Genomic DNA, 57,671 nt, shown 5'->3' on the forward strand with positions numbered 1-57,671 from the left:
CCTGCTTATCCAGATATTGATATTTATCCAGTACATTACGAATAATAAGGTGACTGTATGCTTCACGTTCAGTCACCTCTAATAAAATACCAAGAATCAGTTCTCTTTCGTTTACTGATTTAGTCACGGTTTTTTCCTCCAAATAGTATCACAAGTCTTAATAGCTGTAAAATAGCTGTCGCTGCACTCGCCACATAGGTAAGCGCCGCTGCCGATAAAACCTTTTTCGTATAGCGGATTTCTTCTGTTCCAAGAACACCTGTTGTATCAAGCACTGTAACAGCTCTTCTCGAGGCATTAAATTCCACCGGTAAAGTCACAAGCTGAAATGCCACTGCCGCAGAGAACAAAATAATTCCGATTGGAACCAACGTGTCAAATGCACCTAAGAATACACCTAATATGATAATCGGCCAAGAAAGCATGGAGCCGATGTTTGCCACCGGAACAAGGGAAGCCCTTATTCGAAGCGGCGCGTAATTTTGTTGATCCTGTATCGCATGACCGCATTCATGAGCTGCCACACCGATTGCCGCAACGCTTGTCACGTGATATACGCTGTCTGATAATCTTAACACCTTGTTTTTCGGGTCATAGTGGTCGGTCAGATTACCGGAAATTCTTTCAATTCTCACATCATAAATTCCCGCAGATCTTAAAATCCTCTGCGCCGCCTCTGCCCCTGTCATTCCTGACATACTGCGAACCTTTGAATATTTTGCAAACGTTCTGTTTACCTTTGCTGACGCTGCCAAGGTCAAAACAACGCCGATAATGACTAATATATAAGTTGGGTCATAAAACATCCCATATCCGTATCCATATCCGTACATGTCCGTTCCTCCTTTAAATCTGGTTTATGTGGTACTATTATACACCAATTCTTAGCGGAAACAATCATTTTCAAACATATTTCACACTTATTGTTACTATTCAGCCTTTGGCTTCATAGTAACAGATGATACCTACTCCGTCCTTCCGAGTTTCATTCCCTCTTCAAGCTGCACGCCACGCAAAAATTCATCGACAGACATACGTTTTTTTCCTTCCAACTGAAGCTCTAATATGGACAACAATCCTTTTCCTGTCTGAATATAAAGATAGTCCTTTGCAAGTTCGGCTATGCTGCCCACCTCATATTTGCTCTCCTCTTCGATCACCTCTGCTTCCCATATTTTCAATGTCTTGTTCTTTAATATAGTGTAAGCACTCGGCCAAGGATTTAGTCCTCTGATTAACCTTTCTATCTCTGCCGCAGGCATATTCCAGTCGATATCACCGGTTGACTTATGAAGCATCTTTGCATAATTTGACAGGGAATCATCCTGCTTTTCAAATACGGCACTACCCTCCTCAAGCTTTCTAAGCGTCTCCACGCAGAGGCTTGCTCCCGCTGTCATCAGCTTATCGTGAAGGCTTCCGCCTGTCTCTTCCTCGGTAAGCGGCACGATTGTTTTCATAATCATATCACCGGTATCAATTCCTGCATCCATTCGCATCGTTGTGACCCCGGATTCCTTTTCACCGTCAATGACTGCCCACTGAATCGGCGCGGCACCGCGGTATTTCGGCAGAAGGGAGGCATGCACATTCACGCAGCCATATTTTGGCATCTCCAGTATTTCCTTCGTCAAAATCTGTCCAAACGCCACAACAACGATAACCTCCGGATTCAGTTCCTTCAGCACGGAGACAAACTCAGGCACTCTCACTTTAACCGGCTGATAAACGGCAATGTTATGCTTTTGTGCCGCTTCCTTCACCGCAGAAAAAGAAACCGCTTTTCCTCGTCCCTTTGGCTTATCCGGCTGGGTTACAACAGCCACTACCTCATGACCTGCCTCGATGAGACTTTCCAATGTCCCAACGGAAAATTCCGGTGTTCCCATAAATACAACTCTCATGCCATTCCCTCCATTTCAGACTGCATATCTTTTCTTTTCTCTTCACTCTTTATTCTTCTTCGTCATCGTCGGCTGACACATCATGCAATTCGCCTTCCACCTTATCGACATACATCACTCCGTCCAAGTGGTCACATTCATGACAAATGGCTCTGGCAAGCAGCCCTGTTCCTTCCAACTCAAACTCCTTCATCTCTCTGTCCAAAGCTCTTACCTTTACATAGTTCGGTCTTGTGACAATCCCTGCTTTTCCTGGTACGCTAAGGCAGCCTTCATCGCCTGTCTGCTCTCCTGACGTCTCCAAAATAACCGGATTAATCAGCACTACCGGATTATCATCCGTGTCAATCACGACAATTCTCTTTAAAATGCCGACCTGGGGTGCCGCAAGTCCCACACCGTACGCCTCATACATAGTATCAAACATATCATCAATCAGTTCTTGGATTCGAGGAGTCATCTCCGTCACTTCCCTGCAGCTCTTTCTTAAACAATCTTCTCCCATAAATCTTATCGTTCTAAGTGCCATTTCTTATTATTCCTTTCTTTAATACGTATTCATTGGATTAAAATCAAACTGAATATTTAAATTTTTGTATGCTTCATTTTTATTAATATATTTTTCTAATTCATTTTTTATCTGAACCAGCTTTTCATAGTCTCTCTGTTTAATATAAATAACCTTTCTGTATATATCATTCAGCTTTGCAATCGTGCAGTCACTCGGTCCAATCACAACGGTGTGCGCAGGCTCCATCTTTGCTATTCGCTCCTTTAGAGCTAAGCCGCCCTCGTAGGCTTTTTCCTCGCTCTCACCCAAAATCAAGACTGCAAGCATATTGGAAACCGGAGGATATCCGCCGATACCCCGATAAGAAATTTCCTGCCTGTAAAACTCTTCATAATCCTGATTTTTAGAGGCTTCAACACTGTAATGCTTAGGGCTGTATGTCTGAATGACCACCTCGCCTGCCTTCTTGCCTCTTCCTGCTCTTCCCGCTGCCTGTGTCAGCAATTGAAACGTTCGCTCCGATGCGTGATAGTCATTGGAATAAAGCGATAAATCAGCCGCCAGCACACCGACCAGTGTGACATTCGGAAAGTCGTGACCTTTTACAATCATCTGTGTGCCGATTAAAATATCAGCTTCCTCGTTTGCAAAAGCCTCCAGTATTTTTGCATGCCCATCTTTTGCTTTTGTTGTGTCCATATCCATGCGCAAAGTTCTTGCATTTGGATATTCTTTTTGAATAATTTCTTCAATTTGCTGCGTTCCTGCCCGAAAGCCGCCAATATATTTTGAGCCACATGAGGGACATTGTTTTACCATTGCTTCCTCATATCCGCAATAATGACAAACCAGCCTGCCGTTATTGTGCGAGGAAAGGGAAACATCGCAGTGCGGACATTTCATTACCTCACCACATGCCCTGCACGAAACAAACCCTGCATATCCTCTTCGATTGATAAACAGCATCATCTGCTCTTTCTTTTGCAGTCTGTCCTCAATCAGAGCACGGAGGCTTCTGCTCAATATCGAACGATTCCCCTCCATTAATTCTTCCCTTAAATCAACAATCTCAACGTTTGGCAGTTCACTCTCACTCGTTCGGTTTTTCAGTCGGTGTAGTTCGTATTCTCCCGTTGAAGCCTTGTAAAAAGAATCAATAGACGGTGTAGCTGAGCCAAGCACAACGCTTGCACCTGTCATCTTCGCCCTTGCAATCGCAGTTTCCCTAGCGTGGTATTTCGGGATTGTCTCGCTTTTGTAGCTGCTCTCATGCTCCTCGTCAATAATGATGAAACCTAAGTTCGGAAATGGAGTAAACAAAGCAGATCTTGGTCCAATCATAACATCCAGCTCACCTTTTTTTGCCCGCTCAAACTGATCGTACCGCTCACCGCCCGAAAGCCTTGAATTGATGATGGAAACTCTGTTTCCAAATCGTTGGTAAAACCGCATGACCGTCTGGTAGGTCAGTGATATTTCCGGTATCAGCACAATCGCTTGTTTTCCCTGCGCTACTGCCTCCTGAATTAGCCTGATATAGACCTCTGTCTTTCCGCTTCCCGTAACGCCATGTATCAAATATGTCTTTCTGCTATTATTGTTATAATCCTGAATAATGGCATCTGTGATTGCCCGCTGTTCCTCATTTAATATAACCTCGGGCTGCTCCGTTTTATGCAGATTGACAGGATTTCGATAAATTTGTGCACTCTCTACTTTTAGAACTCCCTTTTCTTCCAGTGCCTTGATGACAGTGGTTGAAATGTGAAGCCGATTTGTCGCTGTCTCATAATCCATCTCTTTTGTCACAATCAGCTCCGCTAAAAGGCGTTCCCTTGCTTTATTCGATTTTTTCCGATAAAGCTCCAGTTGGCTCTTTGCCTCCTCCTCGTTTAGAAGAAGAACGATACTTCTTTTTTCCTTTGCCTTCACCTTCTGTTTTACCGGTATTACCGTTTTAAGCGCCTGTATCATCGTGCCGCCGTAATTCTCTTTTATCCAGCCGGCAAGTGTAATGAGCTGGGTCTCAATGTGCATACTGTTTTCAATACTGCTGTGAATGTACTTTAATTTATCCACATCAAATTCCGGTGTATCGGTAAGCTCCAGTATATATCCTTTGATTAGGCGGTTACCGCTTCCAAAAGGTATCATAACCTCCATACCGGCGCATAGCTTTCCTTCCATCTCCTCCGGAACTTTGTACTGAAATGTTCTATCTAATTTTTCATGGGAAATATCAATAATGATATTAGCAAACATGAATTTACCTGCTCTTTCTTTCCTCTAATATCTCTTGTATGATGACTCTTTCATCCATCGGGTATTTCTTTCCCTTTATTTCCTGATAATCCTCATGCCCTTTTCCGGCAAGCACGATAACATCGCCTCTTAATCCGTTTTCAATCACATAGGCAATCGCTTCTCTTCTGTCTGCAATCTCTACATATTTTCCGTCCGTCTTCGCCAGACCGATTTTAATGTCGTCGATGATTGCCTGCGGCTCCTCATCTCTTGGGTTATCCGATGTGACAACCGTTAAATCTGCAAATTTTCCGGACACTTCTCCCATCTCATATCTTCGAAGCTTGGAACGGTTTCCCCCGCATCCGAACAAACATACTAATCTGGTAGGATTGTATTCCTTTAATGTAGTGAGAAGACTCTCCAAACTCATCGCATTATGCGCGTAATCAATCATTAGGGTAAAGTCCGGTGAAACCTTTATCATTTCAATTCTTCCTTTTACCTTTGCCACTTTAAGAGCCTTTTGAATCGTCTCAATCTCGGCATTAAAATGTCTGCAGATTGCAATTGCAGTCAGGGAGTTATACACGCTGAATTTTCCCGGAATATCGATTTCCACATCAAAGTCCATAAGTCCTGCCACATGGTAATTCACACCAAGATAGCCCGGTTTTGAGACAAGCTGCGTATTCTCTGCCCGCAAATCTGCCTTTTCGGAAAATCCAAATGTCTCAATGCTGCATGTATGCCCTTTGATTACGTCCTCTGCGTGCTTGTCATCTATATTTATAATTCCTACCTTACACTGCTGAAACAGCATGCCCTTGCATGCCATATATTCCTCAAAGCTTGCGTGCTCGTTCGGTCCGATATGATCCGGCTCAATATTCGTAAAGATACCCATCTCAAACGTGAAGCCATCCACCCTGTGCATCATAAGACCTTGGGAGGATACCTCCATCACTGCCGCATCGCAGCCTGCTTCCAGCATCTTATGAAAATATTCCTGCACAATATAGGATTCCGGTGTCGTATTATTCGCCGGGATAACCTTATCGCCGATGATTGCCTCGATGGTACCAATCAGTCCCACCTTATGTCCGGCACTCTCCAAAATGGATTTTACCATATAGGTCGTTGTCGTTTTTCCTTTTGTTCCGGTCACACCGATTACCTTCAGCTTATCTGCCGGGTAGTCAAAGTATGCCGCTGAGATAAGCGCCATCGCCTTTCTGACATTGGAAACCTTGATAACCGTAACGTCTAAAGGCACCTCCACTTCTCGTTCTACCACGAGCACAGTCGCGCCTTTTTCTACAACATCCCCTGCAAACCGGTGTCCGTCCACCACAGTTCCCAGTACACAGAAAAATAACGAATCCTTCTCTGCTTTTCTCGAATCATATATGATTTTATCTACCTGTACCTCAATGCTTCCCTGGATACATTCATAATCCAGACGCTCTAATAATTTTCTTAATTCTGTCAACTTTGCTCCTCCTAGCTTCCGGCAAACAGCCTGTTATCTCAGTACAACCGGAATTTAGCCATATCTATTAGAATACCATATCTGTCAAAATCATGCAAATATATTCGCGGTCTTACTCGTTTTTTCAGATCCCTCAACCATGCATATTTTCTGGGTTTTTCAGGCACTCTAAAAGTAAAAATAAATATTTTCTTTTTTGTCAAAAATTGTACTTGACATAGTATCAAGTCGGAACTATAATGAATCAGTTTCAAGGATTTTATAAATTTTGATATAGTTATCAGGAGGAGATCCATTTTATGGACATCAAAGAAATTTTACTGGGAAAACCTAAGAAGAACAACGAAATCAGCCACGAGAAACTATCTCGTTTGTGGGGTCTTCCCATTATGGCAAGTGATGCAGTTTCATCTGTTGCATATGCAATTGAGGAAATTTTGCTCGTGCTTGTACCCGCAATCGGTATATTGGCATTTAGATCCATACCATTTGTTGTCATACCGATTTTATTACTTTTGCTAATTCTGGTTATGTCTTACTCACAGATTATTGACCATTATCCAAAGGGCGGAGGTGCCTACTGCGTCGCTAAGGAAAATATAGGAAATACTGCTGCTATATTGACTGCTGCTGCTTTAATCATAGATTACATTTTGACCGTGGCGGTAAGTATTTCTTCGGCAACTGCGGCGCTTACTTCTGCGTTCCCGCCTTTACATGATTATAAGGTTTTATTTTCACTTATTTTTATACTTATTATCACCGTAATAAACCTAAGAGGTGCAAAGGAAGCATCTAAAATTTTCGGACTTCCTACTTATTTATTTGTATTATCGATGGTGATACTGATTATCGGAGGAATTATCCGTCTTGTGAGCGGAAACCTTCAGCCGATTGAATATTCTAACACAATTTTACCAAAGGAAACCATTCAAGGCATCGGAACCATTATATTGCTGAGAGCCTTTTCCTCCGGTTGTTCTGCTATGTCTGGAATCGAGGCAGTGAGTGACTCCGTTCCAAGCTTTCGGGAGCCTTCGGTCAGAAATGCGAAGCATATTTTATTGATGCTTGCTTCCATCATTATATTTATATTTGGAGGAATTTCTTTCCTTGCCATCAAGATACAGGCAGTGCCGATTGAGGGACATACCGTGCTTTCACAGATTGCATCCTCCGTATTCGGACGCACTCCGATGTTTTACATTATTCAGTTATTTACGGCACTTATCCTGATACTTGCCGCCAACACCGCTTACAACGGACTTCCGCAGCTTTTGTATATGCTTGCCCATGACGGCTATGTGCCGAGACAATTTTCCTCAAGAGGAATGAAACTGAGCTTTTCAAACGGAATCATGTTTATTTTTGTTGCTGCATCGCTTCTTGTCATTGTATTCCAAAGCGATACACACAAGTTGATTCCATTGTACTCCGTCGGCGTTTTTATTTCCTTTACCATTGCGCAGTTTGGAATGTTCCGTAAATGGATTAATATAAAAGAAAAGAATTGGCAATACAAATGTTGGATTAACGGATTTGGTGCACTTGTTACGCTTGTCGTATCCTGCATTGTATTTTACACGAAATTTTTAGCAGGTGCGTGGCTTTTGGCACTTGCAATTCCGGTGTTAATGATTATTATGTTTTTGATTCATAAGCAATACAACATCATCGGAGAAGAGCTGCGTATGGATAAATTTTATCCATATTACAATAAGGATGAAGTCACATCAACCCAGTGTATTTTGTTGGTACATGACTTAAACAAACCGTTTTTAAAATCAATTAACTATGCAAACTCTATTTCCAATAACATAACAGCCGTTCATGTATGCCGGCATCCGGAGCATGCCAGAGCGCTTAGAAAACAATGGGAGGCATTGAATATCCCGATTGAACTTGCCATTATTGAGACACCTTATAATGATATCATCAAGCCTCTCGATAATTACTTATGGGAAAGAGAAAAACAGTTAAAGCACGGAGAAAATATATCCGTTATTATCACAAAGCTGATATCGGAACACTGGTATGATGCATTGCTGCACAATCCTACCACCTACTTCATCAGCCATAATTTGAGTAAGCACAAAAACGTATCTACTGTTATCCTTCCGTTCCATTATAAATTTTATAAGCAGCTGTCAGAACTGAGAAGTAAAGAAAATCAATGTAAGGAAAACCAAAGCACTGAAAGCCAAAGCAGCGAAAACCAAGGCAACGAAAACCAAGGCAGCGATGACTAAGACAGAATGCATTAAAGCACCTTCCAGCATTGGACAAGTCCGATAAAGCTGACATTTTCTTTTGGTTGAATACACATAAAAAAGTACTGCAAAATGAAAGTTTCATTTTGCAGTACTTTTTATATTAAGGAAAACTTTCTATATTTATAATATTAAAAGAAACTGTTATAAATATATCCGTTCGAATAATTATTGCTGTAGCTTGCACTCTCCGTATAGGTGTTTGCTTTCAAGGACTCTACAATCGCTGCTCCCTTTAGCTTGGACGCTTTGTCTGCAACAGTTGCTGCATAAGAGTTAGCCCCGTTAAACAATGTCTTTATCTTATTAATATCTGCATCTTTAAATTTTTCTTCGTCAACCGACAGCTTATTATTACTTCCAACCGTAATTCCCACATCCTTTAAAAGGTTCATGTTTGCCTTGGAAAGCCTTGTCAGAGATAACGTCGTTTTCAATATCGAGTTGGAGTTTGCTTCTGCCCCTTCATCGATTGTATCATTATAGTCGGTCACAAAGCTTTTTACCGCTTTGTAAATAGCATCCATGTCATAGCCCTTTGTGGTTGTCTTATTGCCCGCTTCATCTGTAGTCGTAATATCAGTCTGCTTAAACAGTGACTTGCTTCCTTTTGTCGTCAGCGCATCTGCTGACAGCTCCAAACCAATCGCAGCACTTTTCACGCCCATAATTGTTCTTGAAGAATCAGAGCTTGTAGAGGTAGATGTATCTTCTGCCCCATTTGCCGCATTCTTTGCATAATATGCCTTTAACAGCTTTTTATAGCTTCCGTCTTTGATGCTTGCATAATCACGAAGAATCGTGCTTGTCGCATCATAGCTGCTTGAAGTACTTGAACTTGCTGTATTCGCTGTATAGTTATTAAAACTAAATCTCACCATCTGGTTAATTGTTGCCATACTATCACTCCTTTGAATGTATCTCAGCTTCCATGCCTTATCTATATGCTTATCAATTTCCGTGTCTGACATCGATATTTATAGTTATTTTAATTCTACCAGATTTTACTATCCGTTTCAATTACAATCATGTCTTTTAGATTTTTTTAATAATTTGAAATACAGCGGCTTGCCGCTTTACTTGGCAGAAATATATTCATTTCCTTCTATATAAAACCGATAAGGATAGTCCTTTGCTTCCTCCGCATAATCAATGCCGATGCGTTTCGTTGTTATGATGCCAAAAGCCTCCGGCTCTCCCTCTTCAACATAAAGTTTATCTCCGCATAAATCCACACCATTGAAGCTTCGATCTAATCCCAGTGCACCACATAACTTCCCGGGTCCGTTCGTAAGACCTTTTTGCTGGCTTTTTGTCAGTTGTTCATATGGTTGTCCAAATCTCCGCCTAGCCATCTCCTCTATTCCTTCTACCGGTTCTGCCGCCCGTATCAGCACAGCCTGAGGTATTTCTTTCTCACTTGTTACTACATTAAAGCAGCAATACATACCATAAATCAGAAAGATATAGGAAAACCCCGCTTCCCCATACATGACCTCCACTCGCGGTGTCCTTTTTCCGCCATAGGAATGTGCAGCCTTATCCACAATTCCCATATAGGCTTCCGCTTCGGTAATCTTAGCTGAAATCCGCTGTCCTTCCACCTCATGTACAAGAATCTTTCCCAGAAGTTCCTTGGCAACCACAACGGAATCCCGGCTGTAAAACTCTCTGCTCAGTTTTTTCATCATTGCTGTCCTTTCTTTCCTTATTTCTGGTATTTTTCATACTTTTATTATTCTTCGTATACTTGTGTTTTACAATTTTTACTCCAGCAATGCAAGCACTCTGGAAGCCCAGCGAATCGACTCTAAATATCCTTCATATAAGGAATTGGTATCCAGCTCAATTATATCGGCATATTGACAGACTTTGTCCCACTCTCCCCGCTCATAGGACAAGATTAGCCGGAAAAAGGATTGTAAACTTCCTTCCCCAAAGACAAGAGCCTTAAAAACATCTTCAGAAATCAGCATCCCTTCCAATGCCTTTTCCATAGGCAGATTCAAGAGAGCATCTAAAACACTGAACATGCACATCATTGAAATTTCATTTTTGCGATTTTTGAATTTACTTCTTTTTGCCATAAATTCGCCAAATCGTGAGCGTGACAGAGATAGCTTCATCAGCTCCAACGGCTTATCCTGAGCAATCTCCTGAAGCATCAATATATTAATCCATCTTTCCAAATCAGTAAGACCCATTCGCACCAACGCGTATCTGAGGGAATGAAATGTAGATTCCCCTTTCTTATGACTGATAACTTTCATGAAACGATAGGCAAGATTTACGTCTGTTTCAATAATTTTTGCCATGATATCATAGGAAGGCTCCTCTTTTTTCAACTCATCCAGAAGCAATGTATATTGTCCGTTTGAGCTTCTTCTTACACCGAGCCCTCCCACTATTTTAGGCTTACTAAAGAAATAGCCCTGAAACAAATGAAAACCCATTTCAGCAGCCTGCCGAAATTCGCTTTCTGTTTCAATCTTCTCTGCCAAAAGTATTTTCTTGTCAAGCAGCCCCTGCTTTACTGCACCGGTGAGTGTTTCGAGCGGGGTAATTCTAATATCATATTTTATAATGTTAGCCAAAGGCACAAGCGGATAAGTATGATAGCTCTCTTCAAAATCATCCAGCGCAATCTGATAGCCTTGACTTTTTAAATATTCAATTCTATCAATTAATGCGCTATCCACCTTCACAGTTTCCAGTACCTCAATGATAAGTGTTTCCGGATTAATCAGTTCTATAGAATCAGACATAATAAAATCATAGCTAAAGTTAATAAAGGCCTTCGCTCTCCCAACAACATGTTCCATACCCTGTTCAAAAAGATTACTGACAACAGAAGCAGTAGCTGACATTGCAGAAGCATTTCCGAATTTTCCATCCTCTGCATCAGCCCTGAACAAAAGTTCATATCCATAGATTTTCATCGCCTTATTGAGTATAGGCTGTCGAGCAATAAACATAAGTGACCACCACTTTCTTGCTAGAATTATCCTACAACGTCTCTAATTATCTAATATTTTACCATAAAACACATAAATATACAATCTCTTGCCATTTTACAACTGCAAGAATGAATGTAATATATAAAAATAGCCTGTCTCGTATGAGACAGGCTATTTGTTTTATCTTTATTCTTTATTCTTTATTCTTTATTCTTTATTCGTCTTAAATACATACCACAGCGGAGCTGTTATACAAATTGAGGAGAATGTTCCGTAGGCAATACCTACCATCAACGGAAGTGCAAACTCTCTGATTGCTGTTACTCCTAATATATACAATACAAGCATTGTAATAAAGGAGGTCAGGTTTGTATAAATACTTCTTGTCAGAGTCTGTGTGATACTCTCATTTACAAGGAATCTAAGCTCTGCATCCGTCTTGTGCGGCATGAGTGTAAGATTCTCTCTGACTCTGTCAAAGATTACAACCGTTGCATTGATGGAATAACCGACAATCGTCAGCATACACGCAATAAACGTTCCGCCGACAGCCACTCTTGCAAGTGCATAGAAGCCTAATACAACCACCACGTCGTTTAAGAGGGCAATAATTGCGCTCGCCGCGAATTTAAAGTCTTTAAATCTAAACCAGATGTAAAGCAGAATACAAATTGCCGCAATACTTACCGCGATAATCGCATCAGACTTTACCTCGGAGCTGATTGTGGAGCTGATGCTCTCAACCGTAATCAAGGTTTCATCAACCTGGAAATTTTCAACCAAAGTCTCATTGAGCGCTTCTCTCTCTTCTCTTGTCAGCTCTCTTGTCTTGATGATAACTTCATTTGTACCGGAAACCTTCTGTGTCTGGATATCACCGTCACCGGTCACCTCCTCAACAAGAGGCTTTACCTTCTGGTCAATATCATCGATGGATAAGTCCTCATTAAACGTTACGGTCGTGGACGTACCACCGACAAACTCAAGGCTGTAATTAAATGCACCGTTGCCTTGTGTATGGTGAATACCCATTGAAGCAACGCCTGCAACAATCAATGCAATCGCAAAAACAAACGCGAGTGTCTTTTTGCTCAGGAAATCAATAACCTTTCTCTGTGCATGAATACCATAATATTTTACATCCTGGAACTTGATTGTATAAAAAGCATTGATAATGTGCTTTGAAATAAAAATAGCCGTAAACATGGATAAAACAACACCGATTGCCAAAGTCTGCGCAAAGCCCTTTACCGCACCTGAACCCTTCAGTCCAAGTACCGCAGCCGCGATAAGGATTGCAACGTTACCATCAATGATGGCAGACATTGCCTTCTTAAATCCAATATCAATGGAGTTACGCACTGATTTTCCTGCTGCAATTTCCTCTCGCACACGTGCATAGATGATAACGTTCGCATCTACCGCCATACCGATGGAGAGGATAAAGCCCGCAATACCCGGCAGTGTCAGCGTGATATCAAAGGCATTCAGAACAACTAACTCCAATACCGTGTGAAGAATCAACGCAATACCTGCTGCAATACCCGGTACTAAGTATACAATACACATAAATATGATAATGAGAACCAAACCGATTGCACCTGCAAGTAAGCTTGTCTCAATCGCTTCTTCACCTAATTTGGCACCTACTACGTTGGAACGAAGTTCCTCAAGCTGTACGGTAAGAGATCCGATACGGATTTGGGAAGCTAACGTCTCTGCTGCCTCATAGCTTTCCATACCTGTGATAGATGCTTCTCCGCCTGTGATTGCAGTCTGTACAACCGGAGCACTGATTACATCACCGTCATACACAATCGGAATCTGCTTATTTAAGTTAGCAGCAGTCGCTTCTGCAAACTTTGTGCTTCCTTCTTCCGTCAATTTCAGCGCAACCACATACTCTTTATTCCCCATACTGTCTTGCGTAATCTGGGCAGACGCATCTGCAATATCGCTACCGCTCAACAACACGTTTCCTGATGTATCCTGAAATTCAAGGGATCCCGGCTTGCCAAGCTCCTCCAAAATTGCATTTGCATCTGTAACACCCGGGATTTCAACCGTAATTCTGTTGTCTCCCTGCTGATAAACCTCGGACTCTGTACTATAATTTTCAACACGCTTCTGAAGCTTGTAGACAGTGTCACTCATTTGTTCTGCCGTCGGTGTCTCTCCTACTGCCTGGTAGGTAATACTTACTCCGCCCGCCAAATCAAGTCCTAAATTAATGTTCTTTGCAGCACCTGTTTGAGTCTTTCCCAAACCGTATGCAGCCGTGTAACTTAAAAGCAGGATAAATAAGATAATAACACCAAGAATTATGACGTCTTTCTTTTTCTTCATTGTTTCCCTTCTCTCTTTCTATTCAGCTAATGCAGCCTTTATCATGATTGCACATTCTACGCGCTTTTTCTGAAGCTCACAGCCAATATCATAGACATCCGTGATGGAGCCATGGAACTTATGTGAATTGGCTGCGCAGCCTCCGCTGCAGTAGAATCTTGCAAAGCATTCTCTACACTTGTCCTTTGCATAAACATTGCAAAGCTTAAACTCATCCCTCATCTCTGTCTTGGTCACGCCTTCATCTACATTTCCCATGATAAAGCCGTCCTCCCCTACAAATTGATGACATGGATAAAAATCACCCCAAGGTGTCACTGCCAGATATTCGGTTCCTGAGCCGCAGCCTGATAATCTCTTTGCGACACAAGGACCGCCCTCTAAATCTATCATAAAATGGAAGAAATTAAAGCCCTTTCCATCTTTTTCCCGCTGTATCATTTCTTTTGCGAGCTTATCGTATTCTTCATAAATCTGCGGAATATCTTCCTGCTTAATCGCATATTCCTCGTGCTCTTCTGCCACTACAGGCTCAACGGATATCTGCTTAAAGCCCATATCAGCCAAATGCAGTACGTCCTGGGCAAAATCCAGATTATGACGCGTAAAGGTTCCTCTTACATAGTAATTATTCTGATTTCTGCTCTCCGCTGTCTTAATAAACTTCGGCATAATCAGCTCATAACTGCCTTTTCCATTTCTGGAAGGGCGCATAAAATCGTGGACTTCTTTCCTTCCGTCTACACTCAGTACGATGTTTGACATCTCCTTGTTGGCAAATTCCAAAATATCATCATTTAGCAAAACACCGTTTGTCGTCAGCGTAAATCTGAATTTCTTATTATGGATTTTCTCCTGTTCTCTGCCGTATATAACCAAATCTTTTACGACCTGCCAGTTCATCAGCGGCTCACCGCCAAAAAAGTCTACCTCTAGATTTTTTCTGTTGCCGGAATTCGCAATCAAAAAATCAAGTGCCTTTTTGCCGACCTCATAACTCATAATCGCTCTTCTTCCATGATACTCACCCTCTTCCGCAAAACAATATTTGCAGGCAAGGTTACAGTCATGGGCAATGTGGAGGCAAAGCGCCTTGACTACCGTCTGTCTCTTCTTAAAGTCCATAATATATTCCTTGTAAATGTCCTTTGTAAAGAGAGACTCGTCCTCCGTTAATTCCTTTATATCACTGATTGCTTCTTTAATTTCTTCTTTCGTATAATGCCCCTCAAGCTTCTTTATTATTTCCTCCTGACAGGCACTATCTGATATGTATTGTAAAACATCTTCAGAAGCCGTTTCAATCAATAATGCAATAACATCATACACCAAATCGTCCACCACATGGATTGCTCCGCTGTTGACGTCCAGTACGATATTATAGCCATTATTCTTATATTGATGAACCACGCTTATGTTCTCCTTTCAACGCGGACTTTTGCCCGCAAAATACTCTAAATGAGTGTGCTTTGAACCAGCCGGCCCAAAGCACACTCACTCAACATTCCACATATTGTAGCGGCATATATTATTTATTTTCGCAGCTCTGATTTCCTACTGTACAAGAAGTCTTGCAAGCTGATTGGCAAGAAGTCTGACATTCGCCGCAGCCACCCTTTTTCATTGTACTTTTAAGGTTTTTCGTATTTAATGTTTTGATGTGTTTCATTCCATTTACCTCCTTTATACCGGCTTTCGCCATATCTTGGTTATTATATCACACCTGTCTTACTTTTTAAAGTATTTTATTTATGCCCATTTTACTAATTTAACCAATTTATTACTGTTCACACCTGTGGTGTTCACAGCAACATGATGCACACAAATCACCAAAAACGTGATTTGGCGCTTGCTGTCCTCGCAAAATTGTGTAAACACACAATTTTGACTTCGCGGGATACTGCCCAGTGAACAGTAACATCAATTTATTGCCCTTCTTCAACCTCAATTGACAAAACAGCTGTTTCCACTAAAATACCATCATCCATTTCCACGCATATTTGATGAACACCAGCCTGTTCCTTCTTTGGTATCCAGCGAAGTATCCGGCTCGCCTCATCAAATACAGCCCCCTCCGGCAAATTCTTAACATGCAGCATCACTTGATTTTTGACGCCTTCCACCACATAATCCCGATTGGAAACCGCCTCATTGTAGATAAAACCGTCTGTCTCCTCCATTGTGGTTTCCGTAGCAGGATTTCGAACCGTTATCGTAAGGATAAGCTCCTCACCTACCGTTCCTCTCTGCCTGTCAGGCGTGGATAAAAATGGTCGAAATACCGTCTGGGGAATCGGATAATCTTCGGTCTTTACTTCATAATGATAGCCGTTTTCCGGTATCGGAAGCGTCGGCATGTCATACAGGGAATCTTGCGGTGTTCCGGGAGACGGAGCGTTTACCGTCACGTCCTCAACAGAAATATCACCGGATAGCGTCAAATCAGTAACTGTCGTTGTAAAATATGGTTCATTTTGCACATACTCAAAATTTGTCGGTCGTTTGAAATGATTCGTCACCTTGGCAAGCACCGATCTATCAGGAGCAATATTTGCATCTAAATTCTGAATTATTGCTTTTTTCACGTCATCTAATACAATTGCATGTCGCTCGTCCTCTGCTTTAAAACGAATCGTTATATCAGAAAGCTCTAAATTCTCCACATGCCTTGCGTACAGTCCATATGCAGGGAGAATTCCCCAATTGCTAGGTTCGGGATAAACCTCCGGAAGCTCCGGCACGTTGTAAGGGTCTGCCCTCCAGCAATTTTTCTCCTCATCCCAGTCCACTCTCGGAAGCAATCCCTCTGACTTTAAGAAAAAGGTGTTGACTAACCACGGAAGAGTCTGTATGGAGCTTTTCGTCTCATACTGGCTGTACTTCCAGTTCGTGTTTAACTGCCGCTGCTCGACGGCGTGCTCCATTGTTAAACCGCCGCGATATTCCACCTCTATATTTTTCATCACGACATTTTGTATCGGAGCATCGATAAGTCCCATTAATATCATCGGATATCTCGGGTCCGCATTTTTGATTTTGATATTGCTTATCTCAATATTACTGACTCTTGGCATCCTATCACTTCCGACCGCATTGGCATAGCGGCACAGCTCAGCCTTTGGTATTTCCTTTGACAAATCCGGCTTATAGCTCTTCGCTTCTTCATCGTAAGCCATCACATAATAGTTTCCGTCTATCTCTTTTAGGTTGCCGGGATTCATTCTTGCCGGCTTCTCCTGATTGACAACAGAGAACTTAGAATGTCCGTCCACTGTCACCGTCTGATTTCTCTCATAGGAAGGAATGTAACGTTTTGCAGGATAGCTTTCATAATCCTCCGTGTTTGGAAGCACCCAGTTTACATTGTCAAGGCGTACATTTCCCTTACGGGCATTTACTACCTCCTCCTCGCTGTTTCCGGTCACCGGAAAACGTCCTCTCTCGCCTGCGCGGATAAAAATAGGCGAGCTGCTTACATTGTCCATCTCACAGTCGGTAAAAATGATATTGCTCAAATCGGAAATATCCACCGCCTCCAGTGCAAAGCCCCTGGAACGGTCAAACTTCACTCTTTTTATCGTCACCAAATCATAGCCGCAGGTAGACTCGGTTCCCAATTTCACACGCGCTGTGGGACCGCAGCGGTCTGTTGCAATCAGCTTGTCCTTCGTGTATTTTCCTGCATAAACACTTCCTGCATCGTATCCGCTTACCTTGCAATCCTCAATCAGAACATTCCTGGTCGGCATAAAAATACCTGCGCCGTAGGATGCCTTCATCACCAAAGCATCATCGGTCAGAGAATTAAAGACTGAATTTACTACCGTCACATTCTGGCAGCAATCAATGTCAAAGGCATCTCGCGTGGTGTCCACCAAGATATGGTCAGCAAGCAGATTGGTCACTCCCTCCGCAATAATCGCAAAATGTCCTCCTATCAAGATAGAAAAATCCTTTAATACAACGTTTTTACATCTGACAAGCGCAATACCCTTGTTTCCGAACCACTCCCCCGTATGTCCGTTTTCATTTCGCATTGGATTATCAAAGGGGTCTCCTCCCTGCAAAATATATTCACGGTAGCCGGTCTCCTCATCGATACAGCTTCCGTTTATAAGCCCCTCACCATATATCATGATATTCTCAAGGTGTTCCCCATAAATCAAACTGTTGGAAAAATAAGTATGCCCGTGGTCCTGCAAGCCCGCATAGAGGTTTACCTCCGGCTCATCATAGTTGCCGCCTTCGCTTTTTTGTTTTTGGTAGGACTTCGTAATATCCGTCTTCGCTGCCTGTAAAACTGCATTCTTTTCAAGATAAAGGTTTACATTGCTTTGCAGCCTTATTGTATAAACTTTAAATTCACCCGCAGGAATCACAACGGTTCCTCCGCCCTGCTGATTTGCCGCTTTAATTGCCTCATTCACCGCACTTGTATTGATGACGGGACTCGCTTTCGTATCTGCTCCAAAATCTATGATTGACAGCGTTTTTTCTTTATATAAATGTTCAAAAGTTACCGTTGCACCGGTTGCTTGTTTGATATTCATTTTGCACCTCCTGTTTTGTAGTTATAGAGTACCACTTTTTTTTTGCATTTACCACCAATATTTTGTTAATTTATATTGTTTTTTGTTGGTTTGTTTTGTATTATATAGATAGGCAGGAAACATACCGCTTTTTCCTGATTATTCACTATATGAATGGAGGTAACTATGAAAGTAACAAATGATGTTTTATTACAGAAAATCAATCTTTTAGTTGACAAGCTGATGAATCTTGGAGCACCTGACTGTGAGACCGATATCACAGACAAAGCGGGGCTTTCCAAGGGATTAATTCCAAGAGATTTTGGTATTCAGGAGTGGGACTGGCCACAAGGTGTCGGACTTTACGGACTGAAAAAACTGGATGATTTTTATAAGGACGGCAGATACAGCGACTTTTTCAAAAACTGGTACAAAACCAACTTAGAAATCGGACTTCCTTCCAAAAACGTGAACACAACCGCGCCGTTTCTTCCCCTTGTGGATTTATGTGATATGCTGAATGACCCTGTTTACGAAAAACTTTGTCTCGAGCGTGCAGACTGGCTTATGAACTATCTTCCCCGCACAAAAGAGGGTGCTTTCCAGCACGTGACAAGTGCAATTGGAGACCGCCAGGGCGTTCGTTTAAATGAGAGTGAAATGTGGATTGATACCATTTTTATGACTGTATTGTTCTTAAACAAAATGGGACACAAATACAATCGTCAGGATTGGATCAGTGAAGCAAACCACCAGATTTTGATTCATATCAAATATTTATATGAGAAGAAGACCGGGCTTTTCTACCACGGCTGGAGCTTTAATGAAAACAGCAACTTCGGAGGCGTTTTCTGGTGCCGCGGTAATTCTTGGTTTACCTTTGGAATTATTGATTTCCTTGAAATGAGCAAATCTACCTTGGATGCAGGCGTTAAGAAATTCTTACTCGATACCTTCAAGGCTCAGGTAAATGCACTGGTTAAGCTTCAGGCACCTTCCGGTCTGTGGCATACTGTCCTGACAGACAGCACAAGCTACGAGGAGGTTTCCGGTTCTGCCGCAATCGTGACCGGAATGTTAAAGGCAATTAAGCTTGGACTTTTAGACGAGAGCTATCAGGTTTATGCGGATAAGGCAGTTGAAGCAATCTGCAAAAACATCGACAGCGACGGCACCGTTTTAAATGTATCTGCTGGAACCGGAATGGGATACGATGCAGACCATTACAAAAATATTATTATTGCGCCGATGGCTTACGGACAGTCCTTAGCACTCACCGCACTTTGCGAGGCGTTGGTGTAAAAGCTGATATAGCTCCCCTATTCTTTTATCTAGGATAGGGGAGTTTTTTAATTCATTACAAGTGAAGCAGCTTCATCTTGTTTATGTGCACCTCGCAGAGTAGAAGCTGTTGCTTTGCAACCCGCTTGGGTGCGAAGTGTGAGCAAAGCTCACACTTTCTTGTATACAACTTCTTTATTCTAAAAATGTATATTCTTTCCCTGAATGCAGAAACTATAAAACAATGGCAGCGGTATATTTTGACCGCTCTATAGCATTTTATAGGAGGAATCTTGAATGAAAGATATGTTTTGTTTTCAATGTCAGCAAACAGCACACAATACCGGCTGTGAGGGAAAATCCGGTGTATGCGGGAAAAAAAGTGACACCGCCAATTATCAAGACGAATTAACCGGAGCCTTAATCGGGCTTGCACGTGCCGCCAAATCAGGCCGACCGACAGAGAATACCCACAAAATTGTGATGGAAGGGCTTTTTACAACCATTACAAATGTAAACTTCTACAACGATACAATCAAAAAACTTACGACAAAAATCCATGAGGAGCGTACAAGAATCAACGCTGAAAAATATGAGGATTATGATATGAGATGCCTTTGGGAGGACCACGAGGACATTCGTTCCTTGAAATCTCTTATCTTATTCGGCTTGCGAGGTATGGCGGCATACGCATACCATGCCATGGCACTCGGAAAGATGGACGAGGATGTAAACAACTTTTTCTACGAGGGGCTTTATGCAATCGGCGAAGATTTAGGTCAAGACGAGCTGCTCTCTCTCGTCCTAAAAACAGGGGAGATCAACTTCAAATGCATGGAGCTGTTAGACGCCGCTAATACTGAAGCATACGGTGCACCTGTCCCGACTCAGGTACCGCTCACAATCGAAAAAGGACCTTTTATCGTCGTCAGCGGTCACGATTTACATGATATAAAGCTTTTGCTGGAGCAAACCAAGGATAAAGGCATCAATATTTATACACACAGTGAAATGCTGCCTGCCCACGGATATCCAAAATTAAAGGCTTACCCGCATTTAAAGGGAAATTTCGGAACAGCTTGGCAGAGTCAGCAGTTTGAATTCCACAACATTCCGGCTCCCATCCTATTTACAACAAACTGTCTGATGCCGGTGAGAGAAAGCTACAAGGACAGAGTCTACACCACCTCTGTCGTTTCTTACCCTGAACTGGTTCATATTGGTGAAGACAAGGATTTTACTCCTGTCATAGAAAAGGCAATCGAATGCGGCGGCTATGAGGAAGCTATGCCTATGACCGGAATCAACAAGGGAACGACTGTCACAACAGGGTGTGCCCATGAAACGGTTCTTTCCATGGCAGACAAGGTAATACAAGCGGTAAAAGACGGAAAGATAAGCCACTTCTTCCTTGTCGGAGGCTGCGACGGTGCTGCCCCGGGAAGAAGCTATTATACAGAATTTGTCAAACAGGCACCAAAAGATTCCATTATTCTCACTGCCGCCTGCGGCAAATATCGTTTCAACGATTTAGATTTGGGCGAAATTGATGGTATCCCCCGCCTTCTCGACTTGGGACAGTGCAACGATTCCTACAGCGGTATCCGTATCGCCTTGGCATTGGCAGATGCTTTTGAGTGCGGCGTGAATGATCTCCCCCTCACACTCGTCCTGTCTTGGTATGAGCAGAAAGCGGTATGCATCCTTCTCACGCTCTTATATCTTGGCATTCAAAATATTTACCTCGGCCCTACACTTCCGGCGTTCGTTTCCCCGAATGTGTTAAATATTCTCGTAGAAAACTATAACCTTACACCAATCAGCACGCCGGAGGAAGATTTGGAAAAAATACTTGCTTAATTAATTATCTTCATGGAACAAGTTACGGCATTTTAAATCTTTTCATATTATATAATAAATTTTTGAGTAAAAAGAGGAAAAATGCCTTCATCTTCAAACGAAGCAAATTCATATAAAAATCAATCTGACGTCACGGCTCAGAATGTTGGGCGATGCCGTACGTTATCCATCACCTATGCAGAAAAAATACTGAGTAATCATATGCGGTTACTCTGGTCGCAGCATGTTTATTGGACCAGAATGTTTATCATAAGTACAATCTTTGGGCTTCCCGATTTAGACATGGTCACAAAGCGGCTTCTTTGCAATCCTAAGGATTTAGAAGCAGCATTCATGCCATTTTATGGGAAAGAAATAAGTGCCCAAATAGCAGAATTGTTCACCGCGCATCTCACCATCGCCGCTGAGCTCGTCAATGCATTAAAAACAAACGACACTGCCGCAGCGGAAGATGCAGAAAGACGCTGGTATCAAAATGCAAGTCAGATTGCCGATTTCTTAGCCAGTATCAACCCTCACTGGTCCGCATGCGATTGGAAAAAGATGCTCTACGCCCATCTTTCTATGACCAAAACTGAAGTTATTGATATCTTAAGAGGCAATTACCAAAACAGTATCGTCATGTTCGATAATATCGAGAAGCAGGCTCTTACAATGGCAGATATGATGACAAAGGGTATTGTACAGCAGTTCCCTTGTTATTTTAATTCATGACAAATAAAGCCGCAAGCAGCTTCATCTTGTTGAGGTCTATACAATAAAATTAAGGTGTCAAAATGTGCTCGCACTGTTTCTGACACCTTAATCTTAATGACTACAACTTGCCGTGGAACATATCTTTATCAAACTCAGGGTTAAAATAATAAAAGTTCTTGCTATCTAACTTATCCTTTGTCCTTTCCAACGCTTCTCCAAATCTTTGGAAATGGACAATCTCTCTGGTTCTTAAGAACTTTAACGGTTCCCTGATTTCCGGATCCGGAATCATGCGAAGCAGATTGTCATATACTGTTCTTGCTTTTTGTTCCGCTGCCAAATCTTCTGTTAAATCAGTGATGGCATCTCCCTTGGACTGAAATTCGATTGCCGTAAACGGAAGCCCTGCGGCGGCCTGCGGCCAAAGAGCTGTCGTATGATCAATATAATATGCATCAAATCCTTCTGTCTTTGCTTGTTCGATTGTCAAATTCTTGGTAAGCTGATATACCATAGCACATATCATTTCCATATGCGCCAATTCCTCTGTACCAATATCTGTCAAAAGACCTCCCACCTCTTTAACCGGCATAGTGTAGCGTTGTGACAAATAGCGCATAGAAGCTGATAACTCTCCGTCCGGTCCTCCGTACTGACTGATAATCAGCTTGGCTGTTTTCGGACAGGTTTTCGTAATTTTAACCGGATATTGGAGTCGTTTTTCATAAATCCACATTTAAACACACGCTCCTTCCCAAGGCATCGGACCATCCTGTAAGCAAAAGCTTGCCTCTCCGCTTCCGCAAAAAGGAACACATAGCTTTGTTAGAGGATAAAATTTTTGTGCAAACTGTTTTCTCAGTTCTGCACACTCCAATGATTTTTCATGATAGAGCTGGAGAGCCTGGGCATCTTTTTCATGAGTGTCTAAATAAAGCGTTAAATCATCCAGAAAAAAACTTACTTGATTGATTTTTGTCATCAACTGTTCTCTCTCTGCCTGTTCTTTTGATATTCCAGTACTTTCTATTCCGCTTGCGATCGGACTTGTTGTACTCATAACTGACTCTGCGGCAAAAAACGGCATATTTAAGTCGTGGAATATCGTACCTACATTCAGGGCTTCTTCTTGCGTATACAATTCACCCCATTGCTGAATCGGCATATTCACTATTGCCAAATGATTTTCAGACATAAAAATCTCCTTTCCTGTAAATAATATTTTGTAACGATTACATTATTATTATTTGCCAAAAAGGAGTTTTTACATTGGGAATGTTAGGGCTTTTGATTTCGTTTGTTATTCCTATTTATGAAATAAAACGAGTTACCCCTAATAAACCCGATTTCCATATCTTCCAATAGCTGCTTATCTTTCCATCCTTTCAATATTACAATACTGTTTCATTAGTGTTACAATTAACTTGTTCTTAAGAAAGCAAAACATAAAGGAGGATATGCGATATGTGTTTCAACTTTAACTCATGTAACTTAAGTGACTTATTAAATTTGATTGCTCAATATTGTAAATAAATTTGTTTTTAAAAGGTTCAGCCTTTAGGGGTTGGACCTTTTTTATTTTAAAAATTATCCTTGACACTCTCTTTTAACCATGATATAATCAATTTATATTTTAAATGAAGTTTTGATTTCACATATTTTTCGTAAGTCATTATTCTATTGATGATTTACGAAAGGTATGTGATTTTTTATTTTCACACAAAATATAATAAAAATTAGGAGGTATCTTTCATGAATAAAGGTACAGTAAAATGGTTTAACGCTCAAAAAGGTTTTGGTTTCATATCTAATGAACAAGGCGAAGATGTATTCGTACATTTTTCAGGTCTTGCAATGGATGGTTTTAAATCATTGGAAGACGGCCAGTCTGTAACATTTGATGTTACAAAGGGTCCTCGCGGATTACAAGCTGTTAATGTTTGTATTGCATAAATAGCAATATGAAAGACCACTTTATAAGTGGTCTTTTTTTATCCTAATAATCTTATTTAAAGTGTGGTTATCATTTAATACCTATGTAGATTTAAACATAGAATGCTGTTGAAATACTATTATAGCCCGCAACTCCGTCTTTTTTTAAGTTGTATTTCTTTTGCATTAACCGTGTTTTTTCTCTTGTATCCTTTCCATATTTACTGTCAATTACAGTAATAAACCCTAACTCATTCAAGCGTGTTTGCCACCACTCTACAACATTTCCAGTACTTCCTACTTTAAAACCTGTAGAAATTTTAAAAGCCTTAAGTACAATCTGCTTGCGTACATACTGAGTTTTTGAACCGTCTATACCATCCTCAATAAGCGCTTTCCCATTTTGATCCCTGTAACCGTCTGCATTTGCAGCTTTCTGAAAATTGAGAATATTAATATTGCAAGTAACTTTCTGCTTTTCTTTCTCTGTGGCTTCTAACTGTTTAAAATCAACATAAAACTCGTTGATATCTACATTTCCAGTTATGCCTCTAACCTTCCCCGTACTTGACTTTTGCCAAATCGATGCACGCTCCTTCTCCGTTGTTGATATAGCATCTTTGTAATGTGCATACCATTTATGAATTCCTATAAATTGTTTCATGTCAAAATAATTCTTTTCATAATCGCTGTTGGTATAAAGTACAGGTATATAACCGGCTTTTTCTACCTCGCTCAGAAAAGCTTTTGCCATTGAAGTTGCCAGACTTTTTGTGATTTCAACTCCCTTGGTCCTTGCGTAACGAACAGAGTCATATTCCAAATCATATGCTATTGGACATTTCGCCTTGTATTTCTTTACTGCTTCAATTGCATATAGAGCTTCTTGTTTTGCCATTTCTACAGTGTAAGCATAGCTAAACCAATATACTCCCATCGGCATATCCAAATTGATACACGCTTGTGCATTAGGCGTAAATTTTTGGTCAATGTTATTTTGACCATATCCCGACCGAATAATAATGTACTGATATCCGTCCTCTTTTACCTTCTTTACATTTACATTTCCATTGTGAACACTGATATCTATTCCCAAAATCATAATATACCTCTTCTCTTTCTAAAATAAAAAGAGAGTACTTTTACTCATGCTCTGTACTATTGGCTGTTTCTTTAATTTCCGGTAACCCTGCCACGGATGTCAATAGAGATAAAATTCCTGCCAGTACCGCTGTAGATGCTACTGTAACCCAGCTCACATCTCCCATTGCCGCTGTTGTTCCAATTGCAGCTACTGCCGTCTGCGCTACTGTTTTGATTGCCCTTACCCCTGCTGCTTTTAACCATGTTTTTGTTTTTTCGCTCATAATAACTCACCTTTTTAACCTTTCTTCTAAATTTTATAATCTAAATCCAATCTTTATGACTCCAATTATGATACTCACAAATAACATGATGGAATAGACGTAAAAGAAGCTCAAAGACTTTTGGGGCATTCAACTATAAAAGTTACCTTGGAGATTTATACTCACTTAATGGAAAATAAAACAGACCTGACCGATAAACTAGAAAACATGTGGTTTTTTGACTAATTTTTTGACTAACTTGTGCTTAATTCCGCCAATTAATTGTCCGACAATTTATAACTGACTAACCATAGACTAACCCTCTTTTATACAATTTCAAATTGTTTTATACCATAAAAAAATAGCTTCAAACCCTCTAATTACAAGCGTTTGAAGCTATTTTCCACTACTTTTCATTAAGCTGCTAACGGGAGTCGGACCCGTGACCTCAACACTACCAATGTTGCGCTCTACCGCCTGAGCTATAACAGCAAATATATTATGTGACGACCTTGTATAATATATTATATTTTGGAATAAAAGTCAACCCCTAAACTGAAAATACTATTATTTCTTAAAAAACACGGTCACTTCTTCGCCAGAACTGCGCTCAGTTTCCCTCGTATCCTCTGAATGGCGTTATCCACCGACTTAGGTGTTCTGTCCAATCGCTCCGCAATCTCAACGTAGGGAATTCCTGTCATGTACAGATTGATGACCTGCATCTCAAAGGTACTCAAATTTTCCTGCATTTTTTCTTCAATATAACCTTCGTTTTCCTTATCGATAAACAGTTCCTCCGGATTTCGGTCGTAAACGGAGTAGACCTGCTCAATCATCTCCTGCTCTTCGCTCTCCTCGGAAATACCGGAATAGAGGGAGACATATGTATTAAGCGGTGTATGCTTTTTTCTTTTGGAGGCATGAATGGCGGTGTACATCTGCCTTGAGATGCATAAATCGGCAAACGTAAAGAAGGAGGTCTCTTTTTGGCTGTTATAGTCTCTCACTGCCTTAAACAGCCCTATCATTCCCTCCTGTATCAAATCGTCATTGTCTCCGCCAATCATAAATAGCTCATATGCTTTCCTCCTGACCAGATTCTTGTACTTTTCCATCAGATAGTCCACTACCTGATTGTTTCCTCCCTGTGCCAAAGAAATTAACTGCTCGTCACTCATTTTCGTGTAGTTGTCCACATACTCACCTTCGCTTCCAATTTAAACTCTTGTTACTAATTCATTCTCTGTCTTACAATCTCATAGGCGAGCACTCCTGCCGCAACAGAGGCATTCAAGGAATCGATGTCACCCTTCATCGGAATGGAAGCAACAAAATCACATTTCTCTTTTACCAGACGGCTCACGCCTTCTCCTTCGCTTCCGATTACAAGACCAATCGGTCCCTTTAAATCAAGCTTGTACATCAATTCTCCGCCCATATCGGCGCAGACAAACCACATTCCTTGCTCCTTCAGTTCTTCGATCGTATTGCCAAGGTTCGTAACCTTTGCCACCGGTGTGTAGTTAAGCGCACCTGCTGAGGTTTTTGCAACCGTAGCGGTCAGTCCTACTGCACGTCTTTTCGGGATGATTACACCATGAGCACCGCAAAGATTTGCGGTACGGATAATAGCCCCCAGATTATGCGGATCTTCTATATTATCAAGCAGCAAAATAAAAGGTGGCTCATTCTTTTCCTTCGCAATGTTTAAAATATCCTCTACCTCAGCATATTCATATGCGGCGGCATAGGCGATTACTCCCTGATGCTTGCCTGTCTCTGACATCTGATCCAGTCGCTCTTTCGGAACATAGTTGATGATTGTATCATACTTTCTGGCTTCTCTCGTTATTGTCTTAATCGGACCGTCCTGACATCCGTCGAGCACAAAAACTTTGTCAATTGTTTTTCCTGCCCGAAACGCCTCCAAAACCGCATTTCTTCCTTCTATGGTTAATTCTTCGTATCTCACTGTTACCTCCAATTTTTCTTTTCAGGCACGATGTGTTGCACCGCCTCTTATATTTTTTCTTCGCTTTTTTCCAGACCTTTTTTAATCAGCTCAATCATACGCTCCATCTCTCCCTGTAAATACAGGTATCCCATGAGCGCCTCAAAGCCCGTAGCCCTTCTGTAATCTGCCATAGAGGCGTTTTTTGCCATTGTGGGAGATTTCGCATTGCGGCCTCTCTTGTAGACCTTCATCTCCTCCTCCGTCAAATCCTCCTTGATTGCCTCAATCATTGCAGACTGTGCGGAAGCCTTTACCAGACGGCTCGTTTTCTTGTGAAGCTTATTAGGCTGGCTGTTTCCGTGTGCTACGACAATCGTTCTTATAATAACATCGTAAATACCATCTCCGATATAAGCCAGCACAAGCGGAGAATACGTCCTCATATCAACCTCTGGCAAATCAAATATTTTCTCTAGATATGGTATAAATTCATTTATGCCTTTTTCCATTTTACCCCTTCTCTTGTGTCCTCTAATATAATTCCCTTTGCGAGAAGCTCGTCTCTGATTTCGTCAGCTCTTGCAAAATTCTTCGCCTTTCTCGCCGCCTGTCTATCCTCAATCAGCTTCTCAATATCTTCAGCTAAGATTTCTGCTTCCTTCTCCACAATAATTCCAAGAATATCACACAGCCTCTTAATTTCCTCGTACAGGCTATCCAAATATTCCTTTGAGTTTTGCGCATCTGAGTTTGAGTTTGCATATTTTACAAGCTCAAAAATGGCGGAAACCGCATCTGCCGTATTAAAGTCATCGTCCATCGCATTTTCAAATTTCCGTATATACTCCTTCGCCGCTGCAAGCTTTTCGGTCTCATTTTCACTTACCGACGTTGTCTGGGATGCTTCCTTTAAATGCTTTAGATTATCTACTGCTGTAAGGATTCTCTCCAAACCGTTTTTGGAAGACTCCATAAGCTCTTCACTGAAATTGAGCGGACTTCTGTAATGTGCGCCGAGCATAAAGAAACGAAGCACCTGCAAATCATATTTTTCACCGACTTCTCTTACGGTAAAGAAATTGCCAAGTGATTTTGACATCTTTCTGTTGTCAATATTTAAAAAGCCATTGTGCAGCCAGTATTTTGCAAAGGTTTTGTCATTGCATGCCTCACTCTGGGCAATTTCGTTTTCATGATGAGGAAAAATCAAGTCTTCACCGCCTGCGTGAATATCAATCTCGTCTCCTAAGTATTTTTTTGCCATAACAGAGCACTCAATGTGCCAGCCCGGACGTCCGTCACTCCAAGGAGATACCCAGGATGGCTCCCCGTCCTTTTTTGGCTTCCAGAGCACGAAATCCATCTCATCTTCCTTCTGCTCCTCAACCGCAATTCGCTTTCCCGCCTCTAAGTCTTCCAGATTTTTCTTGGAAAGCTTTCCGTACTCCTCAAATCTTTTTGTTCTAAAGTAAACGCTTCCGCCTTTTTCATAAGCAAAGCCCTTGTCAATCAAAGTCTGAATCATCTCAAGCATTCCGCCGATTTCCTCTGTAGCAAGAGGGTGTGTGGTCGCCGGAAGTACATTCAGGCTCTCCATATCCTTCTTACACTCTGCAATATAGCGGGTTGATATTTCAGAAGCACTCACGCCCTCCTCAATTGCCTTTTTTATAATTTTGTCGTCCACATCCGTAAAATTGGATACATAGTTTACATCATATCCCTTATATTCCATATATCTTCTCACCGTGTCAAAGATAATCATCGGTCTTGCATTTCCGATATGAATATAGTTGTAAACAGTCGGACCACACACATACATGCGTACCTTTCCTTCTTCAATCGGCACAAATTCTTCCTTTTTCTTCGTTAAAGTATTGTATACCTTCATATGAATTCTCCTTTTTCTACCTGTATTATTTCTATTCTGCTTTCATGCATTGTTTTTTCAATAATTCCACATCTTTTCGAAGCTCCTCATTTTCCTCCCTAAGCTGCATCAAGTCGCTTAACACCGGGTCAGGCAGATGAACCTGATCCATATCGCTTCTTGGAATTTTTATATTATCCTGCTTTACAATTCGCCCCGGAACACCTACAACGGTGCAATTGGGAGGCACTTCCTTCAACACAACAGAGCCTGCTCCAATCTTTGAATTTTCTCCGATTGTAAAGGAACCAATTATCTTTGCCCCCGCGCTTACCATAACGTTATCCCTTAAAGTCGGGTGGCGTTTTCCGGTTTCTTTTCCGGTTCCACCAAGCGTTACCCCCTGATAAAGGGTGACATTGTCGCCTATAATCGTGGTTTCACCTATGATGACTCCGCTTCCGTGGTCAATAAACAAGCCTTTTCCTATGGAAGCGCCCGGATGTATCTCAATTCCGGTCTTTCTCGTCGCTCTCTGGGATATCCATCTCGCCAGGAAATAATGTCCTCCTGTATATAATTTATGTGCTAATCTATAATGTAGCATCACCTTGAAGCTGGGATACAAAAGCACCTCCCAAGGCGTCTTTATCGCAGGGTCCCTCTCTGTTATCACATCGATTTCTTCTTTTATATAACGAAATATACCCATACTAGAATCTCCTTATATAATACTATAATAGATTTGGTAAAGGTAAGATATGCAAAAGATATTTTACCTATACAAAATAAACCCCGTCTCATATCAAATTTAGAGACGAAGTTTATCCGCGGTTCCACTCTATGTAGAGGTATTTTCATACCTATCACTCATACACGTAACATGTGTCACTCGTATCAGGCTACTGTCCTTCACCCAATCTGCTCATGGAGGCACATTCATTTCTCAAAATATAAGAACTGCTTTCAGCCTGCGGCAATCCCTCTCTGCTATTTTTGACAAATTACTCTTTCCAATCTCTGCATTTACCTAGTATAGTTTATTCAAAAAAACCTGTTTTGTCAACTTTATTTCCTAAACAAATTCATTTAAAAAGATGGGTTCAAATTTTATTATTTTACTAATTTTATCAAGGGTGTGCTCCTCTGCCTTTTCGATTACCGACTTCGGAATTTCATTATAAAAACAAATGGCACTTAACTCTCTGATTGTAAGCATAATTTCAGGTATTTCCTCCACTGCCTCCACCTTGGAATGATGCATTCCTATATGAATAGAGAATATACCATTATTTTGCTCAATAAAGGAATCCTCCAACTTTACAATAAGTTCTATAGGACTTGTTGCCGTTAAATATCTCACGAACTTCTCCAGCGATACAATTCGAACCATCGTTGCCGGCTTTGTCACAATATTTTTAAAATCGTCCTCGTTTAAAAAATCAAACGCAGTGACGTTTATCTCCTTCTCAAAACCTTCGAATTTTTTCGCCAACACGCTAGGAAACTCACTTCTATACTGAGGCAGGCATACCGGTTCCATCACCTCGATGGAATCGTATTCCCCATAAAAGAAATAACCCACCAATATATTTCCATCGTACACGCATACAATCTCGCCATGCTCCGCTTGAAACTGGGTTTTGAGCATTTCATAATACCTATAATCGCGATGTGCAAAAACACTGTAATGTTCCAGCAATATCTCTTCTGAAAAACGTGCCAGCTCCTTCATCTCCTTCTCAGAAGGATTTACACAGCGAAGACTCGTTTCTTCATTGTTTCCCACCAGAACGCCCTTGTTCTGATAGTAGACTGACACAAAATCAAAGCCTACGTAGTACTCCTCTTTTGCAGGCATCAAGTAGGTAAGAGGCTCCTGATTGTCATACATCTGCTGCAATGCCGCCTCCAAAACAGTCCGCATCAGACCCTGCCTGCGGTATTCCTCAAGCGTCGCAACTCCAACAATATAGTGAGCCGGAACAATTGCAGCTCCAAGGTGTATCTGATACGGATTAAGCTGAGCCATAGAAAGAATTTGCTCGTTCTCCCTTGCCACCCATATGCTGTTGTCCGCTATCTTATTGTTATAATAAAAATCTGTAAATTCCTTGCTGTCTTCACCAAAGGTTGTCTCCCATAAAGAGCGGGTATCCCCATGCTCCTTATAAGTTAAGGACTGTATCTGAATTCCTTCTTCCTGCTTCTTGGACTTATTATTTCTTTTAAAAATCATAGTTTCCTCCCTTTGCCTGATTGCATACAGCAGTAACCGTCGCTTTATTCCTGATTATGTTTCGGGCATCCCGAACAGCCATTGCAACCACCGCAAGCTGGAAAACTTCTTGCAGAGCTTTCCTCATACCGATAATCTGCAACCGTGTTCAGCGCACAGATTGCGTGAGCGGAAATTCCCTGTCCGCTTCCTGTAAAACCTAAGCCTTCCTCTGTCGTCGCTTTGATATTCACACTGCCCACCGGTATTTTCAAAGCGTTCGCCACGTTTTCCACCATCTGTGGAATGTATCCCAAGAGCTTTGGCTTCTGTGCTATTATTGTTGCATCAATATTTTCAATAATATACATTTTTTCTTCAATTAATTCAGCCACACGCTCCAAAAGCACAATACTGGACGCCCCCTTGTATGTCGGATCCGTATCCGGAAAATGCTTTCCGATATCGCCGAGTGCCGCTGCTCCTAATATCGAATCCATAATCGCATGCACAATTACATCGGCATCTGAGTGCCCTAACAGTCCCTTTTCATACGGAACCGTTACACCCCCTAATATCAAATCTCTACCTTCTATCAATTTATGGACATCATATCCCATTCCTATTCTCATGAAGTTCCTCCTGTTGTTTTCATGCGAGTGTGTATTTACCTAAAAAAGTGTGAGTTTTTCTTGCATTCGTGCGCATAAATAGTTTTTTTTATCATAGGAAAATTAAAGCAATTTCTTATGATACAAAAAAACCCAACATAACAAGTGTTATATTAGGTATTCTAGTAGCGGAAATTGGACTTGAACCAACGACACCACGGGTATGAACCGTGTGCTCTAGCCAGCTGAGCTATTCCGCCATATCGGTATTTATATAATTAATTATGGGACCAATAGGGCTCGAACCTATGACCCTCTGCTTGTAAGGCAGATGCTCTCCCAGCTGAGCTATGATCCCATAAACTGAGACAGGCTTTGTTACACCTGCCTTGCTAGTATACTAATTATCATACACTTTGTCAATACCTTTTTTCTAATTTTACTAATTTTTCACCCAATTCAACCATGTCCTATATTTTCAGAAATACAAGGCATATTGGCACACATCATTCCCCATATTTTCCATCAAACCAAAATTCCAAGCCGCATTTAATACATCTATGTCTGTAATGCTCTTTCTCGTTAATCTGCTTTGTATCGCCTGTGTAACGAAGCGCTGCTCCCTCACAGATTGGGCACATTCTTGTTCTTCCTGTTTTAATCGTATATCCACCAACGGTCTGCATAGATAATCCCTCTCTTCTTCTTTTGTCTAACACCTCTTATTTTTTTAATGTTACCATATTTTTTTATTTTCAACAAGGGTTATCTATCGCAAATTTACTTCGTGTATGTCCCATCAAACGACACACCGCTTGCATTTGCTGTATTCTCCGCCACCGTGATGCTGTCACCCTCATTTGTAAAAGTAACCTTATAGCCGCTTTCTTCCTCATAAACCGCCTCTTTGCCCTCTGCCTGTGCCACACCGGTCACAGAAAAATTTCCTTCCTTACTTGTCAGTGTAAATTCAAAGGAATTGGCATCTGCCGGAAGTAGCACAAGGGAAGCTGTCTCGCTTTCATAAGTATCATCCCAGTTTACCTGTGAATCCTGACTTTCATCATACAGAGTGAACTCAGAATACGGAGCAATTGTCTTGTCCTCCTTATATGCAAAGAGCTCCCCTGATACCTTATTTACCGCTACTCCCATAGAAAGCGCATTTCCATCTTGAAGGACTTTAAACACATAATAATTTTGCTCATCCACCGTGATATCGTCTTCCTTCTCCACGGAATACACCGTTGTATCAAGCCGCTCTGACACGAGCTGCTGCGCCGACTTCTCGTCAATCTCGCTTATTTCATCTGTCCCCTTTGTATTATCTACCTGAACAGTTTCACTTGTATTTTCATTTTCATAGGCTTTTTGACTGCTGCAGCCTGCTATCGTCACAATTGATATCGAAACCAATAATAGAGTTGCTAGTTTTTTCATAAATAAATGTACCTCTCTTTCTTTAACATAATTTCATTATACCAGCAAAAATATACTTTACAATTGAAAAAAATATACTTTTTTCTTACAACTTTCTGGTGGTTCCGGCTTCACTATATTCTCATACCTATTGCAGACAATACATTATTAATTTCCTGATACCCACAGTATACTCCAATTGCGAGTCTCCTCCCTTGATTTAAAAAATAATGCGCAGAATCTTTTTCCAAAAACATTTCCCAAAGAAAAGACCTCATGTAAAAGTTTTCTCTTCTACACAAGGTCTAAAACAATAGCGTATAAATTTTTAACCCACGCTTTCATAAAAACTCTAATGACACCTTTTATTGCTCTTATGGACCAGATACTTTTCTTTAATGAGATAATATATTCTCTTTTTATCTTTCCATATAATTAGCAGTTATCTTATTTCGATATTCCGTTGCCGGAACTCCCAGTATTTTTTAACATTTCAGAAAAATGTACTATATGTATAAAAGCTATGCGCTCTGCAATGTCTTTAATCCGATAATCTGGATCTCTTAACGCTTCCCTGCTTCTTTTATCCTAAAATCAATTAATATTTCAGATAAATTTTCCCTGTATGTTGGTTTAACAGATTACTAAGATACCTCTGGTTTCTGAGCGTTATCCCTTTACACTTCCTGCTGATACTCCCTCCACAAAATATTTCTGTGCCGAGAAAAACAAAATAGTTCCAGGAAGGAGCGAAAGTACCGACATAGCCAGAACCTGATTCCAATTAGCTGCTGCAGTTGCATCCAATGACATTCTCAGAGCCAGCACAATCGGAAACTTGCTGACACTATTGATATATATTAACGAATTGAAGAAATCGTTCCATGTCCAAATAAACTGGAAGATAGCGGCTGAAAATAGCGCCGGTTTCATTAACGGAATCAAAATACGCCAATACAACTGAAAGGTATTACAGCCATCAATCTTGGCTGCTTCATCCAATGCAACCGGAATACCCCTAAAAAATTGAACCATCATGTATATAAAAAATGGGTAGCAGGCAAATAATGCCGGCATGGAAAAAGGTAAATAACTGTTCAGCCATTCAAGCTTGTTGTATAGAATATACCGCGGAATGATCAAAACAGAATTCGGCAGCATCAGGGTAGAGATCATGAGCATAAATAATATCTTTTTTCCCCGAAAGCGAAAACGCGCAAAGCCATAAGCAACCAATGAACAGGATAACACTGTAAATAGAACTGTGGGGATAACCATCTTAAAGGTATTACTATAAAATTGGGTATAGGTAACTCCCCCGATTCCCTTCCAGCCTTTTATAAAAGAATCCCATACAGGTTTTGCCGGTAATAAAGCAGTTGAGCCAAAGATTTCAACATTAGTTTTAAATGACGAGAACAGCATCCATATCAGCGGATAAAGCATTACTACTCCAATACTAATCATAACCACGTGGGTTATGATTGCTACAGTTTGTTTTCTTCCTTTTTTATTCATCAAAACTCACCTCCATCTTCATAATAGGTGGCAGCTTCTGAAAAGCGGAAAAATACAGCCGTGAAGATTAAAATAATAATAAATAAAATCCATGAAAGGGCACTGGCATAACCAATTTTAAAATATTTAAAAGCCTCGTCATAAAGCTTCAGTGCATAAAGGTAGGTTGAATTCAATGGTCCGCCGTTTGTAATTACAAAAGCTCCGGTAAAATCCTGGAACGCATTTACCAATTGCATAAGGATATTAAAGAACAGAACTGAGGTTATCATGGGCAGGGTAATCTTAAAGAACATGTGGATACGTCCAGCACCATCGATTAAAGCTGCTTCATACAAATCTTCCGGAACCTGTTTAAGTGCGGCAAGAAACAGAACCATAGACGAGCCAAACTGCCATACACTCAGAAGGCTTAAGGTAAATAAGGAAAATTGCGGATCCGACAGCCATGGAACAGAGGATATCCCCAGTCCGTTCAGCATCTGGTTCACTAATCCGCCAGACATAAACAAAAACCTCCAAAGGATGGCAATTGCAACACTGCCTCCGAAAATAGACGGAATATAGTATATTGTCCGATAAAAATTGATTCCTTTCAGCTTCTGGTTCAAAATAACAGCTACAATTAAAGCAGCAAGGATTTTCATTGGCAGTGACATAAAGACGTACTTCATTGTATTGCCCAGAGAAATGTAGAACAACGGATCCTCCGTAAATATGGTAGTATAGTTTTTGAGTCCTACAAAGGTCGGGGTATTGGTAATGCTATACTCTGTAAAAGAATAGTACAGGGATGCCCCCAACGGATAAAGTTGAAAAATAAGAAAGCCCAGTATCCACGGGAGAATGTATAGGTAACCAATATTGTTCCATTTTTTTTGTTTTTTCTTTATCATATTATGCAACCTCATATCATTTTTTTACAAAAGAACCCAGCCGGGATGATGCCTAGGCCGGGTTCGGGAGCTAAATGTCTGTTACTTAACTGTATCCATCTTTGCCTGTACGTCAGTAAGGAATTTGTCAGCAGCCTGTTCCGGCGTAATCTGACCATAAACTACTTGCTCGCAAATATCCTTGGCGATATCACCGACTTCGCTGTTGAACTCAACCAAAGGTACTGGAGCAGCAGGATTCGCTTCTGCCCATTCCAACATGTCGGAGATTTCACTGGTGATGGCACCACCATCCACAAGTGCATTAAATGCTTGACTGTTATTCGGAACAGAACGCTGGGTTCCAAGCAGTAGTGCTGCGTCCGGATCACTCGTTAGCCAATTTGCAAAGTGAGTGGCTACCTCAACGTTTTCAGAGCGGGAACTTACACCCAGTCCCATGCCGGCAACAAGTCGGATTTCCTTATTATCCCCTTCTTTTGCGAAAGGAGGCATACCAACAGCAAACTGTCCTTCCGGTAAAGAGTCCTTATACTTTCCTACCGTTGCAGTCCAGTCAACGGTAAAACCAATCTCGCCATTTATCCACTTTGGATTTTGCTCCATTTGACCTGTGAAAAGACTAGCCTCACCAAGGGGCTGTGCTGTACCACTTGTAAATAGCTGCTGCAAAATATCAAAAGCATTGGTTAACTCTTCCTTCGTGGCAACAACCTTCCCACTATCATCTGCCCAGTAGTGACCATATTTGGAATATACATAAGCATTTAAAATAAAGGGACAAATACCACCGGTTGTAGTTCCTGATTCGATAGCAAAAAGGAAGTCATTCGGGTCTTCTTTATTAATCTTTCCGCCAATATCAATCATGTCTTCCCATGTCCACACCGTATCCACAGACAGATTATGCATATCAAAGAAAGCCTTGTTAATCATAATACCAAATCCGCTGCTGTTCATTGGCAGTCCGATAACCTTACCATTTACTGTCATGTAATCGTCAATGGCAGACTTCTGGAACAGAGAAAGGTCTACCATATCAGTACTTGCCATGTCCACAAACAAATCTTCCTGTCCTGCCCATTCTGGATTCCAGTAATAGTCGAGCTGCATCAGATCAGGCTCAGTACCACCAGAAAACTGAGTCATTAATTTCTGCTGATAACCGTCATATCCCTGATATTCGCCTTCAATCTTAACATTAGGATATAACTCCATGTATTTGCCGATTGCATTCAATGTTGCTTCATGCCGTGCATCAGAACCCCACCAAGCAAATCGAAGGGTTACATCTCCTACATCAGCGGGAGAAAATTCTCCACTCTTTGCTTCATCCGTCTTCGCTTCGGACTGGGTGTCAGTGACCATGCTCTGCTGTTCGGTTGGCGAAGGTGATGCTGCTTGCTCAGTTGCCTGCTTCGAACAGCCAACTAAAGTCCCCACAAGTAACACAAAAGCCAATAACATACTTAGTTTCTTTTTGTTCATATTCCTTTATCCTCCTTTAAATAAGCTTAATACATTGAACATAATATCTTGCTTTCACAAATTATTCTACACTCCATTGTGTAATATTAATAGATAGCAAGATTGTTGTTTCTTATCCTTGAAAATCCAAACAAAAAGCCAACCAATCATTTATTGACAAATACTATCATTACTTGCTCATGGTTTATAATGCTCTAATTATCTGGAGCCGCTTATACCTTTCAAAAAAGGTACCATATCTCCTATTTTAAAGTATCTCTTTCTCAGTCTTCTCCCTATGTTTGGATAAATTTTGTGGTATCATAAACTCAATACGTGTTTCCTGCCTTGGGATACTAGAGATTTTCAATGCAGAAGACTCCCCGTAAGTTAATATCAGCCGCTTATTCAGGTTAAATAAGCCGATACTCTCCACCGGGGGGTCTTCCCTAAGCATCCATTCACGAATTTGTTGAAGCCGAGCATCAGAAAATCCCGTACCATTATCCGTGACAGAAAAAAACACACATTCTTCTTCCTGTACAATTTTTATTTCTATTTTTCCTAAATCCATATCATTCAAACCGTGGGACAGGCTGTTTTCCACCAGAGGCTGAAGTAGGAACTTGATGCATTTGATTTCGTGAGTGTCAACCTTTATCTCCCACTCTACATGAAAAACATCATCAAACCTCATTTGCTGAATCTCAAGATATTTTTGTGTGTTTTTTATTTCATCTTCTAAGTCAACATATCGATCAGAATTTACTAATGTATAGTACAATACGTTGGCCAGAAGATCAATCATACGGCTGGCCTCATTGGGATCACCTGTCAGCTTTATCGTCTTCCAAAAAATATTTTTTAGTGTATTGAATAAAAAATGTGGGTTGAGCTGTGACTGCAAAAAAGAAAAATACATTGTTTCCAACCGGTACTTCTTCTCAACTAACTGCCTGTCCAATGCAGCTCTCTCAAGAAAACCCTTGACAATGCTCTGAGTAATATATCCATAAACATCAGTGGAAGGCTTTATATTGGGCAGTTCCCTATCATTTTCAGCTGCCTCCACTAGCTGGAGAATTATACCTATGTCTTTCGTATTTCTGCGAGTGACCATAAAAGCAATCGTACCACCAAGAAAAAGTGCTGTAACAATTGCTGCAATAACCAGATGAAGAATATCCCAAGACTGCTGGTATAGGGAAGCCCGTGACACAAGTGATAAATAGGTTATCCCATAGGCATCGTTATTTTCACTAGCAATATAATATAATTTTTTTAAAGCGGCAATATCGACATGGTCACGCACAGAAAACAATCCTGAATCTCCGGCCATACTAAGAATTTCTCCTGAGCTGTTTAGGAGCAGAATATTCTGCTCAGGATAGGAGAGATACTCACTATAAAAATCATTCAAATACTCCAATTGTGTGTTCAGAACCAGTACACCAATAGGTTTTGTCTTATTTGATGCATAGATACGTTTGTATATACTAAGGACGTCTGTGGAATAAGAGGTCATTCCATAGGAACTGATGCTTCGCAGTTCAAGCCACTGCTTCTGCCTCAAAGGGATACTGCGTGCCTGTTCCAGCCACGCAGTATCCCGGAAATTAGAAACATTTGCCAACCCTACAAAGGAAGCAAAAAAATTGTTATGCGTATTATCCAGATAAATATAAAGTGAATGAATATACGCCTTGGTATTCACGTTAGAATCCACAAAGGTTTTAATCATATAGGAAGTGTCCATTTGCTCCTTGTCAGAGTATCCATTTTCTAGTAATGCTTCCAACTGCAGCATGACATGCGGTGTGATACTGTAGTTCAGGCTCTGGGCATCTGCTTCGCTAAATATCAGTTCCGTACTTTCCCTAATGCGGCTTACTGTCTGGATATTGATATCATTAATTGCCTTTTGCGCGCTGGAATTTATGATATAGACCGCTATCCAGCCCAGCAATACAATAACCAGAATAACCGGCAGTGTCACAAGTAGAAAATTTCTTAAAAAAAATCGTTGTTTCATTATAAATTTTCCTCATCTTCCGGGAGAATACGCCCCATTTTTTCAAAACGGAATTCTCGTGGTGAAACTCCATAGTACTTCTTAAAAGAGCGCGTAAAGTTGACGGGATTGGCATAACCGAACATCGTACTTATTTCATATATTTTATAGCGCAAATCTGTTAACATTTCTGATGCAAGCTGCATTTTATATACAGATACATAATTAGAAAAGCTCATATCTGTCTTCTGTTTAAAATAACGACTTACATAAGAAGCACTCATGTATACCTTTGCGGCTGCTTCCTCCAAATTGGCACCTGCAGTATTTTGTCTCACATATTCTTTAATTTGGGCTATTATCTTGTCTTCCTCAGCCGCATTCGCATCTGCGATAGAACACCTCTCATCCAACTGCTTCTTAAGGCGGCCAAATATCTGTATCAGCTCTTCATATTCGGTTGTCTTTGGTATATAGTCAGTACATTTGTATTTCAATGCCTGACGTACATATTCAAATTCATCATGTGCACTGAAAAGAATCACCAGCGGTGGCTGTTCAAATGTCATTGTTGACAGTTCCCGAGCAAGATCGATTCCTGTCATGCCCGGCATAATAACATCGCTTACAATTATATCAACAGGGTTTGATTTTATATATTCAAGCGCTGCCACAGCTCCCGTAAACTGACCCACAACCGAAAGGCCTAGATTAGCCCACGGAAAAAACTGTGCAAAACCTGTGCTGATTTCCTTCTCATCATCTATAATTATTATCTTATAAGTCATATCACACCATCCTTTTTTTACTATACCATCATCATATATGAGTATCTCAACGACCGCAATAGTAACTTATTTGGTTTTGTTAAAACTTATATTTTTTTCAGTATGCTTTCTAAGGCTTTATATGCTAAAGTGAAGGCTTCTTCGCCGTTCATCTTTTTCTTACCGGAAGCACTTTGCTCTAAGGCACTGAATCCTGCAAAGTCGCTTAGATGAGGCTCAAGAGATAAGAAACCTTTATATCCGCCAGCTTTGAACAGTCTTAGGATCTCTTCTACATGTCCGTCTCCCATACCCGCCGGAACCACACCTGCATCAGAACACCGCGCATCCTTTATATGTATATATGCAATGTAAGGTTGCAGTATCCTATAGGCTTCTCGTGTATCTTGCTTGCACTGGACAAAATTGGCAAAGTCAAAGACTGCTTTAAAATGCTCTCCATAGAATTCCTTCATGATTTCCAGACAACGCTCCGCAGCATCTGCGTAAATATCCTTTTCATTCTCATGAAGAAGTACAATATTACTGGCTTTTGCATAATCTACAAACTGTCCCAGTTGTTCCATAACCTTCCCCCTGTAAGGAGCATAGCTTTCATTCTCAGGCATAAAAAAGCTGAACATACGGATATAAGGTGCTTCCATCTCTTGAGCAATTTCCACTGTGTGCTTGTAAATCTCCATGTGAGGGGCAAAAGCATCGGTGATTTTTATCTTGCCTATAGGGGAGCCCACAGAGGATAAACGGATTCCCTCCCCCTCTAGCTGCTTCTTAATTTCCCTTACTTCATTCATGGAATACTCCACTAGTCCTTTCCCATTGACCCCGCGCATCTCCACATAATGTATACCCAGCTTCTTTAATACTTCTATCTGCTTTCCTAAATCCATATCAATCTCATCTGCAAAACCAGATAATTGAATTCCTTCCCACATGATTGTTTCTCCTCTCTACTATTAATAACTTCCTTCTGTATCAAACACTATACCGGTGCCTTCTTTTTTTCTGGATTTCCTACGACGCTTATTAAGCTCTTCAAGAAATAAGTCCTCATCAAAAGGAAGATCCACTTTCTGATTTAACCAGCTAGACAAATGCATGGCATTTGATAATGCAAGCCCATTAATTCCTTCCACACCTTCTGCAACTAGAGGCGTTCCATAAAGAATTTTTCTTCCAAATGCCTTTAATACTCCTACATGTTGTTCATTTATCCCGTCTGTCTGAACCTCTGTCACCACACATTCCGGGGTATCAAATCCACCCTTTGCTGATCTACAAAAGGTACGCTCGTTTTCCACCAGTTTATGAAGCATAAGCTTGTTATCTTCACAAACCAGCTTACCCATTTCCAGAGTAATTTCGAACCGATTGGTTCCCGGTGCATCTGCCGTAGTAGTAACAAAAACTCCTGTAGCTCCGTTTGAATACTCCATATAAGCCGTAACGTCATCTTCCACTTCAATGTCATGCCACTTCCCATTGTGGCAGAATGCCTGTACCTTGCTTGGCATTCCACAGATCCACTGGAGTAAGTCTATGTTGTGAGGACACTGGTTTAACAATACACCGCCGCCTTCTCCCTCCCAAGTTGCCCTCCAGCTTCCCGAATCATAGTAGGACTGGGTACGGTACCAATCTGTCACAATCCAGTTGACCCGCTTAATGGCTCCCAACTCTCCACCTATAACAAGCTCATGCATTTTACGGTAAATACAGTTTGTTCTCTGGTTAAACATCATGCCAAAGACCCTGCCGCTCTTAACAGCGGCTTCATTCATCTCTCTGACTTGCTTTGTGTAAACCCCTGCTGGTTTTTCACACATCACATGCAATCCATGATTCATGGCGTCCATTGACAGCTCGGGATGTTGGTAATGAGGCACTACAATTAAAACCCCGTCACATACTCCGGCTACTATCAGCTCCTTCCCTTCCGCAAAAATAGCAACTGACTTAGGCAAATGCTCCAGTGCCCAAGCCCTTCTGCTCTCCTGTCGATCTGCCACCGCAGTCACTTCTATCTCCGGAACTTTTCCCTCCAGAATATTCTTTACATGAACAGTTCCCATGTTTCCAATTCCTATAATTCCCAATTTTACCTTTTCCATAGCCTATCTCCTTTTATTTCTTGCAGAATCATAAATATCTATCATTGTATCGAAGGTAGTCCGAACCGAGTCCAGATCATTTCTGTAAACCTTCCCCGTTTCCAAACAGTCATAAAAATCTCTGATACAGTCTTCGTGACCGCTTCCCCAATAAGTTTTTCCTGGCATAGAAGCCTTCCTAGCCTTCCATACCAGAGGTTCCTGCTGCGCCTCTGTCTGATATTGGACAACGTTTCCTTCCAGACGGACAAAACCTTTTTCACACACAAACTCTAAGAAAACCGGAGCATCTGTAGCATAAGCGGTCGTAGCATAGAAGCTAGCACTTACTGGATCCTCGTCCTCACTGAAACACATATAAACTTCCAGCGTATCCTCTACCTCTATATTACCTTTTAAATGATGGTTACTCATGGTCGCCTCTATTCTTATGGGCTTGCCAAGCCAGGAAAGAAACAAATCCAGAGTGTGAATGGATTGATTGATTAATACTCCTCCACCTGCCTTCTTAAGATTTCCCCTCCATGAGCTTTCCTTATAGTAAGAAGCATCTCTATGCCAGGTCACAAATGCTCTTCCGCCTTTAATCCTACCTAAACTTTCCTGATTTAAAATTTCATTTACCTTTTTGGTTGCTTCATTATACCTGTTCTGAAAACATATACCCAACCTGCTCTTGCTTTGTCCGCAAACTGCAGAAAGCTCCTCAAACTGCTCCCTGCTAATAGCCGGCGGTTTTTCCATAAACACATGAATTCCTTTGTTCAAAGCCACAATTGCCATAGGCACATGGCTATGGTGTGGAGAGCAGATATGTATCACATCAACCTCTTCATTTTCAATCATGTCTTCCAGGGACCCATAAATCTTTGCCTCACCTCCCGTAAAGCGGACCGAATATTCCTCCGCCCGTTTCAAGCGGATATCCACAAATGCGCAGACCTTAACCCGCTTCATTTCACTTAGTACCGCAGCATGTACCTCTCCAATGTTTCCACAGCCGACTATTCCAATCTGCACCACAACTGCCTCCTCTATAACTGCTTCTTACTTTCACAATTATTAACTCTTTTCTTTTTCTTTTTTTTGTGATAGATTTATTGTATACTGTTTTTTATGCCATATGTTTGCGTAAATTGGCTAAAAACATGCATAAATTGTTTGTCAACTGATTTAGATTTAACCTGTGAACTAATATTGTTTTTTAGATAACTGTTTCACAGGGAAAAGTGAAAGATGTTACAATTTTTTACTCACAATTTTATAATTACGTTATTCTCAGCTTAGATGAATAGAAAGCCTACTTAGGAATGGAGTGTAACCATGAAAAATTTAAGCCCTTACCATTACAACAAATTTACTACCCCTTTCACCTGTGACTTTACCACCAGCCAAAGGGCCGGAAATCCGGATTTCCATATGCATAACATTCATGAAATCTACCTACTTATAAATGGTTCAATTCAGTATTTTGTGGAGGATGTCTGCTACGACATGAAACCAGGAAGTCTTATTTTGTTTTCTAATCGTGAGATACATAAGGCCATTAATACTACAAACAAAGCCTTCACTCGTTTGGTTCTCCATGTAAATCCTGCTTTTATTCGCCCTTACTGTACTCCTGACACCAATCTGTTGAATTGTTTCAATCGTGAGCCTGCCACGGACAATATGATCATGCTATCCAAAGAAGAGTGTGAACATTTGGTTTCTATTGCTAATATCCTTCAAGATGCAATTAAAAACCCTTGCTCATACGGCAACGATATCACGGCAATGACCACATTACTTCAGATTCTTGTTCTTATTAACAGAGCTTGGCAAAAAACAAGCTTTTCCAGAACAGCGCCAAAACCCCACCGGGCTCAGTCAATCATGAGTTATATTGACAAAAACTTAGTAACACCTATGACTCTTGATTCTATTTCTAACGCTCTTTCTCTTGATAAATATTATATTAGCCACTTATTCAAATCTGAAACAGAAAGCAGCATTTTCCAGTATATCGTAGTAAAGAGAGTTGCCTTAGCAAAAGAACTACTTTTCCAAGGGCATACAGTTGAAGAGGCGTGTCATTTATCAGGCTTTCATGATTATTCCAACTTTATCCGTACCTTTCGCAAGACTACTGGATACACTCCCGGTCAGTTTAAGCGCATGTCTTTGTAAAAAAAGGATACTACTTCCACACACAATTAACAGTGTATTAAGAAGCAAATATCCCCTTTATCCTGCTTGAATCTCTTTACATGTCATATAAATGCTTATTTCACAAGATTTTCTCCATAGTAAAAGACCTCATACAAAGGATAAATTCCTCTGTACAAGGTCTGTAAAATTTTTTTCTATTCTCTTTTTCCTAAGGCAAATTCAATTTTTTCTGGAAAAGGCTTGGTTGCCTTTCGAGGGAAACCAGAAATACCTTGGGATAATCCTAACTTACTACTTAAAATATTCCACACCAGCCTCAAACAGCTTCATATCCTGCTCGCCGTAGATATTAATCGCAACCGCATCTCCTCTTCGCTCTGAATGTGCCATCTTTCCTAAAACTCTTCCGTCAGGGCTTGTGATACCTTCGATTGCTGCGTAGGAGCCGTTTGGATTCCATTCCTCGTTCATCGTCGGATTTCCGTTTTCGTCCACATACTGGGTTGCAACCTGTCCGTTTTCAAACAACTTCTGGAGCCACTTTTCATTGGCAACGAAGCGTCCTTCTCCGTGAGAAGCCGGATTACAGTAAGTCTTTCCTAACTCTGCCTTTAACAGCCACGGTGAATTGTTCGTCACGACCTTTGTATAAACCATCTTGGATATATGGCGTCCGATTGTGTTCATGGTAAGAGTCGGTGAATCCTCTGTCTGCTCTCTAATCTCTCCGTAAGGCACCAGTCCAAGCTTAATCAACGCCTGAAAACCGTTGCATATGCCAAGTGCCAGACCATCTCTTTGATTGATCAGATCATTTACTGCTTCCTTGATTTTTTCATTGCGAAATGCAGTTGCAAAAAACTTTGCAGAGCCATCCGGTTCATCACCCGCACTGAAGCCGCCCGGGAACATGATAATCTGTGACTTGCGGATGCTCTCCTCAAATTCCTTCACAGAATCTCTGATATCCTCGGCATTTAGATTCTTAAATACCTTTGTGATGACATCCGCACCTGCACGCTCAAATGCACGTGTGCTGTCATACTCGCAGTTTGTACCCGGAAATACCGGAATAAATACGGTAGGTCTTGCAACCTTATTTTTTGCCACATAAATGCTGTCACTCTTAAACAAACCTGTTTTGATTTCCTTCTCCTCTGTGTGAGAGCTTGTTGGAAATACCTTTTCCAGTGTGTTTGTCCAAGCCTTTAGAGCCTCATCCACAGTAATAACGGTATCATGATAAGCAAATACCGACTCTGCTGTAACCTCACCGATTACCGTGAAGCCGCCTGCAAGCTTATCAAGCTTATCCGCTGCAACCTCGGCGATAATTGTTCCAAATTCCACCGCAAATAGTTCCTCTGCCTTTACGCTGTCCTCTATTTTAATCCCCAGCTTATTGCCAAACGCCATCTTGCTCAGAGAAACCGCTGTTCCGTAAGCATCCGTTACATAGGCGGACACAATTGCCTTTTCCTGAATCGCGCTGTGAATTGTTTCATACAATTGCATAATTTTCTCATAAACCGGTAAATCATACTCGTCTTTTTCAATTGTGAATTTTACAAGCTTATTTCCTGCCTGCTTTAACTCCGGTGTGATGATATCCTGGTAGTTTGCTACGTCAACGGCAAAAGAAGTCAGTGTCGGCGGCACATCAATTTCATTAAAGCTTCCTGACATACTGTCTTTTCCGCCGATGGACGGCAGCCCGAATCCCATCTGCGCCTCGTAAGCGCCAAGCAGCGCGGCAAATGGTTCACCCCAGCGTTTCGGGTCCTCTGTCATTCGTTTGAAGTACTCTTGGAATGTAAAACGGATCTTCTTGAAATCTCCGCCTGCTGCCACAATCTTAGCCACGGACTGCAGTACTGCATAAACCGCTCCGTGATATGGACTCCAGCTTGATAAATAAGGGTCAAAGCCGTAGCTCATCATCGTAACCGTATCCGTCTTTCCTTTTAATACAGGCAGCTTTGCCACCATGCATTGTGTCTCCGTGAGCTGATATTTACCGCCGTAAGGCATCAATACAGAGCCTGCACCGATAGAACCGTCAAACATTTCCACCAAGCCCTTTTGAGAGCATACATTCAAATCCTGTAAGGTCATAAGCCATTTATCTTTTACATCGGACACCGGCTGTCCTTTGAAATAATTATTTTCCTGCTCCGGCAGCGTCACTTCGACCTTTGTCTCCTGATGCGCGCCGTTTGTATCTAAAAATGCCCTCGAAATATTTACAATTTCCTTATCTCTCCAAAGCATCACAAGTCTTGGTTCTTTTGTCACCTTGGCAACCTCAATTGCCTCTAGGTTCTCTTCCTTTGCGTATGCCAAAAATTGTGCAACATCTTTCGGATCAACAACAACAGCCATTCTCTCCTGTGATTCAGAAATTGCAATTTCTGTTCCGTCCAAGCCCGCATATTTTTTCGGCACCTTGTCAAGGAAGATATGAAGTCCGTCAGCAAGCTCACCGATTGCAACAGACACACCGCCTGCGCCGAAATCATTACATTTCTTAATGAGTCTGCTTACCTCTTCTCTTCTGAATAATCTCTGAATCTTTCTCTCTGTAGGGGCATTACCCTTTTGTACCTCAGCCCCACACGTCTCAATGGATTCCTCGGTATGAACCTTAGAGGAACCTGTCGCACCGCCACAGCCGTCTCGTCCTGTTCTTCCGCCAAGCAAAATGATAATATCGTCTGGGTCTGAATTCTCTCTGATTACATTTTTTCTCGGTGCCGCACCCATAACCGCTCCGATTTCCATTCTTTTCGCCACGTAGTTTGGATGGTACACTTCTTTTACATAGCCGGTTGCAAGTCCTATCTGGTTACCATAGGAGCTGTAGCCGCTCGCCGCACCTGTCACAATCTTTCTCTGCGGAAGCTTGCCCTTTAAGGTCTGGTCAAGAGAGAGTGTCGGATCGGCAGCTCCCGTCACACGCATCGCCTGATAAACATAGGAACGTCCTGACAACGGATCACGGATTGCTCCTCCAAGACAGGTTGCCGCTCCACCAAACGGTTCAATCTCAGTTGGATGATTATGTGTTTCATTTTTAAAGCTTACAAGCCATTCTTCCTCTTCTTCGTCTATTTTTACCGGAACAACGATACTGCATGCGTTAATCTCGTCAGATTCCTCTAAATCCTGAAGCTTTCCGTCCGCCTTTAATTTCCTTATTGCCATCAAAGCCAAATCCATAAGGCATACAAACTTGTCCTCTCTGCCCTTGAAGATTTCTTCTCTGTCCGCAAGATATTTCTCGTATGTTTTCACAATCGGAGCTTTATAATAGCCATCCCCAAACACCACCTCTTTCAGTTCGGTTGAAAACGTCGTATGGCGGCAGTGATCAGACCAGTAGGTATCAAGTACCCTGATTTCCGTCATGGAAGGATCTCTTTTTTCCTCTGTTTTAAAATAATTCTGAATGTGTAAAAAGTCTTGAAAGGTCATCGCAAGATTCAAGGATGTGTATAACTCCTTCAGCTTTTCCTCACCCATCGCCTGGAAACCGTCAAAAATAATGACATCAGCCGGATCCTCAAATTTGGTCACAAGGGTTTTTGGCTTCGTGAGGTCTGTCTCTCTTGAGTCCACAGGATTAATGCAAAAGCTCTTTATTTGCTCAAACTCGTCCTCCGTAACGTTTCCCTTAATCACGTAAGTAACGGCCGTTTTGATTTCAGGCTCTTCCTCCTCATTCAGCATTTTAACGCACTGAACCGCGGAATCTGCTCTCTGGTCAAACTGTCCCGGAAGATATTCTACGCTGAATACCTTGGAATTTTCGCCAAGCACAAAGCTCTCCTCGTACAAATCATCTACCGGCGGCTCTGAAAAAACAGTCACACATGCCTTTTTGTATGTCTCCTCTGTCAAATTTTCAATATCATAGCGGATTAACACACGTACTCCAGTCACCGTTTTGATGCCTAAGTAGCTGGCTATCTCTTCCTGAAGCTCCTTCGCCTTTACCGCGTAGTCCTTCTTTTTTTCCACATAAATCCGTTTTACACTCATAATTTACCTCCTGCTCAAGCAAGCTCCCGTTTGCGACTTCATCAATCATACACCATATTAATAATATAATACCATAAGATACATCATTAATAAAATTAATATATCTTATGGTATTTATAATTTTTTCTAATTATTAATTTTCATTATTCTGCTTTATCATGTTTTCCAACTCGCCAGATAACTGCCGCTGAGATAATAAGCAAAGCTCCAAGCAATATTCCAAATGTGGCGCCTATCGTTTTGACTGTGTCGAAGAAAAAGCCCTCCGGTAAAATATTAATCATCAAATCGGTCGCCGGATCCAATAACCACAAATCGTTATCAAAAAATATATGGTGAAACTGAACAAACACTTCCGAAAAATTATTTGCGACATAAACCGCCGCCAGCGCAGAAAGAACTCCGATTACACAAGTCGCTGCTATAAATGCTTTCGGAAGCAGCCTCTTCAAATCCGCTTTCCGAAACACAAGTACAAGAATCGCTGCCACCGTGATTCCAAGTGTGATATTCCGAAGCATAAGCCCCTGCATAAAAAGCTTCTTCACATCAGCCATATGGAGCTTTTCCCTGTCATTAAAAAACTCACGCTCGCTTTTATCCACGATTGTCTGAATCACTAAATCATCTCGTTTGTCGATGAGGTAGTCCATCATCTCATCAGTCACGTACAAGACATCCTCCATCTCCATTTTAACGTCATCCAGCACTTCATATTTCGCATATTCTCTCTCATAAAAGCCAGGGATTGCATATAGTACAATCTGAAAGCTCGTGAAAAACAATGCAAAAATAAATGCTATGGAACCAAGGATTGCCACACTAAAGCTAACCTTATTCATTACAGTCTCCTTTTATATCTTACGCCAGCATCATTCTGTCATTTGCAAATTCGCCGCCGCTTGCCTGTTCAAATTTAGCAAGTAAATCAGCTACCTGAAGATTTTTCTTTTCCTCACCTGCAATATCATATACCACTCGTCCTTCATGCATCATAATAAGCCTGTTTCCATACTTGATGGCATCCTTCATGTTGTGTGTAATCATAATTGCAGTCAATTTATCCGTCCGTACAATCTCATCCGTGATGGTCAATACGTTCTTTGCTGTCTTGGGATCAAGTGCCGCTGTATGCTCATCAAGCAAAAGGAGCTTCGGCTTTTGCAGCGTTGCCATCAAAAGCGTCAATGCCTGTCTCTGACCGCCTGATAAAAGTCCTACCTTGGAACTCATTCGATCCTCCAAGCCTAATCCAAGCACCTTTAAGTCCTCATGAAATCTCTCTTTTTCTGCCTTCGTAATTCCCCAGCTTAAGCCTCTTTTTTTACCTCTGCGGTAAGCAATCGCAAGATTTTCCTGAATTTCCATATTACCCGCAGTCCCCTTCATCGGGTCCTGAAACACTCTGCCTAAATAGTAGGAACGCTTATGCTCAGGCAAATAGGTGATATCCATATTATCCAATAAAATCGAGCCGCCGTCAATCGGATACACGCCCGCTATCATATTTAAAATTGTTGATTTACCCGCTCCGTTTCCGCCGATTACCGTCACAAAATCCTGTGCATTGAGTTGAAGATTCACTCCATTTAAAGCCTTTTTCTCATTAATCGTGCCCGGATTGAAGGTCTTATATACATCATTAATTTTTAGCATCGGAATCAGCCCCTTTCTTGTTTACTAATGCTGCTTTGTTAGATGCTCTTGTACCTAACAGTTTCGGTATTGTAAGTGCAAGCGCAACAACAATTGCCGTGAGCAGCTTTAAATCCGTGGATTTTAACCCCATCCAAAGCACTACCGCAATAATGATACGGTAAATAACCGATCCAAGCAAAAGCGAGATCAGGCGGAACTTAAAGGTTTTTGCTCTTCCCATCACAACCTCACCGATTACAATAGACGCAAGGCCGATTACAATTGTGCCGACACCCATGCCGACATCTGCATATCCCTGGCTCTGTGCTACCAAAGCACCTGAGAGTGCAACGAGTGCATTTCCGATAATAAGTCCGATTGCTTTCATCTTGTCTGTATTTTCACCAAGCGCGCGTACCATCTCCTCATTATTGCCTGTTGCACGAAGCGCTGAGCCGATTTCCGTTCCAAAAAACCAATAAACCAACACTACTACCAACGCCGCAAAGATACATCCTACCAAAAGCATCACCCATGCATTGAAGTTGGGAATACTCTGCATCGATGCCGGAAATAAATCCTTTACCAGACTGACAACCGTATTAACACCTAAAAACGGAATATTTGCCTGTCCCATAATACGGCTGTTAATGGAGTAAAGTGCTGTCATTGTAAGAATTCCCGCCAAAATTGCAGGTATTTTACATTTTGTATGTAAAAATGCGGTAACTGCACCTGCCAATGCTCCGGCAATTACAGAAATAATTAGTGTTGCATAAGGATTCCATCCCATATTGACCGCCAGCATTGCACTGACACAGCCTCCCAATGCAAAACTACCATCACAGGTCATATCCGGAAAATCTAATATACGAAATGTTATAAAAACACCAATTGCCATGATGCCCCACAAAATTCCCTGCGCACTTGCGGAATGTATAGACCACAAGAGAGGCACAAGGAGAATCCAAAAGCTGGTAAAGCCTTTCATGATTGTACTCATATTACTTCTTTCCTCCTAAAATACTTTATTTCTGTCTTTAAAAAGCGCATTAGGACAGACCTCGTCTGCCCTAACACAATGCGATACTATTTCTAGTTTGCCTCTAAATCTGCCGGAATTTCAACACCAATCTGCTCTGCCACTTCCTTGTTTATGCTAAACTGAAGTTTCGATGCATCCAGATATTCAATCGGCATCTCTGAAGGCTGCGCTTCTCCGTTTAAAATCTTAGCCGCCTGTGCTCCGGTCAGCTTGCCAAGCTCATAATAGTCAATACCGTAGGTAGCAAGTCCACCTGCCTCAACCATTCCTGACTCTCCGCAGATAACCGGGATTTTATTTTCATTCGCCACCATCGCTACGGTAGCCATACCTGCTGCGATTAAATTGTCCGTCGGTGCATAGATAGCATTCACTTTTCCTACTAAAGACTGCACAACCTGCTGAATTTCATTTGAATTTGAAATTGTTGCGTCTATCACTTCAAGCCCAAGCTTCTCTCCCGCTTCTTTTGCTAAGTCAGCCTGGATTTTGGAATTTGTTTCACTGGAATTGTATAACACTGCTACCGTTTTTGCATCCGGAACAAGCTTTACCAATAAGTCCATCTGGTCTGAAATCGGATTTAAGTCGGATGTTCCGGTTACATTCGTTTCAGTTGACTCATTGCTTTTTACCAAACCTGACTCAGCCGGATCTGTCACTGCCGTCACAACAATCGGAATATCCGAGGTTGCATTCGCACATGCCTGCGCCGCCGGAGTCGCAATAGCAAGAATTAAATCACTCTGATTGTTTACAAGCTTTGATGCGATGGTTGCACAGTTAGCCTGCTCTCCTTGTGCATTCTGGTAATCGATTTGAAGATTTTTGCCTTCCTCGAAGCCTGCCTCTTTCAAACCATCTATAAATCCATTATAGGATGCGTCAAGTGCATCATGCTGTACAAGCTGACATACTCCTATTTTGTATACCTTGCCGTCTGCCGCAGCTTCGGTCGTACTTTCTGTTTCTTTTGTTGTATCTGTTGTAGTGCTTCCTTCCTGTGAAGCAGTGCTTGAGCCACATGCAGCCAGCGAAGCTGCCATTGTCAAAGCCAATGTAAGTGATAGAATTTTCTTTTTCATAAATTATCCTTCTCCTTGATTTTATTTATAACAAGTAAAACTGTTTGCAGCTTTATCTTGTTTAACAGTCTAAAGCGCAACACTTTAATTCGTTAAAATACTATAAGAAATATACTACAAATCTCGCTCACAGTCAAGTTAATCTTGCACTATATCTTGTTTACAACGTAGATACCCAGACACACACATACAAGCGCAATCAAATTCTGTATGCTCATAATGCTGTCCCCCAAAAATACAGCCGATAAAATTGTTCCAAAAATCGGTATGGCAAAATTAAAAACCGCAATTTTACTCGGTTGATTATATTTTAACAGCGTCGTCCAAATTGAGAATGCCACAGCCGAAACAAGGGATAAATAAATCAAAAGAATATAACCGTTCACCGAGCTGCTGCTAAGCGTTCCCCCCGATACACCTCCGATTGCCGCAAGCAATATGCCACCCAAAATCATCTGATAGCCGGTGAGCATAACGGGATTTATTTTCCTTGCCACAACCTTGCTTATCATCGCCCCCAAAGCCGCGCTGAACGTGGACAAGAGCATCACTACATCCCCCAGAATACGAAAGCCTCCAAGCGCTCCTCCATCTTTTAAATTGATAATGATAATACCCGCAAACCCAATCAGACAGCCCGCAAGCTTTCTCACCGTTATCTTGTCATCCTGAAACATGATATGGGAAATAAAAACACTGAAAAAGGTAATCGTTGTCGCAAGTATCGCCCCCTTTGCCCCGGTTATATGGGAAAGCCCTATGTAAAAAAATAAATACTGCAAGCCCGTCTGCACAACTCCCGTAATCAAAATTCCTTTGACTTGGTTTTTCTGAGGCAGTACCACCTTTTTAATCGATATAAAATACGCCGCCAGCGTGAGCACTCCCGCCAAGGTAAAACGAAGTCCTGCCAAAAGCATAGTCGCTCCGATTTCTCCGTTTAAAATCCCAAAATATTCATAGCTTATCTTAACGCCGGGGAACGCACTTCCCCACAGTATCGTACACAAAACCGCCAGTAAAATAACGGTATATCTCTTCTTAAATATATTTTCTTTCTTCTCTGTCATAACTTAGCCTCGTTGTTTCTAGTTTTGTTGGTAAAATAGTTTTTATTATGTTATAATGTAACAAGTATTTATAAGGAGGACTTATCATGGATATTAACTATGAATTATACAAAGTGTTTTACTTCGTCGCAATCTCGCTAAGCTTCTCGGAAGCTTCCAAGCAATTATATATTTCCCAGTCTGCTGTCAGCCAGTCCATCAAGGTACTGGAAAAAAAGTTGAATCAGCCATTGTTTATCCGAAGTACCAAACGAGTTCAGCTTACACCGGAGGGGGAAATCCTGCTGCGTCACATCGAACCTGCCATGAACCTGATCAAGAGAGGCGAGGCACAAATTTTAGATGCCAACACCCTTGGTGGGGGTCAGCTTCGAATCGGCGCAAGCGATACGATATGCCGCTATTTTCTTGTGCCGTACTTAAATCGTTTTCACAAGGAATATCCAAATGTTCATATTAAGGTTACAAACCAGACCTCAATTAAATGTGTGGATTTGCTAGATAGTGGACAAGTAGATTTGATTGTAACAAACTTCCCGAATTCACAGCTTCATAACACCAATCAAATCAAGGTGATTAAGGAATTTAGGGATGTCTTTATCGCAAGCAGAAAGCACTTTATGCTGGATAACAAAAAAGTTACCTTGCAGGAGCTTCAGACCCACCCTATCCTTATGCTTGATAGAAACAGTACCACAAGTGAGTTTGTCCATCATATTTTCCAGCAGCACCAACTTGATTTGGTGCCGGAAATTGAACTTGGAAGCAATGATCTGCTCATCGATCTTGCACGGATTGGTCTCGGTATCGCCTTTATTCCGGATTACTGCGTACCCTCCGACAATAGCGATTTATACACAGTCGACTTGGACGTTGAACTTCCAAGCCGCCAAATTGTAGTCGTTCACAATCAGCATCTTCCTGTTTCACAGGCAGCCGAAAAATTCATCGGTTATTTCTGATTGCATTCCAAAACGTCTGAATTTGAACACCCACGTCTGAAACAGTGCAGGCAGGAGTCTGCTTCCATTCTCTTGGAAACAGCTCCTTGTACTGCCTTGTATGGAATCTATCATCTAATAAAAGGATTACTCCCTTATCCTCTGTCGTTCGAATGACACGTCCCGCCGCTTGCAAAACCTTATTCATGCCAGGGAAACGATAGGCATAATCAAAGCCATTTTCTCCTTTTGCATCAAAATAGTTTTTTAAAATCTCCTTTTCGTTGGAAATCTGAGGAAGTCCTGTTCCGATAATGAGCACTCCGATTAGGGAATCATTTTTCAGGTCAATGCCCTCGCTAAAAATCCCTCCCATCACGCAAAAGCCCACTATCTCCTCCTTGCTGTCTGTAAAGTGCTCCAGAAATTCTTCTCTCTCTTTCTCATTCATGCCCTGCTTTTGACAGATGCAGTTTATCTCTTTTGTCTCCATATACTCATAAACGGCTCTCATATAGCTGTAGGATGGAAAAAACACAAGATAATTTCCTGCCTGCTCCTTGACAGCCTGCTCCACATAGTCGGCAGCCCTTTGGTATTCCAACGCATTTCTTCTCGTGTATTTGCTGCTGATATCCTTCCCGATTAAAATAAGCCGGTTTTCCTCCGGAAAAGGGGAATTCGCATAGACTGCATAGTCCTCCTTATCTCCGCTTAACAGCTCCTTGTAGTATAAGACCGGCAAAAGCGTCGCTGAGAAAAAGACCGTACTGTTTCCTTTATTTAGGCATTCCAGCAGATTTTTGGAAGGATTGATACAAAACAGCTTAATCTTAAATCTTCCGTCCTCCTCATGCTCCGTATAAATCACATAATTCTCATCCAGCCTCTCATACATATTTAAGAAATGTCTGACCTGAAAATAAAAATCAAGCACCTTTTCCCCGATATCTCTCTCCTTATTCTCCTCCAAAAATTTCTCTATCTCGGCGGCAAGCGTCATCAGGTTAAGCGCAAAAGCGCTGATACTCTCAATCAGTTTGTAGGTATCGCACTCTCTTTTCCACTCCAGAAGGTCTTTGTTACATTTCTCTAAGTATTTTTCAAGCTTTCGGCTATAGAACTTAACTTCTTTTTTTAGCTCCAAAATATCCTCTTTGTAAAGAGACGCACTGTACATCTCCCTTCCGCGGTCCACCAGATTGTGTGCCTCGTCAACGAGAAACAGGTATTCTCCCTTCACACCCTCGGAGAAAAAACGCTTCAGCGAAACCTTCGGGTCAAATACATAGTTGTAATCGCATATAATCACATCGCACCACAGCGAAACATCAAGGCTCGTCTCAAATGGGCAGACCTCGTACTTGATTGCGTACTCCTCAATTACTTCTCTTGAAAACGTATCGCATTCTGAAATCATTGCAAAAACCGCCTCGTTCACCCTATCGTAATGCCCTTTTGCATAGGGACAATTCACCGGATTACAGTCCGTCTCCTCACATAGACAAAGCTTATCCTTCGCCGTCAGCGTCACGACCTTCCCCCTAAGTCCGTTTTGCTTTAGGATATCAAATGCCTCTTCCGCCACGGTTCTTGTAATTGTCTTGGCTGTCAGGTAAAATATTTTTTCCCCCAAGCCCTCGCCTATCGCTTTTATCGTAGGGAAAACAGTGGACATCGTCTTTCCCACTCCTGTAGGTGCCTGAATGAAAAGTCTCTTTTTGCGATTGATTGACGTATAGACACTGGCAGCTAAATTGCGCTGCCCCTCACGGTACGGAAACGGGAATTCAATCGGCCTTATGGACTCATTTCTTGTAATCCGCCACTCATATTGAAACTGTGCCCACTTGTAATACTCCTCCATCAAATCTAAAAACCACTTTTCCAGCGTCTGAAATTCAATGGTCTCTTTAAAATATTTCTTCTGCTCCGTATCTAAGTTACAGTAAGTAAGCTGAATGTCAATTTGGCTAAGCCCCTCCTGACTGCCGTAAATGTATCCATAGCACATCGCCTGCGCCCTGTGTACCTCAATCGGCTCTGTGAGGTGGTTTAAGTCAAAATAGACGCCCTTTATCTCATCAATCGTCACATTTGTTTCTTCTATAATAATGCCGTCGGCACGCCCTTCGAGTGTTATTGTAAAATCCGGCTTTTCAATCTGGATTTTGAGCGGGTATTCTGCATGATACTCCAAGCCCATCTGCTTTTGGATTTTCCGGTGCATTTTGCTTCCCGCCTGCATGGCGTCCTTATCGCTTTTATTCCCCTGCCGGTTATCAATATCACCGCTCCTCAGAATAAATTCGACGAGGTTTCGCACCGATATTCTTATGTTTTTATCATCCTTGTTCATGGCAACTCTCCTGTCTCACCCTATCTTACCATGTTATTTCGGTATATGCTAGAATAAAGAATGGGCAAAGTAATTTCCTATAACACAAGAAAGTGTGAGCTTTGCTCACACTTCGCGCCCAAGCGGGTTGCGAAGCAACAACTTCTACTCCGCGAGGTGCGCATAATCTTTTTATATCATAGGAAATTGCTTTGCAATTTCCTATGATATAAAAAAGCTGCGGTAATATGATTCTCATCATTTTGCCACAGCCTTTCATCTATTCTTCTCTTTTTACGCAGTTGCGTATTTTGCAAGAACTTTCTCAAATTCGGTATTTTGACCACCATAACGTACGGTTAATACTCTTGTTAAATCCAAACTCAACACACCAAGTATTGATTTCGCATCAATGATAACTCGATTGTAAAACACATCAACATCGAAGTCACATCTTTCTGCGGCGGATACAAAATCCTGTACATCTTTTGTCGCCTGCAATCTAATTTGATACTTCTTATCCATAATAACAAAATCCTTTCTAAAACATCTTATGGCCGTGCCATAAGCTTTCAATCACATAAACAGTATTGTCTATGTAGCAATATATTTAGTCTAGTCATTATGACATCATTTTATTCATTTGTCAATTTCAAACATTTTCAAAATAAGACTATTTTTTTCGCATATTGAAGTGTTTTCCTCTCCATACCGGTTCGGACCTTTGTTATTTTTCTACAAAAAGCTGTCATAAATTATTAAATTTTTATTAAATTTAGTTTTTATATTTGATTATGAAGAGTAACTATTTATCTATTTTACAAAAATAGAATTTATTCGTCTTATTTTTGAAATTCAACCATATCCTTCTGAAAGCGAAGTGGCAGATTTTGCTTCTGTAAATTTAAGTTTTCTCTCTCCTTAATTGAAATACTGCTGCAAAAGCCCTTCCACAGCTCTTCCATCGCCTTCTCTTCCTCTGATATCTGTTCAAGGCTCTGTAAGATTAGTCCGTCGCTTTTGATTATACCCCATGTTCCCCTGCCCTCATGAACGGCTGCAAGCTTTCTTCCCTTATCATATATGAGCCAGTTCTCCATCGGAAGCCGGTCTGCAAAATGAGGCGCA

50 protein-coding genes, 3 tRNA genes and 1 other annotated feature (2 of these 54 cut by a window edge) are annotated in these 57,671 nt (G+C 41.3%); of the genes, 7 read left to right on the plus strand and 46 right to left on the minus strand.

The genetic code is table 11. From position 1 onward, the window contains the following. From rsmB to CTY48_RS11115, 6 genes are all read right to left on the minus strand, one after another. Window positions 1-127, minus strand: the start of a protein-coding gene (gene rsmB, locus CTY48_RS11090) for a 16S rRNA (cytosine(967)-C(5))-methyltransferase RsmB (protein WP_099468555.1). Its footprint begins 1,229 nt before the window's first position; the window shows 127 of its 1,356 coding nt (coding positions 1-127); it begins with the start codon at window positions 125-127; the stop codon falls past the left edge of the window. Next, window positions 120-833 carry a zinc metallopeptidase gene (locus CTY48_RS11095; RefSeq protein WP_099468556.1) on the minus strand — a complete coding sequence of 238 codons (714 nt, stop codon included), beginning with the start codon at window positions 831-833 and terminating at the stop codon, window positions 120-122. The genes rsmB and CTY48_RS11095 overlap by 8 nt, the downstream gene beginning before the upstream one ends. Window positions 834-965: 132 nt before the next feature. Continuing rightward, the gene (gene fmt, locus CTY48_RS11100) at window positions 966-1,904 is read right to left on the minus strand and encodes a methionyl-tRNA formyltransferase (protein ID WP_099468557.1); all 939 of its coding nucleotides are present in this window, start codon (window positions 1,902-1,904) and stop codon (window positions 966-968) included. Between the two features lie 49 nt (window positions 1,905-1,953). Beyond that, window positions 1,954-2,433: a peptide deformylase gene (gene def, locus CTY48_RS11105; protein WP_099468558.1), complete on the minus strand. Its 480-nt coding sequence runs from the start codon at window positions 2,431-2,433 to the stop codon at window positions 1,954-1,956. Between the two features lie 18 nt (window positions 2,434-2,451). After that, complete coding sequence (gene priA / locus CTY48_RS11110) at window positions 2,452-4,677, minus strand: replication restart helicase PriA (RefSeq protein WP_099468559.1); 2,226 nt, start codon at window positions 4,675-4,677, stop codon at window positions 2,452-2,454. Window positions 4,678-4,681: 4 nt separating this feature from the next. Beyond that, window positions 4,682-6,151, minus strand: a complete 1,470-nt coding sequence (locus CTY48_RS11115) for a UDP-N-acetylmuramoyl-L-alanyl-D-glutamate--2,6-diaminopimelate ligase (protein ID WP_099468560.1) — start codon at window positions 6,149-6,151, stop codon at window positions 4,682-4,684. A 299-nt stretch (window positions 6,152-6,450) separates the two neighbouring features. Here CTY48_RS11115 and CTY48_RS11120 point away from each other — a divergent pair, with 299 nt between their 5' ends. After that, window positions 6,451-8,400 carry an APC family permease gene (locus tag CTY48_RS11120; RefSeq protein ID WP_099468561.1) on the plus strand — a complete coding sequence of 650 codons (1,950 nt, stop codon included), beginning with the start codon at window positions 6,451-6,453 and terminating at the stop codon, window positions 8,398-8,400. A 152-nt stretch (window positions 8,401-8,552) separates the two neighbouring features. On the opposite strand, the gene CTY48_RS11125 is transcribed toward CTY48_RS11120, so the two are convergent. The 7 genes from CTY48_RS11125 to CTY48_RS11155 form a co-directional block, all read right to left on the minus strand. Beyond that, window positions 8,553-9,320 carry a flagellar filament capping protein FliD gene (locus tag CTY48_RS11125; protein ID WP_099468562.1) on the minus strand — a complete coding sequence of 256 codons (768 nt, stop codon included), beginning with the start codon at window positions 9,318-9,320 and terminating at the stop codon, window positions 8,553-8,555. A 177-nt stretch (window positions 9,321-9,497) separates the two neighbouring features. After that, window positions 9,498-10,112, minus strand: a complete 615-nt coding sequence (locus CTY48_RS11130) for a DNA-3-methyladenine glycosylase (RefSeq protein WP_331463168.1) — start codon at window positions 10,110-10,112, stop codon at window positions 9,498-9,500. Window positions 10,113-10,187: 75 nt separating this feature from the next. Further along, window positions 10,188-11,396 (minus strand): EAL and HDOD domain-containing protein, encoded by a 1,209-nt coding sequence (locus CTY48_RS11135; RefSeq protein WP_099468563.1) that lies wholly within the window; start codon window positions 11,394-11,396, stop codon window positions 10,188-10,190. A gap of 189 nt (window positions 11,397-11,585) precedes the next feature. Beyond that, window positions 11,586-13,724, minus strand: a complete 2,139-nt coding sequence (gene secD, locus CTY48_RS11140; protein WP_099468564.1) for a protein translocase subunit SecD — start codon at window positions 13,722-13,724, stop codon at window positions 11,586-11,588. Window positions 13,725-13,742: 18 nt separating this feature from the next. After that, window positions 13,743-15,134: a thioether cross-link-forming SCIFF peptide maturase gene (gene scfB, locus CTY48_RS11145; RefSeq protein ID WP_099468565.1), complete on the minus strand. Its 1,392-nt coding sequence runs from the start codon at window positions 15,132-15,134 to the stop codon at window positions 13,743-13,745. Window positions 15,135-15,252: 118 nt separating this feature from the next. Then, window positions 15,253-15,393, minus strand: coding sequence for a six-cysteine ranthipeptide SCIFF (scfA, locus tag CTY48_RS11150; protein ID WP_099468566.1), 141 nt, complete (start codon window positions 15,391-15,393; stop codon window positions 15,253-15,255). Between the two features lie 256 nt (window positions 15,394-15,649). Further along, the gene (locus tag CTY48_RS11155) at window positions 15,650-18,274 is read right to left on the minus strand and encodes a glycoside hydrolase family 28 protein (protein ID WP_099468567.1); all 2,625 of its coding nucleotides are present in this window, start codon (window positions 18,272-18,274) and stop codon (window positions 15,650-15,652) included. Between the two features lie 165 nt (window positions 18,275-18,439). On the opposite strand from CTY48_RS11155, the gene CTY48_RS11160 reads away from it, so the two are divergent. The 3 genes from CTY48_RS11160 (at window position 18,440) to CTY48_RS11170 (ending at window position 22,108) form a co-directional block, all read left to right on the plus strand. Next, window positions 18,440-19,555, plus strand: coding sequence for a glycoside hydrolase family 88/105 protein (locus CTY48_RS11160; protein ID WP_099468568.1), 1,116 nt, complete (start codon window positions 18,440-18,442; stop codon window positions 19,553-19,555). Between the two features lie 285 nt (window positions 19,556-19,840). Beyond that, the gene (gene hcp / locus CTY48_RS11165; RefSeq protein ID WP_408609853.1) at window positions 19,841-21,394 is read left to right on the plus strand and encodes a hydroxylamine reductase; all 1,554 of its coding nucleotides are present in this window, start codon (window positions 19,841-19,843) and stop codon (window positions 21,392-21,394) included. 201 nt (window positions 21,395-21,595) lie between these two features. Continuing rightward, on the plus strand, window positions 21,596-22,108 hold the full coding sequence (locus CTY48_RS11170; RefSeq protein WP_099470139.1) for an acetylglutamate kinase: 513 nt from the start codon (window positions 21,596-21,598) through the stop codon (window positions 22,106-22,108). 100 nt (window positions 22,109-22,208) lie between these two features. On the opposite strand, the gene CTY48_RS11175 is transcribed toward CTY48_RS11170, so the two are convergent. Together CTY48_RS11175 and CTY48_RS11180 are read right to left on the minus strand one after the other, a co-directional pair. Further along, window positions 22,209-22,826, minus strand: coding sequence for a manganese catalase family protein (locus tag CTY48_RS11175; protein WP_099468570.1), 618 nt, complete (start codon window positions 22,824-22,826; stop codon window positions 22,209-22,211). Next, window positions 22,827-23,285, minus strand: coding sequence for a spore coat protein CotJB (locus CTY48_RS11180; RefSeq protein WP_099468571.1), 459 nt, complete (start codon window positions 23,283-23,285; stop codon window positions 22,827-22,829). It lies immediately after the preceding gene. Between the two features lie 557 nt (window positions 23,286-23,842). On the opposite strand from CTY48_RS11180, the gene CTY48_RS11185 reads away from it, so the two are divergent. After that, window positions 23,843-24,043: a cold-shock protein gene (locus tag CTY48_RS11185; protein WP_099468572.1), complete on the plus strand. Its 201-nt coding sequence runs from the start codon at window positions 23,843-23,845 to the stop codon at window positions 24,041-24,043. Window positions 24,044-24,134: 91 nt separating this feature from the next. On the opposite strand, the gene CTY48_RS11190 is transcribed toward CTY48_RS11185, so the two are convergent. From CTY48_RS11190 to CTY48_RS11295, 22 genes are all read right to left on the minus strand, one after another. Then, window positions 24,135-25,124, minus strand: a complete 990-nt coding sequence (locus CTY48_RS11190) for a GH25 family lysozyme (protein WP_099468573.1) — start codon at window positions 25,122-25,124, stop codon at window positions 24,135-24,137. Between the two features lie 40 nt (window positions 25,125-25,164). Further along, the gene (locus CTY48_RS11195; RefSeq protein WP_099468574.1) at window positions 25,165-25,389 is read right to left on the minus strand and encodes a holin; all 225 of its coding nucleotides are present in this window, start codon (window positions 25,387-25,389) and stop codon (window positions 25,165-25,167) included. A 398-nt stretch (window positions 25,390-25,787) separates the two neighbouring features. Next, window positions 25,788-25,860: transfer RNA gene (locus CTY48_RS11200), tRNA-Thr, on the minus strand. A 95-nt stretch (window positions 25,861-25,955) separates the two neighbouring features. Continuing rightward, complete coding sequence (gene sigH / locus CTY48_RS11205; protein ID WP_099468575.1) at window positions 25,956-26,567, minus strand: RNA polymerase sporulation sigma factor SigH; 612 nt, start codon at window positions 26,565-26,567, stop codon at window positions 25,956-25,958. Between the two features lie 35 nt (window positions 26,568-26,602). Beyond that, the gene (gene rlmB, locus CTY48_RS11210) at window positions 26,603-27,343 is read right to left on the minus strand and encodes a 23S rRNA (guanosine(2251)-2'-O)-methyltransferase RlmB (RefSeq protein WP_099468576.1); all 741 of its coding nucleotides are present in this window, start codon (window positions 27,341-27,343) and stop codon (window positions 26,603-26,605) included. A gap of 47 nt (window positions 27,344-27,390) precedes the next feature. Then, window positions 27,391-27,834, minus strand: coding sequence for a Mini-ribonuclease 3 (locus CTY48_RS11215; protein WP_099468577.1), 444 nt, complete (start codon window positions 27,832-27,834; stop codon window positions 27,391-27,393). Beyond that, the gene (gene cysS, locus CTY48_RS11220; RefSeq protein WP_099468578.1) at window positions 27,819-29,216 is read right to left on the minus strand and encodes a cysteine--tRNA ligase; all 1,398 of its coding nucleotides are present in this window, start codon (window positions 29,214-29,216) and stop codon (window positions 27,819-27,821) included. The genes CTY48_RS11215 and cysS overlap by 16 nt, the downstream gene beginning before the upstream one ends. Before the next feature lie 31 nt (window positions 29,217-29,247). Then, on the minus strand, window positions 29,248-29,907 hold the full coding sequence (epsC, locus tag CTY48_RS11225; RefSeq protein ID WP_099468579.1) for a serine O-acetyltransferase EpsC: 660 nt from the start codon (window positions 29,905-29,907) through the stop codon (window positions 29,248-29,250). 98 nt (window positions 29,908-30,005) lie between these two features. Beyond that, window positions 30,006-30,225 (minus strand) — a binding site (T-box leader). Between the two features lie 45 nt (window positions 30,226-30,270). Next, the gene (locus CTY48_RS11230; RefSeq protein WP_099468580.1) at window positions 30,271-31,434 is read right to left on the minus strand and encodes a GNAT family N-acetyltransferase; all 1,164 of its coding nucleotides are present in this window, start codon (window positions 31,432-31,434) and stop codon (window positions 30,271-30,273) included. A gap of 44 nt (window positions 31,435-31,478) precedes the next feature. After that, window positions 31,479-32,045 (minus strand): 2-C-methyl-D-erythritol 2,4-cyclodiphosphate synthase, encoded by a 567-nt coding sequence (gene ispF / locus CTY48_RS11235; RefSeq protein ID WP_099468581.1) that lies wholly within the window; start codon window positions 32,043-32,045, stop codon window positions 31,479-31,481. Window positions 32,046-32,210: 165 nt separating this feature from the next. Then, window positions 32,211-32,284, minus strand: a tRNA-Met gene (locus CTY48_RS11240). 25 nt (window positions 32,285-32,309) lie between these two features. Continuing rightward, window positions 32,310-32,382, minus strand: a tRNA-Val gene (locus CTY48_RS11245). A 148-nt stretch (window positions 32,383-32,530) separates the two neighbouring features. Next, window positions 32,531-32,710 carry a hypothetical protein gene (locus CTY48_RS11250; protein ID WP_099468582.1) on the minus strand — a complete coding sequence of 60 codons (180 nt, stop codon included), beginning with the start codon at window positions 32,708-32,710 and terminating at the stop codon, window positions 32,531-32,533. A gap of 94 nt (window positions 32,711-32,804) precedes the next feature. Next, window positions 32,805-33,464, minus strand: coding sequence for a hypothetical protein (locus tag CTY48_RS11255; protein ID WP_099468583.1), 660 nt, complete (start codon window positions 33,462-33,464; stop codon window positions 32,805-32,807). Window positions 33,465-34,112: 648 nt separating this feature from the next. After that, window positions 34,113-34,961 carry a carbohydrate ABC transporter permease gene (locus tag CTY48_RS11260; RefSeq protein ID WP_099468584.1) on the minus strand — a complete coding sequence of 283 codons (849 nt, stop codon included), beginning with the start codon at window positions 34,959-34,961 and terminating at the stop codon, window positions 34,113-34,115. Then, window positions 34,961-35,857, minus strand: coding sequence for a carbohydrate ABC transporter permease (locus CTY48_RS11265; protein WP_099468585.1), 897 nt, complete (start codon window positions 35,855-35,857; stop codon window positions 34,961-34,963). The genes CTY48_RS11260 and CTY48_RS11265 overlap by 1 nt, the downstream gene beginning before the upstream one ends. Before the next feature lie 81 nt (window positions 35,858-35,938). Beyond that, window positions 35,939-37,225: an ABC transporter substrate-binding protein gene (locus CTY48_RS11270; RefSeq protein WP_180272712.1), complete on the minus strand. Its 1,287-nt coding sequence runs from the start codon at window positions 37,223-37,225 to the stop codon at window positions 35,939-35,941. A gap of 367 nt (window positions 37,226-37,592) precedes the next feature. Next, the gene (locus CTY48_RS11275) at window positions 37,593-39,356 is read right to left on the minus strand and encodes a cache domain-containing sensor histidine kinase (RefSeq protein ID WP_099468587.1); all 1,764 of its coding nucleotides are present in this window, start codon (window positions 39,354-39,356) and stop codon (window positions 37,593-37,595) included. Next, complete coding sequence (locus CTY48_RS11280; protein WP_099468588.1) at window positions 39,356-40,123, minus strand: response regulator transcription factor; 768 nt, start codon at window positions 40,121-40,123, stop codon at window positions 39,356-39,358. The genes CTY48_RS11275 and CTY48_RS11280 overlap by 1 nt, the downstream gene beginning before the upstream one ends. Before the next feature lie 86 nt (window positions 40,124-40,209). Further along, entirely contained in the window at window positions 40,210-41,058 is an 849-nt protein-coding gene (locus CTY48_RS11285) for a sugar phosphate isomerase/epimerase family protein (RefSeq protein ID WP_099468589.1), read from the minus strand. 21 nt (window positions 41,059-41,079) lie between these two features. Further along, on the minus strand, window positions 41,080-42,234 hold the full coding sequence (locus CTY48_RS11290; protein WP_099468590.1) for a Gfo/Idh/MocA family protein: 1,155 nt from the start codon (window positions 42,232-42,234) through the stop codon (window positions 41,080-41,082). 3 nt (window positions 42,235-42,237) lie between these two features. Further along, window positions 42,238-43,254 carry a Gfo/Idh/MocA family protein gene (locus CTY48_RS11295; protein WP_099470140.1) on the minus strand — a complete coding sequence of 339 codons (1,017 nt, stop codon included), beginning with the start codon at window positions 43,252-43,254 and terminating at the stop codon, window positions 42,238-42,240. A gap of 303 nt (window positions 43,255-43,557) precedes the next feature. Between CTY48_RS11295 and CTY48_RS11300 the strand changes: the two genes are divergently transcribed. Next, the gene (locus CTY48_RS11300) at window positions 43,558-44,403 is read left to right on the plus strand and encodes an AraC family transcriptional regulator (protein WP_099468591.1); all 846 of its coding nucleotides are present in this window, start codon (window positions 43,558-43,560) and stop codon (window positions 44,401-44,403) included. A 273-nt stretch (window positions 44,404-44,676) separates the two neighbouring features. Here the strand turns inward: CTY48_RS11300 and CTY48_RS11305 are convergent, their stop codons facing one another. From CTY48_RS11305 to CTY48_RS11330, 6 genes are all read right to left on the minus strand, one after another. Further along, on the minus strand, window positions 44,677-48,426 hold the full coding sequence (locus tag CTY48_RS11305; protein ID WP_236354896.1) for a phosphoribosylformylglycinamidine synthase: 3,750 nt from the start codon (window positions 48,424-48,426) through the stop codon (window positions 44,677-44,679). A gap of 143 nt (window positions 48,427-48,569) precedes the next feature. Then, window positions 48,570-49,268 carry a TIGR01906 family membrane protein gene (locus CTY48_RS11310; RefSeq protein WP_099468593.1) on the minus strand — a complete coding sequence of 233 codons (699 nt, stop codon included), beginning with the start codon at window positions 49,266-49,268 and terminating at the stop codon, window positions 48,570-48,572. Between the two features lie 19 nt (window positions 49,269-49,287). Continuing rightward, a complete protein-coding gene (locus CTY48_RS11315; protein ID WP_099468594.1) occupies window positions 49,288-50,082 on the minus strand; it encodes an ABC transporter ATP-binding protein in 795 nt (264 codons plus the stop codon). Continuing rightward, window positions 50,069-51,067: an ABC transporter permease gene (locus CTY48_RS11320; RefSeq protein WP_236354897.1), complete on the minus strand. Its 999-nt coding sequence runs from the start codon at window positions 51,065-51,067 to the stop codon at window positions 50,069-50,071. The genes CTY48_RS11315 and CTY48_RS11320 overlap by 14 nt, the downstream gene beginning before the upstream one ends. Before the next feature lie 92 nt (window positions 51,068-51,159). Continuing rightward, window positions 51,160-52,194, minus strand: a complete 1,035-nt coding sequence (locus CTY48_RS11325; RefSeq protein ID WP_099468595.1) for an ABC transporter substrate-binding protein — start codon at window positions 52,192-52,194, stop codon at window positions 51,160-51,162. Window positions 52,195-52,343: 149 nt separating this feature from the next. After that, window positions 52,344-53,264: a DMT family transporter gene (locus CTY48_RS11330; protein WP_099468596.1), complete on the minus strand. Its 921-nt coding sequence runs from the start codon at window positions 53,262-53,264 to the stop codon at window positions 52,344-52,346. An 86-nt stretch (window positions 53,265-53,350) separates the two neighbouring features. On the opposite strand from CTY48_RS11330, the gene CTY48_RS11335 reads away from it, so the two are divergent. Continuing rightward, window positions 53,351-54,226 (plus strand): LysR family transcriptional regulator, encoded by an 876-nt coding sequence (locus CTY48_RS11335; RefSeq protein WP_099468597.1) that lies wholly within the window; start codon window positions 53,351-53,353, stop codon window positions 54,224-54,226. Here CTY48_RS11335 and CTY48_RS11340 read toward each other — a convergent pair. From CTY48_RS11340 to CTY48_RS11355, 3 genes are all read right to left on the minus strand, one after another. Then, window positions 54,210-56,564, minus strand: coding sequence for an ATP-dependent DNA helicase (locus CTY48_RS11340; protein WP_099468598.1), 2,355 nt, complete (start codon window positions 56,562-56,564; stop codon window positions 54,210-54,212). The two genes, CTY48_RS11335 and CTY48_RS11340, sit on opposite strands and share 17 nt — an antisense overlap. 273 nt (window positions 56,565-56,837) lie before the next feature. After that, window positions 56,838-57,068, minus strand: a complete 231-nt coding sequence (locus CTY48_RS11350) for an HPr family phosphocarrier protein (RefSeq protein ID WP_099468600.1) — start codon at window positions 57,066-57,068, stop codon at window positions 56,838-56,840. Window positions 57,069-57,385: 317 nt separating this feature from the next. Further along, window positions 57,386-57,671, minus strand: the final stretch of a protein-coding gene (locus tag CTY48_RS11355) for a TIGR03915 family putative DNA repair protein (RefSeq protein WP_180272713.1). It continues 485 nt past the right edge of the window; the window shows 286 of its 771 coding nt (coding positions 486-771); its start codon lies beyond the right edge, outside the window; its stop codon occupies window positions 57,386-57,388.

It is taken from the genome of Konateibacter massiliensis, from assembly GCF_900184995.1.
Classification (GTDB): Bacteria; Bacillota; Clostridia; order Lachnospirales; family Lachnospiraceae; genus Lachnotalea; species Lachnotalea massiliensis.

What these genes read in the sequence shown, in the direction of transcription:
- epsC (WP_099468579.1), bottom strand. Translation starts at nt 29,907, where the DNA reads ATGGGTATATTTCGTTATATAAAAGAAGAAATCGATGTGATAACAGAG.
- CTY48_RS11195 (WP_099468574.1), bottom strand. Translation starts at nt 25,389, where the DNA reads ATGAGCGAAAAAACAAAAACATGGTTAAAAGCAGCAGGGGTAAGGGCA.
- CTY48_RS11330 (WP_099468596.1), bottom strand. Translation starts at nt 53,264, where the DNA reads ATGACAGAGAAGAAAGAAAATATATTTAAGAAGAGATATACCGTTATT.
- CTY48_RS11160 (WP_099468568.1), top strand. Translation starts at nt 18,440, where the DNA reads ATGAAAGTAACAAATGATGTTTTATTACAGAAAATCAATCTTTTAGTT.
- CTY48_RS11250 (WP_099468582.1), bottom strand. Translation starts at nt 32,710, where the DNA reads ATGCAGACCGTTGGTGGATATACGATTAAAACAGGAAGAACAAGAATG.
- CTY48_RS11285 (WP_099468589.1), bottom strand. Translation starts at nt 41,058, where the DNA reads ATGTGGGAAGGAATTCAATTATCTGGTTTTGCAGATGAGATTGATATG.
- CTY48_RS11260 (WP_099468584.1), bottom strand. Translation starts at nt 34,961, where the DNA reads ATGAATAAAAAAGGAAGAAAACAAACTGTAGCAATCATAACCCACGTG.
- CTY48_RS11310 (WP_099468593.1), bottom strand. Translation starts at nt 49,268, where the DNA reads ATGAATAAGGTTAGCTTTAGTGTGGCAATCCTTGGTTCCATAGCATTT.
- CTY48_RS11320 (WP_236354897.1), bottom strand. Translation starts at nt 51,067, where the DNA reads ATGAGTACAATCATGAAAGGCTTTACCAGCTTTTGGATTCTCCTTGTG.
- scfA (WP_099468566.1), bottom strand. Translation starts at nt 15,393, where the DNA reads ATGAAACACATCAAAACATTAAATACGAAAAACCTTAAAAGTACAATG.
- CTY48_RS11190 (WP_099468573.1), bottom strand. Translation starts at nt 25,124, where the DNA reads ATGATTTTGGGAATAGATATCAGTGTTCACAATGGAAATGTAAATGTA.
- CTY48_RS11155 (WP_099468567.1), bottom strand. Translation starts at nt 18,274, where the DNA reads ATGAATATCAAACAAGCAACCGGTGCAACGGTAACTTTTGAACATTTA.
- CTY48_RS11175 (WP_099468570.1), bottom strand. Translation starts at nt 22,826, where the DNA reads ATGTGGATTTATGAAAAACGACTCCAATATCCGGTTAAAATTACGAAA.
- secD (WP_099468564.1), bottom strand. Translation starts at nt 13,724, where the DNA reads ATGAAGAAAAAGAAAGACGTCATAATTCTTGGTGTTATTATCTTATTT.
- fmt (WP_099468557.1), bottom strand. Translation starts at nt 1,904, where the DNA reads ATGAGAGTTGTATTTATGGGAACACCGGAATTTTCCGTTGGGACATTG.
- CTY48_RS11255 (WP_099468583.1), bottom strand. Translation starts at nt 33,464, where the DNA reads ATGAAAAAACTAGCAACTCTATTATTGGTTTCGATATCAATTGTGACG.
- CTY48_RS11135 (WP_099468563.1), bottom strand. Translation starts at nt 11,396, where the DNA reads ATGTTTATTGCTCGACAGCCTATACTCAATAAGGCGATGAAAATCTAT.
- CTY48_RS11280 (WP_099468588.1), bottom strand. Translation starts at nt 40,123, where the DNA reads ATGACTTATAAGATAATAATTATAGATGATGAGAAGGAAATCAGCACA.
- CTY48_RS11335 (WP_099468597.1), top strand. Translation starts at nt 53,351, where the DNA reads ATGGATATTAACTATGAATTATACAAAGTGTTTTACTTCGTCGCAATC.
- CTY48_RS11230 (WP_099468580.1), bottom strand. Translation starts at nt 31,434, where the DNA reads ATGATTTTTAAAAGAAATAATAAGTCCAAGAAGCAGGAAGAAGGAATT.
- CTY48_RS11180 (WP_099468571.1), bottom strand. Translation starts at nt 23,285, where the DNA reads ATGTCTGAAAATCATTTGGCAATAGTGAATATGCCGATTCAGCAATGG.
- CTY48_RS11290 (WP_099468590.1), bottom strand. Translation starts at nt 42,234, where the DNA reads ATGGAAAAGGTAAAATTGGGAATTATAGGAATTGGAAACATGGGAACT.
- CTY48_RS11325 (WP_099468595.1), bottom strand. Translation starts at nt 52,194, where the DNA reads ATGAAAAAGAAAATTCTATCACTTACATTGGCTTTGACAATGGCAGCT.
- ispF (WP_099468581.1), bottom strand. Translation starts at nt 32,045, where the DNA reads ATGAGAATAGGAATGGGATATGATGTCCATAAATTGATAGAAGGTAGA.
- priA (WP_099468559.1), bottom strand. Translation starts at nt 4,677, where the DNA reads ATGTTTGCTAATATCATTATTGATATTTCCCATGAAAAATTAGATAGA.
- CTY48_RS11095 (WP_099468556.1), bottom strand. Translation starts at nt 833, where the DNA reads ATGTACGGATATGGATACGGATATGGGATGTTTTATGACCCAACTTAT.
- CTY48_RS11120 (WP_099468561.1), top strand. Translation starts at nt 6,451, where the DNA reads ATGGACATCAAAGAAATTTTACTGGGAAAACCTAAGAAGAACAACGAA.
- hcp (WP_408609853.1), top strand. Translation starts at nt 19,841, where the DNA reads ATGTTTTGTTTTCAATGTCAGCAAACAGCACACAATACCGGCTGTGAG.
- CTY48_RS11270 (WP_180272712.1), bottom strand. Translation starts at nt 37,225, where the DNA reads ATGGTCACTGACACCCAGTCCGAAGCGAAGACGGATGAAGCAAAGAGT.
- CTY48_RS11340 (WP_099468598.1), bottom strand. Translation starts at nt 56,564, where the DNA reads ATGAACAAGGATGATAAAAACATAAGAATATCGGTGCGAAACCTCGTC.
- CTY48_RS11350 (WP_099468600.1), bottom strand. Translation starts at nt 57,068, where the DNA reads ATGGATAAGAAGTATCAAATTAGATTGCAGGCGACAAAAGATGTACAG.
- CTY48_RS11265 (WP_099468585.1), bottom strand. Translation starts at nt 35,857, where the DNA reads ATGATAAAGAAAAAACAAAAAAAATGGAACAATATTGGTTACCTATAC.
- CTY48_RS11185 (WP_099468572.1), top strand. Translation starts at nt 23,843, where the DNA reads ATGAATAAAGGTACAGTAAAATGGTTTAACGCTCAAAAAGGTTTTGGT.
- CTY48_RS11130 (WP_331463168.1), bottom strand. Translation starts at nt 10,112, where the DNA reads ATGATGAAAAAACTGAGCAGAGAGTTTTACAGCCGGGATTCCGTTGTG.
- CTY48_RS11170 (WP_099470139.1), top strand. Translation starts at nt 21,596, where the DNA reads ATGCGGTTACTCTGGTCGCAGCATGTTTATTGGACCAGAATGTTTATC.
- CTY48_RS11300 (WP_099468591.1), top strand. Translation starts at nt 43,558, where the DNA reads ATGAAAAATTTAAGCCCTTACCATTACAACAAATTTACTACCCCTTTC.
- def (WP_099468558.1), bottom strand. Translation starts at nt 2,433, where the DNA reads ATGGCACTTAGAACGATAAGATTTATGGGAGAAGATTGTTTAAGAAAG.
- CTY48_RS11305 (WP_236354896.1), bottom strand. Translation starts at nt 48,426, where the DNA reads ATGAGTGTAAAACGGATTTATGTGGAAAAAAAGAAGGACTACGCGGTA.
- CTY48_RS11215 (WP_099468577.1), bottom strand. Translation starts at nt 27,834, where the DNA reads ATGGAAAAAGGCATAAATGAATTTATACCATATCTAGAGAAAATATTT.
- CTY48_RS11315 (WP_099468594.1), bottom strand. Translation starts at nt 50,082, where the DNA reads ATGCTAAAAATTAATGATGTATATAAGACCTTCAATCCGGGCACGATT.
- CTY48_RS11125 (WP_099468562.1), bottom strand. Translation starts at nt 9,320, where the DNA reads ATGGCAACAATTAACCAGATGGTGAGATTTAGTTTTAATAACTATACA.
- cysS (WP_099468578.1), bottom strand. Translation starts at nt 29,216, where the DNA reads ATGAAGGTATACAATACTTTAACGAAGAAAAAGGAAGAATTTGTGCCG.
- CTY48_RS11275 (WP_099468587.1), bottom strand. Translation starts at nt 39,356, where the DNA reads ATGAAACAACGATTTTTTTTAAGAAATTTTCTACTTGTGACACTGCCG.